The sequence below is a fragment of the Sulfuricurvum sp. genome, from assembly GCF_028712165.1.
Lineage (GTDB): Bacteria > Campylobacterota > Campylobacteria > Campylobacterales > Sulfurimonadaceae > Sulfuricurvum.
This window is the reverse complement of the sequence record NZ_JAQTQR010000003.1, coordinates 1-57,212: the sequence shown is the minus strand read 5'-3', so window position 1 is coordinate 57,212 and position 57,212 is coordinate 1. Positions and strand designations below refer to the sequence as shown.

The 57,212-nt window shown below is 45.3% G+C and carries 65 protein-coding genes (1 of these 65 running past the window's edge); 16 read left to right on the top strand and 49 right to left on the bottom strand.

Annotated elements, in window-relative coordinates; translation table 11 throughout:
* Positions 1-854: the start of an AAA family ATPase gene (locus PHP90_RS01025; protein ID WP_299923913.1), read on the bottom strand. It extends 1,726 nt beyond the left edge of the window; only the first 854 of its 2,580 coding nucleotides appear in the window; its start codon is at positions 852-854; its stop codon lies beyond the left edge, outside the window.
* A gap of 75 nt (positions 855-929) precedes the next feature.
* Entirely contained in the window at positions 930-1,628 is a 699-nt protein-coding gene (locus tag PHP90_RS01020; protein ID WP_299923910.1) for a DUF445 domain-containing protein, read from the bottom strand.
* A gap of 73 nt (positions 1,629-1,701) precedes the next feature.
* Between PHP90_RS01020 and PHP90_RS01015 the strand changes: the two genes are divergently transcribed.
* Positions 1,702-2,181: a hypothetical protein gene (locus PHP90_RS01015; RefSeq protein ID WP_299923907.1), complete on the top strand. Its 480-nt coding sequence runs from the start codon at positions 1,702-1,704 to the stop codon at positions 2,179-2,181.
* Positions 2,181-2,606, top strand: coding sequence for a hypothetical protein (locus tag PHP90_RS01010; RefSeq protein ID WP_299923905.1), 426 nt, complete (start codon positions 2,181-2,183; stop codon positions 2,604-2,606). The genes PHP90_RS01015 and PHP90_RS01010 overlap by 1 nt, the downstream gene beginning before the upstream one ends.
* A 68-nt stretch (positions 2,607-2,674) precedes the next feature.
* On the opposite strand, the gene PHP90_RS01005 is transcribed toward PHP90_RS01010, so the two are convergent.
* The 19 genes from PHP90_RS01005 to PHP90_RS00915 form a co-directional block, all read right to left on the bottom strand.
* Positions 2,675-3,223, bottom strand: a complete 549-nt coding sequence (locus PHP90_RS01005) for a hypothetical protein (RefSeq protein WP_299923903.1) — start codon at positions 3,221-3,223, stop codon at positions 2,675-2,677.
* Positions 3,220-3,549 carry a winged helix-turn-helix domain-containing protein gene (locus PHP90_RS01000; RefSeq protein ID WP_299923900.1) on the bottom strand — a complete coding sequence of 110 codons (330 nt, stop codon included), beginning with the start codon at positions 3,547-3,549 and terminating at the stop codon, positions 3,220-3,222. Before PHP90_RS01000 ends, PHP90_RS01005 begins: the two co-directional genes overlap by 4 nt.
* Before the next feature lie 48 nt (positions 3,550-3,597).
* Positions 3,598-4,905 carry an aminopeptidase P N-terminal domain-containing protein gene (locus tag PHP90_RS00995; protein WP_299923897.1) on the bottom strand — a complete coding sequence of 436 codons (1,308 nt, stop codon included), beginning with the start codon at positions 4,903-4,905 and terminating at the stop codon, positions 3,598-3,600.
* A 125-nt stretch (positions 4,906-5,030) separates the two neighbouring features.
* On the bottom strand, positions 5,031-5,525 hold the full coding sequence (locus PHP90_RS00990) for a chemotaxis protein CheW (protein ID WP_299923894.1): 495 nt from the start codon (positions 5,523-5,525) through the stop codon (positions 5,031-5,033).
* 2 nt (positions 5,526-5,527) lie between these two features.
* Positions 5,528-8,044, bottom strand: coding sequence for a chemotaxis protein CheW (locus tag PHP90_RS00985; protein ID WP_299923891.1), 2,517 nt, complete (start codon positions 8,042-8,044; stop codon positions 5,528-5,530).
* Positions 8,045-8,054: 10 nt separating this feature from the next.
* Positions 8,055-8,999, bottom strand: coding sequence for a chemotaxis protein (locus PHP90_RS00980; RefSeq protein WP_299923888.1), 945 nt, complete (start codon positions 8,997-8,999; stop codon positions 8,055-8,057).
* Positions 8,996-9,739, bottom strand: a complete 744-nt coding sequence (locus PHP90_RS00975; protein ID WP_299923885.1) for a metallophosphoesterase — start codon at positions 9,737-9,739, stop codon at positions 8,996-8,998. Before PHP90_RS00975 ends, PHP90_RS00980 begins: the two co-directional genes overlap by 4 nt.
* Positions 9,729-10,742 (bottom strand): N-acetyl-gamma-glutamyl-phosphate reductase, encoded by a 1,014-nt coding sequence (gene argC, locus PHP90_RS00970; RefSeq protein ID WP_299923882.1) that lies wholly within the window; start codon positions 10,740-10,742, stop codon positions 9,729-9,731. The genes PHP90_RS00975 and argC overlap by 11 nt, the downstream gene beginning before the upstream one ends.
* Entirely contained in the window at positions 10,729-11,226 is a 498-nt protein-coding gene (greA, locus tag PHP90_RS00965; RefSeq protein ID WP_299923879.1) for a transcription elongation factor GreA, read from the bottom strand. Before greA ends, argC begins: the two co-directional genes overlap by 14 nt.
* 49 nt (positions 11,227-11,275) lie before the next feature.
* Complete coding sequence (locus PHP90_RS00960; RefSeq protein ID WP_299923876.1) at positions 11,276-13,033, bottom strand: GGDEF domain-containing protein; 1,758 nt, start codon at positions 13,031-13,033, stop codon at positions 11,276-11,278.
* Positions 13,034-13,102: 69 nt separating this feature from the next.
* On the bottom strand, positions 13,103-14,194 hold the full coding sequence (locus PHP90_RS00955) for a methyl-accepting chemotaxis protein (RefSeq protein WP_299923873.1): 1,092 nt from the start codon (positions 14,192-14,194) through the stop codon (positions 13,103-13,105).
* A 131-nt stretch (positions 14,195-14,325) separates the two neighbouring features.
* Positions 14,326-14,682 (bottom strand): hypothetical protein, encoded by a 357-nt coding sequence (locus tag PHP90_RS00950; protein WP_299923870.1) that lies wholly within the window; start codon positions 14,680-14,682, stop codon positions 14,326-14,328.
* Positions 14,683-14,761: 79 nt separating this feature from the next.
* Positions 14,762-15,400 carry a tRNA threonylcarbamoyladenosine dehydratase gene (locus tag PHP90_RS00945; protein WP_299923867.1) on the bottom strand — a complete coding sequence of 213 codons (639 nt, stop codon included), beginning with the start codon at positions 15,398-15,400 and terminating at the stop codon, positions 14,762-14,764.
* Entirely contained in the window at positions 15,397-16,164 is a 768-nt protein-coding gene (gene surE, locus PHP90_RS00940; RefSeq protein ID WP_299923863.1) for a 5'/3'-nucleotidase SurE, read from the bottom strand. Before surE ends, PHP90_RS00945 begins: the two co-directional genes overlap by 4 nt.
* The gene (locus PHP90_RS00935; protein ID WP_299923860.1) at positions 16,161-17,459 is read right to left on the bottom strand and encodes an ArsS family sensor histidine kinase; all 1,299 of its coding nucleotides are present in this window, start codon (positions 17,457-17,459) and stop codon (positions 16,161-16,163) included. Before PHP90_RS00935 ends, surE begins: the two co-directional genes overlap by 4 nt.
* Positions 17,460-18,122: a response regulator transcription factor gene (locus PHP90_RS00930; RefSeq protein ID WP_299923857.1), complete on the bottom strand. Its 663-nt coding sequence runs from the start codon at positions 18,120-18,122 to the stop codon at positions 17,460-17,462.
* 34 nt (positions 18,123-18,156) lie between these two features.
* On the bottom strand, positions 18,157-20,268 hold the full coding sequence (feoB, locus tag PHP90_RS00925; RefSeq protein ID WP_299923854.1) for a ferrous iron transport protein B: 2,112 nt from the start codon (positions 20,266-20,268) through the stop codon (positions 18,157-18,159).
* The gene (locus tag PHP90_RS00920; RefSeq protein ID WP_299923851.1) at positions 20,258-20,497 is read right to left on the bottom strand and encodes a FeoA family protein; all 240 of its coding nucleotides are present in this window, start codon (positions 20,495-20,497) and stop codon (positions 20,258-20,260) included. Before PHP90_RS00920 ends, feoB begins: the two co-directional genes overlap by 11 nt.
* Before the next feature lie 12 nt (positions 20,498-20,509).
* Positions 20,510-21,703, bottom strand: a complete 1,194-nt coding sequence (locus PHP90_RS00915; protein WP_299923848.1) for an OprD family outer membrane porin — start codon at positions 21,701-21,703, stop codon at positions 20,510-20,512.
* A gap of 172 nt (positions 21,704-21,875) precedes the next feature.
* Between PHP90_RS00915 and PHP90_RS00910 the strand changes: the two genes are divergently transcribed.
* A complete protein-coding gene (locus tag PHP90_RS00910) occupies positions 21,876-22,424 on the top strand; it encodes a CDP-alcohol phosphatidyltransferase family protein (RefSeq protein ID WP_299923845.1) in 549 nt (182 codons plus the stop codon).
* Here PHP90_RS00910 and rmuC read toward each other — a convergent pair.
* The 3 genes from rmuC to PHP90_RS00895 are packed head-to-tail and all read right to left on the bottom strand — an operon-like array spanning position 22,419 to position 25,143.
* Complete coding sequence (gene rmuC, locus PHP90_RS00905; protein WP_299923842.1) at positions 22,419-23,726, bottom strand: DNA recombination protein RmuC; 1,308 nt, start codon at positions 23,724-23,726, stop codon at positions 22,419-22,421. The two genes, PHP90_RS00910 and rmuC, sit on opposite strands and share 6 nt — an antisense overlap.
* Positions 23,727-23,779: 53 nt before the next feature.
* Positions 23,780-24,697 (bottom strand): SPFH domain-containing protein, encoded by a 918-nt coding sequence (locus tag PHP90_RS00900; RefSeq protein ID WP_299923839.1) that lies wholly within the window; start codon positions 24,695-24,697, stop codon positions 23,780-23,782.
* An 11-nt stretch (positions 24,698-24,708) separates the two neighbouring features.
* Positions 24,709-25,143, bottom strand: coding sequence for an NfeD family protein (locus tag PHP90_RS00895; protein ID WP_299923836.1), 435 nt, complete (start codon positions 25,141-25,143; stop codon positions 24,709-24,711).
* 99 nt (positions 25,144-25,242) lie between these two features.
* On the opposite strand from PHP90_RS00895, the gene PHP90_RS00890 reads away from it, so the two are divergent.
* Positions 25,243-25,641, top strand: coding sequence for a YchJ family metal-binding protein (locus PHP90_RS00890; RefSeq protein ID WP_299923833.1), 399 nt, complete (start codon positions 25,243-25,245; stop codon positions 25,639-25,641).
* 88 nt (positions 25,642-25,729) lie between these two features.
* Here the strand turns inward: PHP90_RS00890 and PHP90_RS00885 are convergent, their stop codons facing one another.
* Complete coding sequence (locus tag PHP90_RS00885; RefSeq protein ID WP_299923830.1) at positions 25,730-26,536, bottom strand: formylglycine-generating enzyme family protein; 807 nt, start codon at positions 26,534-26,536, stop codon at positions 25,730-25,732.
* A gap of 194 nt (positions 26,537-26,730) precedes the next feature.
* Here PHP90_RS00885 and rho point away from each other — a divergent pair, with 194 nt between their 5' ends.
* Genes rho through PHP90_RS00870 form a run of 3 tightly spaced genes read left to right on the top strand, consistent with a single transcriptional unit; the run spans position 26,731 to position 30,497 of the window.
* Complete coding sequence (gene rho, locus PHP90_RS00880; protein WP_299923827.1) at positions 26,731-28,056, top strand: transcription termination factor Rho; 1,326 nt, start codon at positions 26,731-26,733, stop codon at positions 28,054-28,056.
* 1 nt (position 28,057) lies between these two features.
* Complete coding sequence (murI, locus tag PHP90_RS00875) at positions 28,058-28,804, top strand: glutamate racemase (RefSeq protein ID WP_299923824.1); 747 nt, start codon at positions 28,058-28,060, stop codon at positions 28,802-28,804.
* A 58-nt stretch (positions 28,805-28,862) separates the two neighbouring features.
* The gene (locus PHP90_RS00870) at positions 28,863-30,497 is read left to right on the top strand and encodes a DNA polymerase III subunit gamma/tau (protein WP_299923822.1); all 1,635 of its coding nucleotides are present in this window, start codon (positions 28,863-28,865) and stop codon (positions 30,495-30,497) included.
* A 3-nt stretch (positions 30,498-30,500) separates the two neighbouring features.
* Here PHP90_RS00870 and PHP90_RS00865 read toward each other — a convergent pair whose 3' ends face one another.
* Both PHP90_RS00865 and PHP90_RS00860 read right to left on the bottom strand, forming a co-directional pair.
* On the bottom strand, positions 30,501-31,262 hold the full coding sequence (locus tag PHP90_RS00865) for a putative 4-mercaptohistidine N1-methyltransferase (RefSeq protein ID WP_299923819.1): 762 nt from the start codon (positions 31,260-31,262) through the stop codon (positions 30,501-30,503).
* A 22-nt stretch (positions 31,263-31,284) separates the two neighbouring features.
* Positions 31,285-32,349, bottom strand: coding sequence for an ADP-ribosylglycohydrolase family protein (locus PHP90_RS00860; RefSeq protein ID WP_299923816.1), 1,065 nt, complete (start codon positions 32,347-32,349; stop codon positions 31,285-31,287).
* Positions 32,350-32,681: 332 nt separating this feature from the next.
* Between PHP90_RS00860 and PHP90_RS00855 the strand changes: the two genes are divergently transcribed.
* The 4 genes from PHP90_RS00855 (at position 32,682) to PHP90_RS00840 (ending at position 34,274) form a co-directional block, all read left to right on the top strand.
* Entirely contained in the window at positions 32,682-32,900 is a 219-nt protein-coding gene (locus tag PHP90_RS00855) for a cold-shock protein (RefSeq protein ID WP_299923813.1), read from the top strand.
* A gap of 95 nt (positions 32,901-32,995) precedes the next feature.
* Positions 32,996-33,181 carry a hypothetical protein gene (locus PHP90_RS00850; RefSeq protein ID WP_299923810.1) on the top strand — a complete coding sequence of 62 codons (186 nt, stop codon included), beginning with the start codon at positions 32,996-32,998 and terminating at the stop codon, positions 33,179-33,181.
* A 13-nt stretch (positions 33,182-33,194) separates the two neighbouring features.
* Complete coding sequence (locus PHP90_RS00845) at positions 33,195-33,845, top strand: methyltransferase domain-containing protein (RefSeq protein ID WP_299923807.1); 651 nt, start codon at positions 33,195-33,197, stop codon at positions 33,843-33,845.
* 69 nt (positions 33,846-33,914) lie between these two features.
* The gene (locus PHP90_RS00840) at positions 33,915-34,274 is read left to right on the top strand and encodes a cupin domain-containing protein (RefSeq protein ID WP_299923804.1); all 360 of its coding nucleotides are present in this window, start codon (positions 33,915-33,917) and stop codon (positions 34,272-34,274) included.
* A gap of 7 nt (positions 34,275-34,281) precedes the next feature.
* Here the strand turns inward: PHP90_RS00840 and PHP90_RS00835 are convergent, their stop codons facing one another.
* The 4 genes from PHP90_RS00835 to PHP90_RS00820 form a co-directional block, all read right to left on the bottom strand.
* Positions 34,282-35,034, bottom strand: coding sequence for a TIGR01458 family HAD-type hydrolase (locus PHP90_RS00835; protein ID WP_299923801.1), 753 nt, complete (start codon positions 35,032-35,034; stop codon positions 34,282-34,284).
* 43 nt (positions 35,035-35,077) lie between these two features.
* A complete protein-coding gene (locus tag PHP90_RS00830) occupies positions 35,078-35,209 on the bottom strand; it encodes a hypothetical protein (RefSeq protein WP_299923798.1) in 132 nt (43 codons plus the stop codon).
* Positions 35,210-35,279: 70 nt separating this feature from the next.
* Positions 35,280-35,879, bottom strand: coding sequence for a hypothetical protein (locus PHP90_RS00825; protein ID WP_299923796.1), 600 nt, complete (start codon positions 35,877-35,879; stop codon positions 35,280-35,282).
* Positions 35,880-35,924: 45 nt separating this feature from the next.
* Positions 35,925-36,578 carry a phosphatase PAP2 family protein gene (locus PHP90_RS00820; protein WP_299923794.1) on the bottom strand — a complete coding sequence of 218 codons (654 nt, stop codon included), beginning with the start codon at positions 36,576-36,578 and terminating at the stop codon, positions 35,925-35,927.
* An 80-nt stretch (positions 36,579-36,658) separates the two neighbouring features.
* On the opposite strand from PHP90_RS00820, the gene PHP90_RS00815 reads away from it, so the two are divergent.
* The 4 genes from PHP90_RS00815 to PHP90_RS00800 all read left to right on the top strand — a co-directional run bounded on the left by PHP90_RS00815 (position 36,659) and on the right by PHP90_RS00800 (position 39,663).
* Positions 36,659-37,291 (top strand): HAD family phosphatase, encoded by a 633-nt coding sequence (locus PHP90_RS00815; protein WP_299923792.1) that lies wholly within the window; start codon positions 36,659-36,661, stop codon positions 37,289-37,291.
* A gap of 11 nt (positions 37,292-37,302) precedes the next feature.
* Positions 37,303-37,494, top strand: a complete 192-nt coding sequence (locus tag PHP90_RS00810; RefSeq protein ID WP_299923790.1) for a YwbE family protein — start codon at positions 37,303-37,305, stop codon at positions 37,492-37,494.
* A gap of 213 nt (positions 37,495-37,707) precedes the next feature.
* Positions 37,708-39,204: an aldehyde dehydrogenase family protein gene (locus tag PHP90_RS00805; RefSeq protein ID WP_299923788.1), complete on the top strand. Its 1,497-nt coding sequence runs from the start codon at positions 37,708-37,710 to the stop codon at positions 39,202-39,204.
* Between the two features lie 72 nt (positions 39,205-39,276).
* The gene (locus PHP90_RS00800; protein WP_299923786.1) at positions 39,277-39,663 is read left to right on the top strand and encodes a DUF779 domain-containing protein; all 387 of its coding nucleotides are present in this window, start codon (positions 39,277-39,279) and stop codon (positions 39,661-39,663) included.
* Between the two features lie 24 nt (positions 39,664-39,687).
* Here the strand turns inward: PHP90_RS00800 and PHP90_RS00795 are convergent, their stop codons facing one another.
* The 6 genes from PHP90_RS00795 to PHP90_RS00770 are packed head-to-tail and all read right to left on the bottom strand — an operon-like array spanning position 39,688 to position 42,768.
* Positions 39,688-40,071, bottom strand: a complete 384-nt coding sequence (locus PHP90_RS00795) for a HEPN domain-containing protein (protein WP_299923784.1) — start codon at positions 40,069-40,071, stop codon at positions 39,688-39,690.
* Positions 40,064-40,369 carry a nucleotidyltransferase domain-containing protein gene (locus tag PHP90_RS00790; protein WP_299923782.1) on the bottom strand — a complete coding sequence of 102 codons (306 nt, stop codon included), beginning with the start codon at positions 40,367-40,369 and terminating at the stop codon, positions 40,064-40,066. The genes PHP90_RS00795 and PHP90_RS00790 overlap by 8 nt, the downstream gene beginning before the upstream one ends.
* A gap of 53 nt (positions 40,370-40,422) precedes the next feature.
* Positions 40,423-40,719 carry a hypothetical protein gene (locus tag PHP90_RS00785; protein WP_299923779.1) on the bottom strand — a complete coding sequence of 99 codons (297 nt, stop codon included), beginning with the start codon at positions 40,717-40,719 and terminating at the stop codon, positions 40,423-40,425.
* A 13-nt stretch (positions 40,720-40,732) separates the two neighbouring features.
* The gene (locus PHP90_RS00780) at positions 40,733-41,380 is read right to left on the bottom strand and encodes a 3-methyladenine DNA glycosylase (protein ID WP_299923776.1); all 648 of its coding nucleotides are present in this window, start codon (positions 41,378-41,380) and stop codon (positions 40,733-40,735) included.
* Positions 41,381-42,190, bottom strand: coding sequence for a TIGR00282 family metallophosphoesterase (locus tag PHP90_RS00775; protein ID WP_299923773.1), 810 nt, complete (start codon positions 42,188-42,190; stop codon positions 41,381-41,383). It abuts the gene before it with no gap.
* Positions 42,187-42,768 carry a hypothetical protein gene (locus PHP90_RS00770; RefSeq protein ID WP_299923770.1) on the bottom strand — a complete coding sequence of 194 codons (582 nt, stop codon included), beginning with the start codon at positions 42,766-42,768 and terminating at the stop codon, positions 42,187-42,189. Before PHP90_RS00770 ends, PHP90_RS00775 begins: the two co-directional genes overlap by 4 nt.
* Positions 42,769-42,812: 44 nt before the next feature.
* Here PHP90_RS00770 and PHP90_RS00765 point away from each other — a divergent pair, with 44 nt between their 5' ends.
* Entirely contained in the window at positions 42,813-43,319 is a 507-nt protein-coding gene (locus PHP90_RS00765) for a YgjP-like metallopeptidase domain-containing protein (RefSeq protein ID WP_299923767.1), read from the top strand.
* 20 nt (positions 43,320-43,339) lie between these two features.
* Here the strand turns inward: PHP90_RS00765 and PHP90_RS00760 are convergent, their stop codons facing one another.
* The 12 genes from PHP90_RS00760 to yajC all read right to left on the bottom strand — a co-directional run bounded on the left by PHP90_RS00760 (position 43,340) and on the right by yajC (position 57,120).
* Positions 43,340-43,567, bottom strand: a complete 228-nt coding sequence (locus PHP90_RS00760) for a hypothetical protein (RefSeq protein WP_299923764.1) — start codon at positions 43,565-43,567, stop codon at positions 43,340-43,342.
* Positions 43,551-43,943 (bottom strand): hypothetical protein, encoded by a 393-nt coding sequence (locus tag PHP90_RS00755; RefSeq protein ID WP_299923761.1) that lies wholly within the window; start codon positions 43,941-43,943, stop codon positions 43,551-43,553. The genes PHP90_RS00760 and PHP90_RS00755 overlap by 17 nt, the downstream gene beginning before the upstream one ends.
* A gap of 17 nt (positions 43,944-43,960) precedes the next feature.
* On the bottom strand, positions 43,961-45,079 hold the full coding sequence (gene rlmC, locus PHP90_RS00750; RefSeq protein WP_299923758.1) for a 23S rRNA (uracil(747)-C(5))-methyltransferase RlmC: 1,119 nt from the start codon (positions 45,077-45,079) through the stop codon (positions 43,961-43,963).
* Entirely contained in the window at positions 45,079-45,558 is a 480-nt protein-coding gene (locus PHP90_RS00745) for a CZB domain-containing protein (RefSeq protein ID WP_299923755.1), read from the bottom strand. The genes rlmC and PHP90_RS00745 overlap by 1 nt, the downstream gene beginning before the upstream one ends.
* A gap of 86 nt (positions 45,559-45,644) precedes the next feature.
* Positions 45,645-48,632, bottom strand: coding sequence for a transcription-repair coupling factor (mfd, locus tag PHP90_RS00740; RefSeq protein ID WP_299923752.1), 2,988 nt, complete (start codon positions 48,630-48,632; stop codon positions 45,645-45,647).
* Complete coding sequence (locus PHP90_RS00735) at positions 48,610-49,773, bottom strand: Mur ligase family protein (RefSeq protein WP_299923749.1); 1,164 nt, start codon at positions 49,771-49,773, stop codon at positions 48,610-48,612. The genes mfd and PHP90_RS00735 overlap by 23 nt, the downstream gene beginning before the upstream one ends.
* Positions 49,770-51,311: a GGDEF domain-containing protein gene (locus tag PHP90_RS00730; protein ID WP_299923747.1), complete on the bottom strand. Its 1,542-nt coding sequence runs from the start codon at positions 51,309-51,311 to the stop codon at positions 49,770-49,772. Before PHP90_RS00730 ends, PHP90_RS00735 begins: the two co-directional genes overlap by 4 nt.
* Before the next feature lie 12 nt (positions 51,312-51,323).
* Positions 51,324-51,824 carry a hypothetical protein gene (locus PHP90_RS00725; RefSeq protein WP_299923744.1) on the bottom strand — a complete coding sequence of 167 codons (501 nt, stop codon included), beginning with the start codon at positions 51,822-51,824 and terminating at the stop codon, positions 51,324-51,326.
* A gap of 2 nt (positions 51,825-51,826) precedes the next feature.
* Positions 51,827-54,274, bottom strand: a complete 2,448-nt coding sequence (gene leuS / locus PHP90_RS00720; protein WP_299923741.1) for a leucine--tRNA ligase — start codon at positions 54,272-54,274, stop codon at positions 51,827-51,829.
* Positions 54,275-54,306: 32 nt separating this feature from the next.
* Complete coding sequence (gene secF, locus PHP90_RS00715) at positions 54,307-55,284, bottom strand: protein translocase subunit SecF (protein WP_299923738.1); 978 nt, start codon at positions 55,282-55,284, stop codon at positions 54,307-54,309.
* Positions 55,285-55,286: 2 nt separating this feature from the next.
* Complete coding sequence (gene secD, locus PHP90_RS00710) at positions 55,287-56,864, bottom strand: protein translocase subunit SecD (RefSeq protein WP_299923735.1); 1,578 nt, start codon at positions 56,862-56,864, stop codon at positions 55,287-55,289.
* Positions 56,854-57,120 (bottom strand): preprotein translocase subunit YajC, encoded by a 267-nt coding sequence (gene yajC, locus PHP90_RS00705; RefSeq protein WP_299923732.1) that lies wholly within the window; start codon positions 57,118-57,120, stop codon positions 56,854-56,856. Before yajC ends, secD begins: the two co-directional genes overlap by 11 nt.
* Positions 57,121-57,212 lie beyond the last annotated feature (92 nt).

The following is a 57,212-nucleotide window of genomic DNA, read 5'->3' as shown; positions in this document are numbered from 1 at the left end:
ACAATGGTATGAATCTCATCGATAAAGAGGATAATATTCGCCGATTTTTTTACCTCATCGATTACCGCTTTGAGACGATCCTCGAATTCTCCACGGTATTTTGCCCCGGCGATCAATGCGCTCATATCCAGGGTAATTACCCGCTTGTTTTGGAGGCTGAGAGGTACCTCTTTATTATAGATACGCTGTGCCAATCCTTCTACAAGTGCCGTTTTACCGACTCCGGGTTCTCCGAGGAGAATCGGATTGTTTTTCGTTTTACGGATCAAAATCTGCATCATACGACCGATCTCTTCATCCCGTCCGATAACAGGGGAAAGTTTCCCTTCTGCCGCTTCTTTTGTCAAATCAATCCCGTATTTAGCAAGAGATTCGAGATTTTCATCTGCTGTTTGACTTTCGATCTTTTGTCCTGCGCGAGACGCTTCGAACGTTTTAGCCAATTCGCGTAAATCGACATATTTACCTAAAATTGCTTTAAACGGATCATTTTGAAGATTCGCAATAATATAGGTGTCAATCGCCAAAAAGCTGTCACCGTTTTTTGCCATCTCTCCGCTGCTCACTTCGAGCGAATGGGCAAAGTTACGTGATAAACGAATGCTCTCTTTGGTAACGTGAGAAGCACTCGGGAGTTTGGATGCCGTACTTTTAACATCGAGCTCGATTGCCGTTTTATCGATGCTCATTTTGTTGAGCATTTGATTGAGCGGCGAATTGCTGTTAGCCAACAATGCCCATAAAAAATGGATCGGTTCTACTTCGCTGTTTTTATTGTGTAAAGCCAGAGAGATCGAGGATTCGATCATCTCGGTCATTTGATGAGTAAGATTTTCAAAAATATTGTTTGCCATAAAATTCTCCTAATTGAGTTACAAGAATTATAGTACTTTGAGTCACTTGTTGTCAAGTCTTTTTAGTAAAATCTTTTAGAGTAGTAAAGATGACGCTATGCCAATCACTCCTCCAAAGACTCCTCCCCATACGACAAGCCACCCTAAATGCTCTTTCATCAGGGCATGGAGCATCTCTTTAACCATCCCAGGGGTTAATTCAGCCAATCGTAACTCAACGATCTCACCGATCGTATCCGTCAAATGACCGCTGCCCTGATGCAAATGCTCATTTAGTGCATTTATAAACGACTCGCTTTGCGAAATCTCGATCGTAGAGGTCTTGATCTTTTCTAAAAACGGCTCTTTGAGTTTTGCGATCATCGCTTCACCTCCGAACATCCCTATCATACCACCTAAAGATGAATCCATGACACTCCGTACCAATGCATTGTACGCCGGAGTAAAATCGGTTTGTTCGATAATCGGAGTCAAATCGATGGTACGTTCCTGTGATTTTACAAACGATTCAATTTTCTCTGGGGTAAAGAACTGCTCCATGATGAGTGTTTTTAGGGCTATACGGATCGATTCGAAACGATCCAAAATAATTCCCGAGCCATAGAGAAACGGAACTTTCTCAAATAACATATGTATCGCGAGTTGATTCGTCACTGCTCCGGAGAGGGCAAACAGTCCGGCACTGCGCAATGCTGTTGCAGCAGAGCCTTCAGCCATATACGATGCCCCGATCACTGTAACAGCAACGGCATTCGTTATCCATCCTTTATCCATATAGACATCTCCTTTTGTTAATACGGGTATTATACAAAAAAGGTTAAAGTTACACCCAAAAAAGGAGAGGTAAATGATTCTACACACTCTAGATACCCTGCTTAAATCGGGTGAATCCGCTGCTATCCTTGGTGCCGTCTCCTCAGCACTCGCTCGTAGCGATGAAGCCCCTTTTTGGCGACAAAAGAGTCTGCCGTTTTGTGAGGCTGTTTTAAGTGTGCTAATTCCTCTTCGAGAGCAGAATCTGTTGTTTGATCCTGAGGGAAATCCGCATACGGAGCTGACTCCCGTACTCTTTATCCGCTGGTGCGATCTGTTAAGTCTTAAAACCCTCGCTTTTACTCTCGCAAAAAGCAACGATGCAGGTAAACTTCTTCGGACTAAAATCGATTCTGATTCCTATCAGCCCGTCGATTTGGAGATTTTGGGAAAATACCTCAGCGGTTACAGTGTCAATCTCTCCGATGAATGGGTCGATTTCCCGATCACAAACTACAATCTCCATATCGGGATGACATCCCTGCTCACTAAAATATTAGAAGGAAAATGTTAATGCAAGAGATGAAAGCCCTCAAAATCAACAGCTATCTCTCATCAGGAGAGATCACTAAACTGCTCGAAAATGTCGAGTACATATTGATGGCATCCCCATCGATGATGGTGGATGAGCTCCCGATCCATTTCACCATTATCCTCAACACTGCCGATGTGATCCCAGAAGAGGTAAAACCTCTCATCTTGGAAAAATTCTGTCGCGAGCTTGGAATTACCGCAACCAGCCATGTTCTAAGCAACCGAGAGCGTATCGCATTTGCCATGACAACCCAAGAAACCCCAATGCCCAAACATATCATCGATGACGCCGAAGCCAACACGATTCCGTGGACTCTGTTGCATATAATCGATTTTCTAGGAGATTCAGAAGGATTTAAAGAGGCGAAAGATGGGCTTAGCGGATGGAGTTATAGCTACAATTAATGTGTAAGTGGGAATTTTACAAATCTATTATAGAAAAGGGAAATAAATTTTATAGTTTCCCTTCGTATTCAACTATTGTCTTTAGACTCATTTAGCATTTGTACAAAATTTTTAAATTTATCTTCTGCTCTCTCTTTTTTCGACCATGTTTCAATATTTTTAAGATCAAAAGGATTCTGTTGAGCAACCCAGACTGCTTGATGGAGACTCTGCTCATCTTTCCAGTGATAGTACGCCGCCAAGCGGTCTTTGATACAGTCAGTCGGCGTTAACAGCCGAAGCACTCCTGCTTCGGTATCGATTTCCGCGATCTCAGTCACCGGAGCATCTCCGACACCCAACGGACCGGATGGAAATTCGACAAACAAGTGTGTATCTTCGTGGATAAAATAGCGATCTTTCTCTCTAAATCCCAACTCATCCATCACTTTTTTAATCTTTTTGAATTGAGTATTGTATTGATTGATGAGATCTATATCGTACGAGGTATATTCCCCTCGACTGTATATTTCAACACACGAACCACCTGAAAGGACGACAGGGATATCGTTAGCTTTGAGCCTGTCGCATAAAAACCCGCCGAGTTCCATCATGCTCATCTCTTTGATAGGTTTCATAACGGTTTCTCAGGTCTGCGCGGGCGTTTGCGTTGTAGAGTTAACAGCTCTTTGGTTTTTGGATCGTAATACTCTCTCGCTTTTTCCAATAAAGCTGTAAGTTCGTTTAAAAAAGCATATCGGGGATTGATAAAATAGCGTCGTGTTCTACCCGACATTTTACTAAGCAGTACGCCCCCTTGTTCGAGCTTTTCGAGCTGATTTTGGATAGAGGGGAGAGTAACGTCAAAAAAACGGGCGATTTCTCTCGCATATCCCTCTTCGAATACGAGAATGTATTGCAAGACTAATTCACGATTTTTAGTTCCGAAAAGTACTTCGAGCATCTAGCATCCCCTTTTATGATATAGATATTATATCATTTGATACAAATATTATATCATAATACAACGCTTTTCAATCTCCTCGACTGTTTTTGCAATCATCGAGGAAAGGTTCTCATATCCGCTTTCCGTGACGAGAATATTGTCCTCGATACGAATACCGATTCCTCGATATTTTTCATCAACCGATTCATCGTCACTTCGGATATAGATCCCCGGCTCAATCGTCATCACCATCCCCGGAACGAATACCAAACTTTCCCCTTCTTCGTCCACATAAGGACACGGATCGTGGACATCCAGTCCCATCCAGTGTCCTATCCCGTGCGGAGCGTATTTTTTGTGTTCTTTCGCTTCTATCAGGGCATCACGTTCACCGCTTAAAATGCCCAGTTCTATTAATGCATCACAGAGAAGTTCTTCGCTGTATTTTTGAAGCCAGTCGCGTTTTACACCCGGTTTGATCGCTTCGATCACGCGGAGCTGAACATCGAGGACCTTTTCGTATACTTCACGCTGCGCATCGCTGAATCTGCCGTTAACCGGAAATGTGCGGGTGATATCGCTGGCATAGAGTTCCCACTCGCACGCCGCATCGATCAGTACCAAATCACCGTCTCGCAATGTATCGCGGTTATCGACGTAATGGAGTGTATTGGCATTATTACCACCGGCTACAATCGCCCCGTAGGCTTCATTCATCGCACCGCTGTTTAAAAAGACATAACTCATGTCGGCCTGTAGCTGATACTCCATCATTCCCGCACGGCATTCGCGCATTGCGGTATGATGTGCTTCCGCAGTGATCAAGACAGCATGCCGAATCATCTCTAACTCATCATCGGATTTAATAAGGCGTAACGTGCGGATCAAAAAGGTAACATCACGGATGGCGCGGATATGACGTTTAATGCCCCGTGTCGAATGAAGTGATTGTGCGGCTTTTTTCGCTTCATCAAGTCTGGCAGAATCGCTGTAGAGATCAATATAGAGATTGATATGCTCACGCAAAAGCTCTTTGATCAATTCCGCATATTCAGCAACATCATGTACTTCGTCCACTTTGAAACACTCGCGTGCACCATCCACACCCAAACGTGCGCCGTTCCATAGTGCATGTTCGGCATTGTATGCTTCCACAAAGAGGATCGTTTTCGTCGATTCGGGAGTTTTGATCATTACAAGAACAGAGTTATCTTCATTAAACCCGCAGAGATAATAAAAATCACTGCTTTGGCGGTATGAGTATTCGGTATCGTTGGAACGGATTTGGGTAGGGGCAGAGGTGATGATCGCCACCCCTTCTTCCATCATATCCAGAAGTTTTTGGCGGCGGTTTAAAAAGTGTGTTTCATTCATGGCGATATTGTGCCATAATTTTAAGTTGATATATAAAAATCACAAGTGATTTTGAGCACTCTGCTGAAGAGAGCCCAGTGTTAACGTAGCTAATCGGGACGAGTTCCGATTAGCGTTTTAAGAAACTAAAAATTCCGTTCTAAAAGTTTTCCAACTTTAAGGATCGTAATAATCCGGTCGGCTTGTTTGCCGACACCGTCAATCATACTCTCTTCTTCGGAAATCGTATCCGGTGCAGGACCGACGTCACGTTTCGGTAATCGTATCGCTTCAGTGAGACGATCAATGACAAACCCGGCGACATCATCACCGTTTTTCATAACGATAAAGCGGGTCTCTTCCGTATGCTTCATCGTCTCCAAACCAAAACGGGAACGTAAATCAATCAACGGAATAACGGAACCGCGAAGATTGAAAACTCCTAAAATATAGGCGGGTGTTTGCGGAACACGTGTCCAGGAAATCGGCTTGATGATCTCCTGAATACTCAAAATGGGTACCGAAAATTCTTCATCACCGACGATGAAACCGACCAGCTGAATGACTTCATCGATTTTCGTATCGTCTCCGGAGAGGGCTTTATGCTGTTTATTGATGATTTGTTGAAGTTTTTCACTCATAATTATAGTCCCTCGTTAAACTTGATATTGCGTTTGACGACATTCATCAGATATTCCGGTGAATACGGTTTCGTGATATACTCGATCATTCCCGATTCTACCCCACGCATCCGATCGGCTTTTCCGGTTCGGGAAGTGACGGCAATGAGCGGAAGATTTTTGTACTTGTTGTATTTTTTGATCTCAGCGGCCAGGGTATAGCCATCCATACGCGGCATCTCAATGTCAATCAGCATGGCGTCAAAGATGTGATCGCCTTGTTTCAGTACATTCAGAGCCTCAACCCCGTCCGTGGCTTCAACAAGAGTAATCCCCATAGGTTCTAACGATTTACGCATAATCGTACGGTCGGTTTTGGAATCATCCACGATCATAACGCAATAATCGCTGGCTGAATTTTTAACTCCGCCCCGTCCTTTTGCTTCCGAACTCTCTTGGCCGACAGTAGATTTGACCGATTTTGCCATTTGCATCAATGCTGCAACATCAACGATCAAGGTTACGCCGCCGTCACCGCGAATGGTCGCTCCGGCAATTCCTTCGATCCCTTTGAGGTATTCACCGAGGGATTTGATAACGATCTCTTCCTGTCCGACCAATGAATCGACGATGAGACCGATTTTACTCTCGGCAAGTCCGAGAACAACGACATAGGCGTGTTCACTGTTGTCAAAGACCCGTTCAACTTCAAAGATATCTCCGATATGAACCAACGAAAGAACCTCATCACGCAAACGCATAACGGAACGGCTCTCAACGGTGTAAATCTCATCTTTGCTGATACGTACCGTTTCAAGAACCGACGCAAGAGGGATCGCATAATACTCTTCCTGAACTCCGACCAATAGTGCTTGGATGATTGCAAGGGTGAGAGGAATTTTGAGTTTCATCGACGTCCCCTGACCCACTTCGGAGTCAATGTCGATCATACCATTGAGCTTTTCGATATTGGTTTTTACAACGTCCATTCCGACACCGCGTCCGGAGACACTCGTAACCTGTGAAGCCGTGGAGAATCCCGGACGGAAAATAAGACCGAATGCCTCTTTTTCAGACATACCGTCGGCCTCTTTCTCGGTAATAACCCCTTTTTCGATTGATTTGGATTTGAGCATATCCGCATCGAGCCCCTTACCGTCATCGACAATCTGAATAACGATATGGTTCCCCTCATGATACGCTTTGAGATGGATCGTTCCTGTCTCTTCCTTACCTGCAGCAAGACGAACTTCCGGCGTTTCAATCCCGTGGTCGCACGAGTTGCGGATAATATGAACGAGCGGATCCCCGATCTCTTCCACAATCGATTTATCAAGCTCTGTCTCTTCACCCGTGATTTCAAGCTCAATTTTTTTATTCAGTTCACGTGAAAGGTCACGAATCATACGAGGGAATTTGTTAAAGACTTTTCCGATCGGCAACATCCGTGTTTTCATAACCGCAATCTGCAAATCGGTCGTAACCAAAGAGACGATCGATACGACTTGGTTCAGCTCTTCGAGGAAGGCTTCACCTTCATAGCGCTCTTCAACATCATCGTTGATTTTAATAAGGCGGTTTTTACCTAAAACCAATTCTCCGATCAAATTCATCAAATGATCCAGCCGTTTGACATCGACGCGAATCGTCTGTTCTACCGTCGAACCGCCGCGGGCTTCTCCATCCTCTTTCGCTTCAGCTCGTCGTGCAACCGGTGCCGGTTTTACTTCTGCTTTCGCCTGAGGCGCCGCAGCTGCCGGGGTAACCGGTACCGGAGCAGGCGCCGCTTCAGCCTTGGGAGCTGGCTGTTCCTCTTTTTTCTGTGCCCGTTTTGCCGCATCTTCTGCTTGACGAACGGCAATAAGACGTTCAATTTCCGCTTCGACTTCGGCTTCACTCATCCCTGAATAATCCGGTTCTTCTTCCTCAACAACAGGTGCGGCAGCTGCTGGGGCTGCATGAGCAGCTCTTTTGGCTGCATCTTCAGCTTGGCGTTTTGCCAGGAGGCGTTCTATCTCCGCTTCTACTTCCGCATCGCTCATTCCGGAATAATCGGGTTCTTCTTCGGCTGCAGCGGCAGCCACAGCCGGTGCAGGTTCAGATACAGGGGCCGCATGAGCAGCTGCAGGAGGAGGAACCGTCTCACCTAATGCCGTTCCGTTTGCCACGGCATCAAGTCGCATAACACATCCGGAAATCTCTAATCCCGAATCTTCCCCTTTATCACGGATACGGACAAGAAGCGCTTTCATCAAATCAATCGACTCGAGGATGACGTCCATGACATCCGCATCGATCACCAAGTCTCCGTGACGTGCCATATTGAGCAAATTTTCCATATGGTGGGTCAAATGGGTCAACACATCGAAATTTAAAAAAGAACTAGCCCCTTTAATCGTATGGGCTACCCGGAAGATACGGTTAAGCAAATCCAAATCATCAGGCCGAGATTCCAACTCGACAAGATCCTGATCCAGTTGTTCAATCAGTTCAAACGACTCAACCAAAAAATCTTGTAATATCTCTTGAAATTCATCCATTGGTCAACCCCTAAAGAATATGAGCACGTACAACACGTGCTACTTCATCGTAAAATAAATTCGAATCAAATTTGACCAAATAGGCCTCTCCGCCTGCTTCTTTTCCGCGTATCTCACTGAAGTGATCACTGATAGAAGAGTTAAACACAATAGGGATCATTTTAAATCGCTCATCCGATTTTACATTGGCGGCAAAATGGAATCCGTCCATCAACGGCATCTCAATATCCGAAGCAATGAGACGAAGTTTAGAAGAGAGATCGTTGCCGTAAGCCCGATACAAATCCTCCAGAATTTTAAGTCCCTGCTGTCCATCCGTCGCTTCAATAACGTCAAAGCCCATCTGCTCCAACGCCTCTTTGATAATCCGTCTCGCCGTAGAACTGTCATCAAGCAATAAAACATGACCGCTAAAGCGATGTTTTCCATCTTCGAGTTTGCCGCTGGAAGGTTGATAGAGTCCGAGCTCTTGAACAACACCTTCCAAATCTAAAATCAGTAAAACACCATCATCTTCGATACGGGTAACTCCCGTAATTTTAGAACCGTCCAAGCCCCCTGAAGAGGACATAAAAGAGGCCGGTTCAATATCTTTCCAGTTAATGCGGCGTATCCGTTTTGCTTCGTGAACAACAAAACCGATGAGGATGTTATTGAATTCGGTAATAATTACCCGCGATTCTCGAACCATCTCTTCAGGTGCATCCACCCCCATCCATTTTGCCAAATTGACCACAGGGATGACCACACCGCGCAAATCGAAAATCCCTTCGATAAAATCGGGGGTTCCCGGAAGCTCCGTCAATTTCGGGAATCGAATGATTTCGCGTACCTTTGCGACATTCACCCCATATATCCCTTCATATATCTCATCGCCTTCGCGTTTGAATATACGAAAATCGACCAACTCCATCTCGTTTGTGCCGACTTTTAAAACATCACCTTGTCCCTTCATAGGGGCTCCTTACGAAAAACTGCTTCGTGTAATAACGGCTGATTTTGGGTTGATTGTACACTAAAGTATCTTTCATTGCAAGCAAAAGCAGCGAGATTAATGTAATGCAGACCATTGATTTCGAACGTCTGATTTTGATGGAAATGCCCCTCAATCAAGACATCGATCGATTCAAGATTCAATGTCCCTAAGCGTCTTTCAATCAGATTTTTAAAATTCTCAATACTTCGGCAATGGCTTTTTCGCTTCATCTGCTCTTCCAACCATGCCACGATAAAGCCGTTTTTCATATTATCTATCGTTCGAAGGAGTCCTAAAACCAAAGGGCTTCGGATCAGTGCGGTATAAAGCTCATACCCCCATCCCATGTTGCTGTCTCCGTGTGAAAGGGCAATATTTTTACCTTCATACGTCATAACCAAAGGTTGATGTTCGCGAGAAATAACGTTTACATGAGGCAACAAATCCGCAAGCAAAAAATCGTGATTCCCTTCCAAATAGAAAATTTCGATTCGTTTACTCAAACGGTTCAGCAGATCAAGCCCTTCCGTGTTATAGCTATACGTTCGCGGTATGGGACCGTAAAGCATATCAAATACATCGCCCATCAAAATCAATTGCGGTGTTGTGATCTCACCCAAATCAAGCGCATGAAGAAAATCAATAAAAGGAGTGCGCCAAGGAGCGCAATGGGCATCGGCGATTAAAATCGCCCCGCAGAGGAGTGGTTTAGGGGACATACGCAATTTTAGGAATCCCGAGCGTTTCATCCAGTCCCATCATAAGATTAGCATTGACAAGAGCCTGTGAACTGGCTCCGCGCATCAGATTGTCAATCGCACACATTGCAACAAGCGCATTGCCGTGACGCGCCGCATACACATCGGCGAAATTGGTTCCCGAAGTCATTTTAGTGTGCGGCGGAGTATTACGAACACGGACAAACGGTTTGTCGGCATAAAACATCTCCATCATCACAAGTGGATCGCACTCGGTTTTCAAGGTCGCATACACACATGCCAGCATCCCGCGTGTCATTGGAACGAGCGAAGGGACAAAGGTAACATGGACTCCATTACCGCATAAATCACCCGCATGTTGTTCAATCTCAACCGCATGACGGTGCTTGATAATGTTGTAGCAGTTAATATTATCATTGACACTCACGTAATGCGTCCCTGATGAAGGGGATTTACCGGCACCCGACACCCCGGTTTTTGAGTCAATAAAAATAGGAGAATTGAGATCAATCTGATCTAAAAACGGTGCCAGTGCCATCAACGCCGCCGTCACATGACAACCCGGGTTCGCGATAAGCTGTGCCCCTGCTGCACGATCTCCGTGGAGTTCGGGAATCGAGTAGACCGCATGTGAAAGGTTCTCCGTGTCTTCGTGTTCACAATAAAATGCTTCGTAATTTTCCTGTGAGAGACGGTAATCTGCGGAAAGATCGACGACTTTAACACCGCGTTCCAACAGCCCTTTGGCCGTCTGCATCGCTGTTTTATGTGGAAGGGCTAAAAAAATCAGCTCGCACGATGCTGCCGCTGACTCCAAATCGACCTTATCCACCGACAAATCGCACACACCTGCCAAAGAGGGGTGCAAGACACCGATAGTGGTTTCACCCTCCGTATTGGCACAATATGTCAATGTAAAAATCGGATGGTTAAGAAGCATTTTTACGAGTTCTAATCCCGTATAGCCGCTGACTCCGATGATTCCGACATTAATGGCTTTCAAACACGATCTCCTGATATTTTACCTCTACTACTTCGAATGATTTTTCACCGCCCGGAAGACGGGCTTTAAAATCATCCCCCTCTTCTCGACCCAAAAGCTGTTTTGCAAGCGGTGAGTTAAACGATATCAAACCGCGTTCCGGATTGCTCTCACATCCGCCGACAATCGTATAGGTCACCTCTTCGTCTTTGTCCAAATCGTTCAATACAACGGTAGAACCGAAACTTACGCGTGCATGTTCGAGCTCACTTGGATCAACAATCTGTGCACGGGAGATGACTTCTCCCAGTTCTGCGATACGGGTACCGATAAATGCCTGTTTTTCACGTGCGGCATGGTATTCCGAATTCTCTTTTAAATCTCCGTACTCTTTGGCACGGTCGATTTCAACATTGACTGCCGGTAAATCGACATTTTTAAGGGTATTCAGCTCATCACTTAATCGCTGAAACCCGTATTTGGTCATGGGTTCTTTTTGTTCCACTGTATGCTCCGCAGAAATAATAATGAAGCATTATACCAAAGCTATTGACTCAATACCCGATGATACTCATATGATTGGGTGATTTTTTCGCTGTTTTCTTTTCCATTGCAAACGTCCGTTGAAGATGTTCGGAAGAAGTAATGTCTGATCTGCTCCCCATCCTCACTACGACAGAGCTCACCCCGAGCAGTTTAAACTCACGCATTTTCCCCTCACGGTCTTCGGCGACAATACATCCGCGTTCCCGGTCTTTGGACTCGTAAAATTCCCTCACTTCGTCACTGAAGGTCAAGATGAGTTTCTCAATTTCACTGCATACACGTTCAAAGGTCTGTTCATTCTTTAATGTCGCACCGACAAAAAAATCATCACCGCCGATGTGCCCTTTGAAATACTCCTGCGAAAGGACTTTATGCATTAAATCGGTAAACAGCAAAATGACCCGATCTCCGTTGCGAAATCCATAATAATCGTTATACGGTTTAAAATGGTCAAAATCGAAATAGGCCAATACCGCTTCAGCTCCGCTTTCGATGATGGAAGCGGTGTATTCATTGATTCTAAAGTTCCCCGGTAATCGTGTCAAAGGATTTTCATCGCGTGCGCGAATAAGATTGCGTTCATGTACCACTTCGATCATCTCCCGCGCACTGAGATAGCCTATGTAACGTGCAGACTCCATCACCAAAACTCCCGGAGCGTTATGGGATAGTGAAAAAAGCTCAATCATCGTCTCCAAAGGCATCGTCAAATCTACGACGGGGATCGGCTCGATATAGGTCTCCAGTGCCGAAAGGTTTGATGAACGGTTTTGGGTCAGCGATCGTCCGTATGGGGAACAGGCGATTGATTTTAACTGATGTTCATGAATAATACCTATCGGATGCATTGACGAATCGACAACCGGAACCAAAAACATCTCTTTATTTTCGTTGAGCAAATTCAGCAAGGTCTCCATACTGTCTTCGATCATAATCGGTTGTAGTAATTCGAGCCGTTTTAAGATTATATTTTCGTCGCTTTTTGAGCGTTTGTTCTGAACAAAACTACTGGATACTTGGGAATATTTTTGGATTATTTGGGTGCAATCGAGTGTTGGGCGCTGGATAAAATACCCCTGTACCATCTGACATCCGATCTCTTTGCATACCAACAGTTCCCGTTCAGTCTCCACCCCTTCGGCGATTACTCGGCATCCCATCAACGTTGCGAGCTGAACCATATTGCGTGCCAACAGCTTTTTTTTCGGCTCTTTATCGATTGAAGTCAAGAAAAAACGGTCGATTTTAATAATATCCGGCGCGCAGTGATAGAGCAGCTTGTAACCTGAGTGCCCTATTCCGAAATCGTCAATCGCGATGCAAAACCCTTCATCACGATAATGAAGCATAAGTTTGGTGAAATGTTCCGTGTCGATAATCTCATTGTGTTCGGAAACTTCAAATACCATAGCTTTGGTATCGATACCGTAACGTCTAAGGATATGGACCGTATTTCCTTTGGAAAAATTGGTCATTTCCAAAACACGGTTATCGATATTGTAAAAAAGCTTGATATTCTCGTATCCTTCGATCAATGAGAATTTTTCAATTACCTTCTCACGAAGACGCAAATCGAACGTATAAAGAATATTTTCTTCGTACAATCGATCAAAAAATGACGCAATAGAGTCATAACCGAGGACATCCGTCCCGCGCAACAAAGCCTCAACTCCGAAAAGTGTTCCGGAATGAATGTCTACAATCGGCTGAAAAGCCACATCTAAAATTTCGAGAAAGTGATGATAAATAGGGTGTAATGGTTCCATAACAAAGAGTATAAAACTCCTGTGTCACAGAGAGATTACAAGCGTAATCGATTCACCTTACCTGAATCTCTATTTACGATAGCGTTTAAAGACTTCATAAAGCTCTTCAAACGCGCTTTCACTCGATTTTTCGACGTCTTTCATCCGTTCCAAAGCAGCTTTGTAGTCGTGTTTATTAACCCAGAGATCAATTGATTCTTTCACACCTTGATGTACATTGGCATGATGTTTATTCAACGAAGAGAGAAATGCCGTCTCTTTTTTGATAATTTCCTGATTTACACCGAACCATTTCCCAAAACGACACTCATTTTCATTCTGTAATGTCGGAATTCCTCCGTTAATGAAGGAATTGTATCCGGTCAACTTGAAAAGGATATGATCGGCTTTTCCGTTTCCGATACCGATTTCTCGGGTAATGTTTTCGGTAATATTGGAGATTGCATCCGAATTTCGGATCACATTGTCAAGTTCGTCAAAAAAGAGGTTTAAAGTAGTGGAGATAGTGTTCCCGTTTTCTCGAAACTTTTGCGTCATATCCAAAATTTCGACTGCATTTTGTTTCAGTTGCGAAATATTGATCTCAACTTCCTGCGTCGCTTTTTGAGTTCGCTCGGCAAGTTTGCGTACTTCGTCGGCGACTACCGCAAAGCCTCTGCCGTGTTCCCCGGCACGCGCCGCTTCGATAGCGGCATTGAGCGCGAGAAGGTTGGTTTGATCACTGATATCTTTGATCAGACTGATAATGGCACCGATTGAACCTACACTGTTGTTTAACGAATTGGCTCCATTCTCAAGGCTTGTCGCTTCTTCCGAGATAGAGTCCACACTGCTGACAACATTATCCCGTTTCGATTTGACGGCATCGATACTTGCAGCCGAACTCACATTCATTGTACTTGCATGTTCCAATGCTTCGACATTGGACTGCATAATCCCCTGAACAAATCCGACACCGCTTTTATACGAGTGTAGCACCGTATCAAGTACATCATTTTTGATTTTCGACACTACAGCGTTTTCTTTGTGTGCGTCAATCTCCTGACGTGCTTTGTTCAACTCAGCGTGTAAAATCTCAATTTGCGATTTCAGCTCTCTGTTTTCATTCTCTATTTGTGAGACTTTGGCTTCCAATGTTTTATCATTTCCGAATAAACCCATATAGCGCTTCCTTCATAAATTGCATGCGGCCATTGTAACGAAGAAAATGGCAAAAAAAAACTACAAATTTTCAAATCTTTTTAACGAACCGTTGAACCAGATACCATAATCAAACACTCGAAAGTAAAATCTTATATATTTGGTGTATGAGTCATCCAAAGAGCAACGGTAAGTAACACAATTGCGATGCTTAAAATAGAGAAATAGCGGTAAAAGTGTGTCATTCCTAAAAGAGGCTTGCCATTGACAAATATTCCCAATTGAATCGCCGTTATCATGAGAGATGCAATAATTGCGAAGAGAAAAAGAAGCGGTAGAAACCAATAAAGGTTTTCATACATAAAACCATATGCCAATAAACTCACAACTGCAAAACCGACAACAAAATGCTGGGCCACAACCGAAGAGGAAACACGCTGCTCTTTTTTATGCACGCGGGCAATTTTAAAATACAACAAGGCGAAAAAAAGCGCAAGATAAAACAACATGAAAAGTCCCCGGAAAAATTTCGGGGATTGTATCGTAGAAAAAATTAATTATATGTAAGAATTATATTAATTATAACCATTAAAGCCCTATTTTGCGTAAAGCCAATGAACACATTGTAAGGCCGAATGTCCCCGTTACCCCGACGAAACTCCCCTTTTCTTTGATGCGCGGAAGTTCAGAGCTGCAAATACAGCTAAAATCGCCTTTGAATTTGCGTTTACGCAGTTCATTACGGAGCTTCGAGGCAAAAGGATCCCCTTCGGTTTTCCAGAGGGAACGTACTTCAACTTTGGTCGGGTCGAGCCGTTTGGCCGATCCGACGGCAGAGATGAGTTTGGGATAGCATTTTTGAATGAGGGCAATTTTTGCCCTCATATCGTCGATGGCATCTAGAATCAGGTCATACGGTTCAAAATCAAACGATTCAACCCATTCCGGGGTGATCTTATCTGAAAGAGCGATAACTTCAGGATAGTGGGTTTTCAGCGCTTCGACTTTGAGTTCCCCGTCATGCGTTTCGGAGTGCATTTGGCGGTTTTGGTTACTGAGATCGTATCGGTCAAAATCGACGATAGTGATATCGTGTACACCGCTGCGATAGAGGCAGTCCAAACAAAAACTCCCTACTCCGCCCACACCAAGCAGAAGGATTTTCGCATTTTGGAGTTTTTCGAATGCATCTTCGCCGAAAACCAGTTTCGTACGGACATGCCTCACAGCCACTCCTGCAATTTTTTCATCGATTCGTACGCACTCATATCGAGCTGAACGGGAGTAACAGAGACCATTCCCTGCGAAATCGCTTCAAAATCGCATATGCCCATCCCGTGATCACGTGCTTTAAACTCCAGAGGGTGGAGCCCGAGCCAGTAATATTCCATCCCTCTGGGATTGCGGTGAAGATGAGCATCATTGGCATAATAACGGTATCCGGCATACGTTACGGCAAAATTAAGTTCATCAATGTCATGGGGGATATTGACATTTAAAAACTCCCGCTCGTTCAACGGAAATTCGCCCGCAAAAATCTTCTCGACCAGATGACGGATCGCTTTCTTAGCCAGTGCAAAATCGCCCATCGGCTGGGTGAAATCCATTACTTGAGAGATTGCAATCGAAGGAACTCCCTGCAATACCCCCTCCATCGCCGCTGCAGCCGTACCGGAGTAGGTAATATCTTCGCCCATATTGGAACCTTTGTTGATTCCGCTGATGACCAGATCGGGTTTACTGTCTTCAAAAAGTGAGTGAAGTGCGAGATAAACACAGTCGCTCGGCGTACCGTCATCGAGTTTATAGAAATCATCCCCGACACTGATAAAACTAAGCGGCCGTGTGAGAGTCAGCGAATGCCCGCATGCCGATTTTTCCGTTGATGGGGCAACAACCGTAATCTGTCCTAATCCCTCCAGTGCTTCGATCAAGGCTAAAAGCCCGGGAGATTCGTATCCGTCATCATTACTGATCAGGATTTTTTTCATTTATGATTCCTTTTTGAGGGTTTTTCAGGGACAAAGATAAAGCAGTTCAAATCACCTCGACGCTCGTATGCTAACACATATCCATGCTCTTTTAAAATCGCATCAACGATATAAAGCCCCAATCCGAAGCTGTCTTTGGTCGGGTGATCTTTTGTAAAGGGTTCGATGTAATAACTAAGCGGTTTTTTAAGCGGATTACCGGCGTTTAGAAAGAGAATCTCCCCACCCGCTACCGATATTTCCATGTGTTTATCCGGTGAATATTTAATCGCATTATCGATCAAATTTTTCACTGCCGTTACAAAAAGACGGTAATCAACTTCCAGTTTGATAGCAGAATCTATATCGCACGTCACCGATTCATAATCAACCATTGCCAAATCGACGGCACCGTCGATAATATCCACCAAACGGTACTCTTTTTTTTCTAAATGCTGATTTCCGGAACTGATCTCTTCAATCAGGGCAAATTCACCGATAAGCGATTCTAAACGCTCAAAAATTCCCTCAAATCGACTTTGCTGTTTTTCATCGGTGAGCATTGTCGCAACGATTCTCCCTTTGGCAATCGGTGTTTTAAGTTCATGCATAATATTGCGCAAAAAGAGGTTCCGCGATTCAATCAACGATCGGATTTTCTTTTGGGTCGTATCAAGTTCATTCGCGATCAAAGCGATTTCATCACTTCCGTTAATTCGGAATCGCACCCCCATGTCCCCTTCACCAAATCTGGCAATTTGACGGCGAAGACGGCGCAGCGGACTGAGACGGTGGATAATAAGGGCAAAGGAGGTCAAAAGTATCGTTAGCAATGTCCCATACGCCGACAGTAGATTGATCGGATTATACGCTTGAATACTATGGTCTTCGAGCAATACCGTATGGTGGGAAGATTCTGCCCAAAAATAAATCTTACCCCGATATTCGATCATTGAAATAAGAATGGGCTGTATCGTCGGATGGACGTATGAAAACTCGAGAGAACTCATCTCCTGATCCGTTGTTCCGTCACTTTTAAGAATCTTCCCTTGACGAATAATCGCATCGTACTCTTTTTTCGCCGTAATATCATCCAAATCATACAATGCCAGATTGGCTTCAAGCATCGGTTCCGATATCTGTTTGAGAAGATAGGTATGGTAGATTTGACTGATCAGAGAGTGTTTTGTAAATATATTATCTATGTGCTTGGCGCGGTTGGTCTGATAGAGCTGATAGAACGTATAGCTGACACTTGCCACCGTCACCACGAGGGCAAACACGACGGTAGCGATAACGGCATTATTTTTGATCATTTACTTTAATAACTTATAGCCGATGCCACGAATCGATTCAATGAGCGCTTTGTCTCCAAGTTTGTTACGGATACGTCCCATCATTACGTCAATGCTTTTATTCGACGAATCTTCATTTATGGCACTGACGTTATGAATCAAATCTTCTCGAGAGACGACCATCCCCTGCTTTTTAATCATATGTGCGAGGATACCGTACTCGGCATTTGTCAATTCAATCGGACGCCCTTTGTAGCTGATCTGCATTGCAGACTCATTGAGCTTGAAATCGCATGCAATCTCGGAAGCCGCAGTCGAAGCCGCATCGTATCGACGTAATACGGAATGGATACGTGCTTCAAGTTCTCTCGGATCATACGGTTTCGGGAGATAATCATCGGCTCCCAATTCTAATGCATTGATCTTATCGGACACATCCGAACGTGCCGAAGAGATGATAATCGGAATATTTTGGCGTGCACGAATCGCTTCACACACCTCCAACCCATCCATTCCCGGCAACGTCAAGTCCAAAATAACCGCATCAAACTGTTCAAGTTTAAGGATACTGAGCGCCTTAAACGGATCGTCTTCAGTGGTCACCGCAAAATCATACTGCTCTAAAAATTCAGTCAGAATCTCGGCGAGCTCGAGATCGTCTTCTATCATTAATATTTTACTCATAGACGAATTGTAACTCAGGGACGGTTAATAAGCGCTAACTCAACCACAATGTCAAATGATAGGCGATAAATGCCAGAGAATAGGCCACAATAGTTGTAAAAAAGAACAAATAGCCGAAGTATTTGATCCCCCCTGCCTCACGAGTAAAGACAACCGAGGCTGCCAGACACGGTAGATAGGTCATGATGACAACGATAAACGCTACCGCCGATGCAAAAGGAATATGATCATGGATCGCCCCGACAAGCGAGTTATCCGCTTCCGTCGCATCGCTTCCTAACGAGTACAGTACTCCCAATGTCGACACCACTACCTCTTTTGCCGCTAATCCTGTCTGCAAAGCAACTGCCATTTTCCAGTCAAATCCGAGCGGAATAAACATCGGCTCGATTGTATGACCGATACGTCCTAAGAAACTTTGTTCCAGTTGGGCTTCGGCAAGCTGGTTTTTGAGACTTTTCACTTCGTCTTTTGAAACTGCTGCTTCGATTTTTTGGGTATATTGGGTATCCAAAAGGGTATTTTTCGGATACGCACTGAGAAACCATACAAGCATTGACGCTGCGGCAATAAACGTCCCCGCTTTTTTCAGGTACATCATCGTTTTTGTCACAACCGTATGCCAGATTAGTTTCACTGAGGGGAGACGGTATTTTGGCATTTCCATTACGAAGGGTTCATCTATCCCTTTGAATGCCGTTATCTTCAACACTTTTGCCGCAACCAATCCGATCATGGCTCCGAGAATATAAATGCCGAACAAGGCGTTCCCTGCCATTTGTGGAGAAAAAAATGCCCCCGTAAACAATACATATACCGGCAATCGTGCACCGCAGCTCATAAAACCGATGACAAACAAGGTCAATAAACGGTCTCGGTCATTTTTAAGAATCCGTGCCGACATGTAGGCAGGAATAGAACACCCAAATCCTGATACTAGGGGGATAAAAGACTGACCGTGAAGCCCGAATTTATGGAAAAAACCGTCCAATAAAAACGCAACACGGGACATATATCCTGTCGCTTCGAGCAAAGCAATTCCTACAAACAATATAACGATATTGGGAACAAACAATACGACCGCACCCACACCGGAAATAACTCCGTCCACAATGAGAGAGCGTACTTCATCATTACCGATAGTGGAGCCTACAACTACCCCGAACCATGTAAAAAATGCGCTGATCCAATCCATCGGTATGCTTCCGATCTCAAACGTGAGCTGAAACAATCCCCACATAAAAAACAGAAAAATCGGTATCCCGAAGATTGGATGGATGAGAACAGAATCGATCTTTTCCGTTGTTGTTTTTTTCTCTTCCGATTTCAGTTTTACTTTGACCGATTCTTTGATCACCCCACGATTAAACGCCAGATACTCTTCGGCAAAAATCTCTTTGATATCATCGCTGTCGTGATGCAGCGCAATATGATGATCCGCTTCGATCAGCATCGGTTGAAGTTCTGTCCAGATAGGATTAGCATGGAGAACACGGTAGGTTTTTTTCTCTTGTTGGAGTAAATTGATCGCAATATTGCGATTGCTGATGGTTGCTTTGAATTTATGTCGGTTAAGATATTCGGTGATTAATCCTATTTCCTCTTCAACGGCTTCGCTAAAGACAAGTTTTTGTTCTTGATACGAAACTTCATGAACGCCGATTACGGCTCTCATCAGCTCATCAAGACCGATTTTTGCGGCGGCGGAAACACGCACACACGGAATCCCCAACAGTTGGGTCAAATAGGGAGCGTTTATCTCGATCCCCTCACGATCTGCCTCGTCACTCATATTGAGCGCTAGTACCATTTTTTTGCTCATTGTCATCAACTCGGCTGTAAGCTGCAGGTTTTTCTCCAGATTCGTCGAGTCCACAACATTGATGATCAAATCGTACTGCTCATTTATCAGAAATTCATGTGTCACACGCTCTTCGATCGAATAATCGGTAAACGCATACGTACCGGGTAAATCGACAACACGGAAGTCATATCCCTCGTATTCGAATACCACTTCCGTTTTCTCTACCGTCACCCCGGTAAAATTTCCCACATGCAAGCGTGCATTGCTGATCGAATTGATAAGCATACTTTTGCCCACATTCGGTTGACCGACGAGGGCAACTTTGATTTTTTTATCGGACATTGGTGACCTCGATCAACTCGGCTTCTTCTTTGCGTAATGCCAAACTCATATTTCCGACTTTAATTTCATACGTACTATTGGTTAAGGCGCATTCGAGCATTTTAACCTCGGCACCCTTCATCAGTCCGAATGAAATCAAACGCTGTTTGAGAGGACCCGTAGCATTAATCTTTGCAACGGTTGCAATCCCCCCTTTGGCACATGCGCTAAGTAACGTCATGGTATTCATACTCATCCTTTTTTAAAAGCTATAGTTCATACGAAGCAAAAAGCGGTTATATCCGCCGTTCGTTCCGAGTTCGCTGAAATTTTTATTTTTATCTTTAATCATCGCATAACTCATATCCGCACTTATGGCATCATTAAAGGTATACGCAACAACAGCATCATATTCTGAAACTCTAGCATCTAATCCTTGGGATTTCCCTTTGAAATTACCGTACAATACAGCCAATTTCAGTCCATCTATCCCTATTTCGCTCATATCAAGCTCCGTATTAAGCTGATACGCTCTGGCATCTTCCAACCCATCGATAGTTGTCTCTTCCATCGAAGTGTAATACGGTCCTCCGCCGAATCCGTTAGTGATTGCTTTCCCAGGATCGTTAAATGTTTTGTTATAGGTTGCACTCATGGCAACCATTCCGACATTCAGTGTTGCTCCGATACCATAAACATTCCCCTCTATACCGCTGTTATTTTCTTCCGAAAAATGACCGAACTGTCCTGCAAGCTCAATTCCCGCCGATTCATTGAGAGGAATACTATATCCCGCATCGGTATAAAATACATTCGTAAAACGATCAACTTTGTAATACCAACCCTGCAGTGCCAGGTTTTCAATACTTTCATTCATGGCACCTACCATAGCTGCGCCCTTACTGTCTGCACCGTCAAGTTTTTTGAATTTTGATATATTGTTGCCCGAATCATATCCGGCAAAACGGTTGATATACCCCCCGACAAGTGTTGTATCTTCGAACACCTTGTACGATGCTATCGCCGCTTCGAATGTATTTGGCTGCATACGGATATCATCCGTATCGGCAAACGGAGTATTGATTTGCTGACGTCCGATACGTAAAGTAAATTCATCTGAACTATAGTCAAGATACGCTTCGCCCAAATAGAGATATGATTTTGTACCCTCGGCGAATAAGTCGCCGTTTGCTTTTTCGTTATTGCCCGTTGCAAATGGAAGCTTTTGACTCAAATATGCTGAAAGGCCGGCTTTAACTCCATTCCAAGATACCGTTTCGTATTTCAACATCCCGCCGAGTGATGTCCCGTACGTATCTGCACCCAGCGCATTATCTTGATCCGCATACGCTGCACGAAATTGTCCGGTGAGTGTTCCCTCATTTAATACATCTTCAATAGTTGAAGCATTTAGAGCTGCAGCAGTAGCCAAACTCATTATGATTGTTTTTTTCATACACAGTCCCTAATATCTTAGTCTCACTATATATATGTCAAACCAAGCAATTAAAGAATGATAATAGTTATCAACTTATATACTCCTTAATAATGATAACCTTTTTCAATTAGCTCTATTGAGCCCTGCTTCGCTATAATTGTAAGGAAAATAATACACTAATAGGACTTTTATGCAATTTCTATGGCGATCAACGAGTCATTTTAACCTTGCCAACCTCATTACGATGGCCAACATCACCTGCGGACTACTGGCTACCTACTTTATTACACAGAATCAATTTATAGTTGCTGTTGTTCTAGCATGGATGGGAGGAGCATTTGATATTTTCGACGGTAAAGTCGCACGAAAATACGGCTTATCCAATGAGTTCGGCGTTCAACTAGACTCATTCGCCGATTTTCTGAGCTTCGTCCTCGTCCCTACCTTCTTTATCTTTCAGGGAGTCTATTCTCATCTCACCGGACTGCCTCTCATCATCACCTCTATCGCCTCGATCTATTACGTCATCAGCGGTCTGCGCCGTTTGATCCAGTTTAATATTAACACCGATGCAGGAGAAGTGGCAAAACATTTTACGGGAGTCCCGACGCCGCTTGGAGCGATTTTACTGTGGATTGTTTGGCTTGGATCGGGATTTATCGGATGGGTCGGAGTACTTGCCCTGATGATCATCATCGGAGCATTGCTCAATTCAAAGGTGAAAATTCCGCATTTATAAGAGCGTTTCTTCCTCATCTGTATCCGTAAGAGAGGACGGAAGCAATTTCTTCGGTTTTAGCCCCAGCTTACGCATTGCTTCAACGCGGCGAATAAGACTTCCTTTGCCTGATAGTTTAGTCATTGCACTCTCATAGCTTTTTTGGGTTCGTCCGATCTGTTCACCGATTTTTTCCATGTCATCTACAAATCCTACCAATTTATCGTACAACGCTTCTGCCGATTCGGCAATCGCTTTGGCGTTACGTTCCTGATATTCGCTTCGCCAAATATGCTCGATAGTGCGTAGCGTCACGAGAAGGGTTGAAGGGGAGACGACAACGATGTTTTGTTCATACGCCGTTTTAAAGAAGGTATTATCCTGTTCCAGTGCGAGGAGAAATGCCCCCTCAATCGGCATAAACAGCAGAACAAAATCCAATGTCCGTACACCACTGAGCTGTTCGTACCGTTTGCCGCTAAGCCCTTTGATATGGCTGTGGATAGAGAGAAGATGCTGTTTGAGTGCATGGGAACGGTCTTCATCATTTTCAGCACGGATAAACGCATCATAGGCAACCAGAGAGACTTTCGAATCGATAATGATGTCTTTGTTTTGCGGAAGATGGACGATAACATCGGGACGGAACTTTTTCCCTTCTTCATCGCTGAGGGTGCTTTGGATGTCGTACTCATGCCCCTCACGAAGCCCCGATTCTTCCAAAATCCGCTCCAGCACAATTTCACCCCAGTTACCCTGGGTTTTATTCTCTCCCTTAAGAGCTTGGGTGAGATTGATCGCATCTTGGCTGAGCCGTTCGTTGAGGGTTTTGAGACGGAGAATTTCGTCTTTGATGCTTTGGCGCTCTTTCGCATCATGGATAAACTGCTCTTTACTCTGCGTTGCAAACTGTGCAATCTGTTCTCGGAAAGGTTTAAGGAGGAGATCCAGCCCTTTGGTATGGGCTTCATCAAACGTTTTGGCTTTTTGTTCGAAAATCTGTGCTGCCAGCTGCTCAAACTGAACTTTCATCTGGACTTTTGCTTCATCAAGAAGTCGGATTTTTTCCTCAAAAGAGCGGGATGATTCTTCATGACGGGTATGAAGAACCGCGTAATCGCGCTCGAGTGCATGATACTCTTTTTGGGCTGTGTCGAGTTCAGTTTGGATTTTTGATCTAAGTGCCTGTTCTTGAGCATACACCTCTTGGAGTTGCAGGGCACGTGCTTCAAGCAATGCATACTCTTGGCGGGATTGATTCCACAGCCAAGCTAATGTTCCGGCGGCTACAAAGCCGATAAGTGTCGTAATTTCATATATCATAAGAACGATTATAGCCCATAGGAGCTAAGAGAAAAAAAAGTTGGCAAAATGCCCTATTTTTTCTCTCCCAATGCCGTTCCCAAATAACCCAGTGAACCGACGGCACCGGCAAGGCTTTGCTGCCAATCCGCGGGCATGAATACTACTTTTGAGTTTGCAGATTCACTCAGATTTTTGACGCTGTCGATATAACGCTGAGCAAGGAGATAGTGGGGAGATGCTTCTCCCCCTGCAAATCCCTGTGCGACGACGACCATCGATTTACGATCCCCTTCGGCGAGTTCTACTTTAGCCTGAGCTTCGAGTTTTGCCGCTTCGAGTCTCCCCTCTGCCTGCAGAATAACCGACTGTTTTTGCCCCTCGGCCTGAGCTATTGCGGCTCGTCTTTGACCGTCCGCGATAAGAATTGCCGCTTCACGCTCGCGATCTGCTGCCGCTTGACGCTCCATCGCTTCCTGAAGATTTTGGCTAGGGCGAATATCCTGTACTTCCAGATTACCCAGTGTCAGTCCCCAACCGGTGAGCGAATCACGGATCTTGCCGGCGACTTCCGCTTTGATCACATCACGCTGTGAAAGCGATTCGTTAAGTGTCATCCCCCCGATCACCGCACGCAGCGTCGTCATGGTCATATTCGCAACGGCACTCTCAAAATTACTGATAGAGTACGACGCTTTTCCCGGATCGGTTACGCGATAAAAAACAACCGCACTGATAATTACCACTGCGTTGTCTTTGGTAATAACCTCCTGCTCACGAGTTTGCTGTATCAGCTCTTTAGTTATGATCCGATACGCAACGATATCGACAATAGGGATCAGCAGATGGAGTCCCGGCAAAAGTGTCGTATGATATTTACCCAACCGTTCTATAACCCATTCTTCCCCTTGCGGAACAATCCGTACCATTTGAGAGAGGGTATACACCACCGCAGCAACTAAGACTAATGAAAAAACGATACTTGAATCCATCTACATTCCTTTTAAACTTTTTCTACAATCAGCGTATTGCCGCGAAGTTGAACAATACGGATCTCTGCGTTGGCATCAATGTCCTCATTCGTAGAGAGTGCCGGCCACTCTCTCGCACTTACCACCGGTTCGTACAATTCGACTTGCCCCTCATAATGTGAGGACAAAGAGGTTAAGGCAATCCCTCTGATCCCGACAAACTCATTATGGGTACCTACCGCATCGCGTTCATCATCACCGATATGCCGTTTCTTAAAAACAACGGCACCGATAATCATAAACACAGATGCAATAACTAACTGACCAAAAAGGGAGATGGGGAGAAAAAAGGCGACGGCAGCAGCGGCCAAAAAACCGATCCCCGCAAACAGAGCGAAAAATGTCGGCAACATCATCTCGACAACAAAAGCGAGGACACCCAGTATTAGCCATATATAATAAGACATAATCGCAACCTTGAATTTCTTTGAAACTATAGAGTACTTCGTTCACACTTATTACAACCTGATTAAGAAAAATAAGTTATATTCCATTATCATTCAAGGATGAAAATATCACCGAACGCACCCTGTCCCTGCCATAGCGGCGAAAAGTACAAAAAATGCTGCCAACCCTATCACAAAGGGATACTCCCTTCCAATGCCCAAAAGCTGATGCGCTCGCGCTACAGTGCCTTTGCCCTCGAACTGAGCAACTATATCATGGCGACTACCCATCCAAACAACCCCGATTACACGGAGAATAAAGAGATTTGGAACAAACATATTTTGGAGTTTTCTCAAACTACCCGATTTTTAGGATTGAAAATAAGTGAATTTATCGACGGAGAAAATGAAGCGTTTGTAACCTTTGAAGCGAAACTCGACAGCGGTATTCTCAAAGAGAAAAGCCGCTTTTTAAAAGTTGAGGGAAAATGGCTCTACGTAGATGGTGAGTTTTTATAGCGCAGTTATCTGCGCAAGGGCTTCCTGCCGAAGGAAACACAGCGTTAGCGTAGTTTTGGGGATTTTATTCCCGAAACGTTTTACATAATTATTTAAGCGGATCACCGTTAATGACAAGACGGAAACCGATGTCATTTGAGGCAAAATCGGGACGTGAATAACCCCGAAACGAACTGCGCAGGCACAAATACCCTGTTTTATAACTTCCACCGCGGCGAACTTTAAACGATTCACCCTCAGCTCCTCCAATGCGGGGGCTGCCGTCGCTCGGAGCGCCGGAATAGTTGGCAAAGAAATCATCCTCGCACCATTCCCACACATTCCCCAAAAGCCCGTGAACCCCTAAACGGTTTGGGGTCTTACTGTCCACAACCGCTGTTTTTCCATTGGAACTGTATTCATAAATCGCATAATCATCGAGCAATGCTTCCGAATCACCGAACGTAAATCGGGTATTGCCGCCCGCTTTGGCGACATATTCCCACTGCGCTTCAGTCGGTAACGCATAAAATCGCGTTTTCCCCTCATATCGGTTGAGCAATTCTACAAATGCTTTGGCGTCAAACCAGCTCACCTGCTCAACAGGATGGCGGCGCGAGCTCTCTTCTTCGACTTTATCATTTTTGAAATACGACGGATTGACGCGTGTAAGCTTAAAATACTGCTCCTGTGTTACAGGATATTTAGAAATCCAAAACCCTTTGAGTTTGACAGGATGGGCAGGCGATTCCACATCGCCCCCTTCATTGTATTGCGGATTGCGTCCCATCGTAAACTCCCCACCGTCAATATAAAGAAACTCCATCCCAATCGTGTTGGTAAAATCTCTGGGGGTCTCGATCACCGTTTCAACTGCAGGAGTCTCTTCGGTTTGCTTTTTAAAAAAATCGAACAAAATGAACCTTTTAAAATATGTTTATTATACTGTTAAAATGCACAGAGCAAAAACCGTTCACAATTTTAAAATTTCCCTTGCTTGACATCCTGCTTCGCTATAGTTTATAATGTCAGCACAAATATTATGACCTGTCAATGACATCTCACCTAGTTCTCGCCGATTAAATCCACACACTTTAAGGCATTCCACGCATGAGCGATACCGCAAAAACTCCTCGAAACAACTCGAAAAACCGTACACATATCCCTGTTGATGGGTTCACGATCGAAGCATTACGTACTAAAAAGCTTGAAGATCTTCTTGAAATTGCTACTTCATTAAGCATTGAAGACCCGAATGAGCTCAAACGTCAAGATTTGATTTTTGAAATCCTCAAAACCCAAGTACAGCAAGGGGGATTTATCCTCTTTACCGGTATTTTGGAAATTATGCAGGACGGTTACGGCTTTTTACGTGCTGTGGATCAGGGGTTCAGCGATTCATTGCATGATGCGTATGTTTCCAGTACCCAAATCCGCCGTTTTGCTCTGCGTAACGGGGATATCGTTACCGGTCAGGTACGTGCACCGAAAGACCAAGAGCGCTATTACGCTCTTCTTAAAGTCGAAGCGATCAACTATCTCCCTCCGGAAGAGTCTAAAAAGCGCCCTCTTTTCGAAAATCTCACCCCTCTTTATGCCCTTGAGCAACTCAAACTCGAATACCAGCCGACCAAATTAACCGGACGGATGATGGATCTTTTCTCTCCGATCGGTAAAGGACAGCGCGGTCTTATCGTCGCCCCTCCACGTTCGGGGAAAACGGAGCTGATGAAAGAGATCGCCCACGGTGTAACCAACAATCATCCCGAAGTAGAACTGATGGTTCTCCTGGTCGACGAACGCCCCGAAGAGGTCACCGACATGGAACGCTCCGTCAAAGGGGAAGTGTACAGTTCAACCTTCGACGAACCGGCAAAAAATCACGTTAAAGTGGCCGAAATGGTCATCGAACGTGCTAAACGACGCGTTGAGCTCGGTAAAGACGTCGTTATCCTCCTCGACTCGATCACGCGTCTGGCACGTGCGTACAATACTGTTACACCGAGCTCAGGAAAAGTCCTCTCGGGTGGGGTGGATGCCAACGCATTGCATAAACCTAAACGTTTCTTCGGTGCGGCGCGTAACATCGAAAACGGCGGAAGTTTGACCATCATTGCAACGGCTCTTGTCGACACAGGAAGCCGTATGGATGAAGTTATTTTTGAAGAGTTCAAAGGAACCGGTAACTCCGAAATCGTACTCAGCCGTAAAATCTCCGATCGCCGTATTTTCCCGGCGATCGATATCCTCAAATCAGGAACCCGCAAAGAGGAACTCCTTCTCGGGCCGGATGTCTTGCAAAAAGTATTCGTTCTTCGTTCTATGCTGCATAAACAAGAAGACGAAGTCGAAGCGTTACGCTTCCTCTACAACACAATGCTCAAAAGCAAGTCCAATATCGAATTTCTTGACAGCATGAACGAGTCGACCAAATAAGATGAGAGTCGGGGTCTTTGACAGCGGTGTTGGAGGGCTGAGCGTCGTAAAGTCGCTGTTAGAGCATAAACTCTTCGAAGAGATCATCTACTTCGGCGATACTGCCCGAGTCCCGTATGGGGTCAAAGATCAAAATACAATCATCCGCTACTCCCTCGAAGCCCTTGAGTTTTTCAAAAACTTTGAAATCGATTTGCTTATCACCGCCTGTAATACCGTCAGTGCCTATGCTCTCGATGAAATGAGAGAGCAAAGTGATTGTGATGTGATCGGTGTGGTCGACCCCGGAGTTTTAGCACTTAAAAATGCTATTCCCAGTACCGATGCAAATATCCTTATTCTCGGTACAAAAGCAACCGTCAAATCTGGGGCCTATGAAAAAAAATTGAGCGATTTGGGATACCAAAACCTCAGTGCCATAGCCACTTCATTATTGGTTCCTATTGTCGAAGAGGGACTTTATGAGGGAGAAGTACTCCAAAGTGCTTTGCACCATTATTTCGGTTCATTGGAAAAAACTCCCGATGCGATCATTCTGGGATGTACCCATTTTCCCTTGGTAGCAGAGGCAATTAATGGATATTTTGACGGGAAAAGCACCCTGATCCACTCCGGTGAAGCGATTGTCGAATATTTGGAGAGCCATTACGATTTTACGAAGCGATTTGAGGAGACGACCCTAAAGTTTTTCGCTTCCGAAAATCCCGAAGGTCTTAGACGCGTTGCCAAAGAGTGGTTGTCACTGTAATCTAAAATTTATCGTATCCGCGGTAAACTCACCTTACTCAAAATCAAAGAGGTCTCAATTGGGCACATCCGAAGTCTTAGCGTTAAAATATCGTCCTCGACGTTTCGAAGAGCTTATCGGACAGGAAAGTATTTCCCAAACTCTATCTCTTGCCCTTGATTCAGGAAGACTCTCTCATGCGTACCTTTTCTCAGGACTTCGCGGCTCAGGTAAAACCTCTACCGCACGGATTTTTGCCAAATCGCTCATCTGTGAAAACGGACCGACTTCCGCTCCGTGCGATGTGTGCAGCCATTGTGTTATGGCGAACGAAGGGCGTCATATCGACATTATCGAAATGGACGCCGCATCCAGCCGTAAGATCGACGATATCCGCGACCTGATCGAACATACCAAATATCGCCCCGCCAGCGCTAAAGTAAAGATTTTTATCATCGACGAAGTCCACATGCTCACCAAAGAGGCGCACAATGCCCTCCTAAAAACCCTCGAAGAGCCGCCTGAATACGTCAAATTCATTCTTGCGACTACTGATCCGCTCAAACTTCCGCCGACGATCTTGAGCCGAACCCAGCATTTTCGTTTTAAACGGATCAGCCATCCGAATATCGTCCACCACCTGAGCCATATCCTCCATCTGGAAAATATCGATTACCAGCCTGAAGCCCTCGATATTTTGGCCCGCAGCGGATCGGGAAGTCTTCGTGACACGCTCACATTGATGGATCAGGCAATCATCTATTCCAAAGGTTTCGTAGACGTTAAAACCGTTGCCGATATGCTGGGGCTTCTCGATCCTGATTATATCAGCCGCCTTTTTAATGCTATTTTTGCCAAAGATCGCGGAACTCTTATCTCGATGCTCCAAGAACTCGAAGCGTATGAATCCGAAATGGTAGTCGATGAACTGATTGCCTACCTCAAAGAGCGCCTCTATGAAGGGGATCACCGTTTCAGCCCCCTCGTGATCGAGCGTTTTTTCCGTATCCTCAGCGATGCCAAAACCCTTTTTGCGATCAATGCCGACGGCGGCTTCGTCGTGAGCCTCGTGCTGTTTAAAATGATCGAAGCGCTCAAGATCAAAGAGATCGATGAGATGATCGAGTCCCTCGAATCACGTGTCTCTCACGCTCCGATCCATGCTGCACCTGTAACACCAAATGAAACGCCTACGGTACACGTCACACCGACTCCCCCTGCTGCAAAATCGCAGTTTGAACAACTGTGTGAACGAATCAGTGACCGCAGTGATGAATTGGGAGAGTGTTTCAAAAATAACGTCACGTTTCTCTCGTATGAAAACAATACCCTTACATGGGAGAGCTGTGCGGAAGACGGAGACAAAGAACTTCTCAAAAACAGCTTCGGCATTATTCGCCAGTTTGTTCGGGAAATTTACGGGATTGATACCCAAATTAAATCCCAGGGGTGTACCAAAACGGTAGAAGAGCCTACTCCCACGCTAGAGCAGACGGTAGAAACAGTGATGGATGAACCTCTGAGTGAAGAGATTCCCGATGAACCCACTTCTATGATTGAAGAGAGCGAGATCGGAGTCGGAAGCTGTGTCAGCCAATGCGATGAGAGCAGTGTCAAAGAGTTTGACGGGAGTGATGTCCTGAAAGAGCCGATGATCAAAAAAGCGGCCGAACTCTTCGAAGCGACCAAAATCACGGTGCAATCGAAAGTCTGAGTTTTATCTCTCCTTCCGTTTCCAGACGGACATCTGTGACAGGGTATATTGATACTTTCGCGGAGTCTCCCGAATAACAAATGGAACATCTTCCACATTCACTAAATCAAAATTCTCATTTAAAGTTTCTTTGAGTCCTTCCAACGTGCTCACTTCGTTTCCTTCGGGATCGTAATAACCCCCGATCCAAAACTCTTTTTTCGTATACTCTTCCAACCAGGTATAGGGCGATGTCAGAACCAGAAATCCATTATCATTGATACGGGTATGGATCGTTTTCAAAAACAGCTGCGGTTCATACAAACGATCGATAAGATTTGTAGCCATGACCAGATCGTATTCAGCTAAGAGCGGCATCAGATCACACGCGTCTCCTTGAAAAAACTCCACTTTTTCTCTTACATCATCGAGGCCAAGAGACTTTAGACAAACCTCTTTGCATTGCTTTATGGCACCTTCACTGTACAGAGCATAAGAAATACATCCGTCACTTTGAATATCTTTGGCAATGTTTATAAACGCTTGCGAGTAATCAACGCCGTTGACATATTCAAATACTTTTGCCAGTTCAAACGAAGCACGTCCCGTAGCACATCCTAAATCGAGAGCGCGTCTTTGAGGGATCGCAGCGGAGTAAGAAATCGCTTTTTGGGCACACACTTTTGCGAAATTGTCGATATCTAAATATTCGTCTCCATATTGAAACTCACAATATTGAGACACCAATGCATCCGTTTCATAGATATTTTCTTTTTTGTTTTCCATATATGCTCCTTGTTTGTTTTCTTTAGCTTTTAAGCAACGGGAGTTTGTTCAACAGGTTTTCGCAATATTCCCATTGTTCGAGTATCTCTTTCCACTCATATGGAATCGCATCCACCCCTTTATACGCACCGAGCACCATTCCGATCGCAATGCTCCGCGAAGCGTTATCGCCGCCGACCATTGCATTTGCCTGTAGCGCTTTTTTCAGTCCATCCTCCTGATCGGCATATTTTAAAATAAAATAGACTGCGCCCGGAAGTGTCCCCTCCGTTGGGCTGGCTTTACCCACTTTGATCGGTTCGGAACGTCCGATATCCCACAACCGCGCCATGCTCGTCAATGCCAGATCATCGGCGAACTGCTCTTTCGAAAGTGCTGCTTCCGGATTCGTCGCTTCACGGAATTTTGCAATGGCCTGTGCGACTTTGGTCTCAAAAAATCCCCCCATCTGTACCGCAACCGCTTCGATAGCATCGGTAGGCTTTTCCCCTTGGATCACCCGATGGGTAACACGGGCAAAAAATTCCCCACCTCCGAGAGCATGGAGGTCTTTATGGGTAAACATCGTTTTGCGTGCAACGTCGGCGAGTTCCTCTTCGCTCTCATAATAGCCATGAGCCGCAATATGACGAATCGCCATCGCATTGGAAATACCGCCGAGCGCTCCGACGCTTATCCCCCGTTTTACTTGTCCATACGTCTCTTTGGTCATGGTGCATATCCATGAACCCCATCCGTTTTCGAGCCGATTCATCCAATGGGGAATCATCGCCGCTACGTCAAACGCTCTTGGGGGTTCGGATATCGCCGCCAGATGTTCCAGTACCAAAATATTATAATCACCGTAATCGGTGGTTCCTCCGGCGCTTTTTCCCGGATGGTAGTTACGCTCACCCCAACCGATACCGTGTGTCTGTCCCCCCATCATCTCACCGGGCGACATGTACTTTTCGATCGGCTTTCTCCCGTAGGCTTCATATATTTTGTGTGCATCATACTCATAATGACTTCCGAGACACAATGCGTCTCCGACAATGGCACCGAAAAATGCCCCTTTTATTGCTTCTTTTTTGGATCGGGTATTCATGATTGCAGCCTAATTTTTGATTGATTGTAGCCACCAAAATTTTAATTTTGCCTAGATATTTTGTGTCTATTTTTCTTCTTTGACTTCTTTAAGGCTAAAATGATGGGAATGCGCCCCCTATTTGACGTACTATGGGTGCAAACATGATGGTTTCCTTGCTATTAAGTTTTTTTTCAGGTATAATTTCTCCATTGAAAGATGATTTAGAGTTTCATCTTTGGCTTGATTTTTATTGATGACTTCCGTTAGCAGTACGACCCGCCCTTAGAATACTCCACTTTATACTTCGACCACTTCAGCAATGGAGTGTATTACAACCCAAAGGAATTGCTATGGCAAATCAAGTTAACGGAACAGTCAAATGGTTCAACAGTGAAAAAGGTTTTGGATTTATCCAACAAGACAACGGCGGTAAAGATGTATTCGTACATTTCCGTCAAATTAACAGCACTGGCTATGGCCGTGTAAGTCTTGAAGAAGGACAAAAAGTAACTTTCACTATCGGTGAAGGCGAAAAAGGTCCTCAAGCAGAAAACGTTAGCGTTATCTAATTTCACTGACGGGCGATTTTTTTGCCCGTCACCTCTCCTATCGTTCTACAAAGGCACCATCAGGTGTTTTTCCGAACCGATCTAAAGGAACCCCTATGGAAAGCAGAGAAGCCGTTTTAGAAGCATTAAAAGAAGGCAAAAAGCTAACCAGCAATGTCACCGGGTTACAATATACCCTTATCGGTGGACAATTGCATGCCCGTAACAGTGAAAAAACTGACTGGCACGAAAGTGAACTTAGTTTCGACAATCCTCCCTCATGGCTAAACCTTCGCGCTTAAGCGAAGGTTTGCTATGTCCCCCATACGATTCCGCTACCAAACCATCGAATTTCCAAACTCCGAAATACATGTTCGAACGCTACGAGACACCCAACAATATTTTGATACCGACAATATGGCTGAAAAACTAGGGATATCCTCCGCATCATGGCCGATGTTTGGCGTAATCTGGGATTCGAGTAAAATTCTCGCCCATCTCATGAGCGATTTTGATATCGCAGGCAAACGGATATTAGAAGTCGGATGCGGTATAGGGCTTGCAAGTCTCGTCCTCAATCACCGATCTGCCAATATCTCAGCAACCGATTATCATCCTGAAGCAGAACGTTTTATGGATGAAAACGTCCGAATCAACAAAGACAGACTTATTCCCTTTACCCGCGCAGGATGGGAAGATCTCGAAAGTACTTTGGGCGAATTCGATCTCATAATCGGAAGCGATCTGCTGTATGAGAGAGATCATGTTGATCTTTTGGCTGGATTTATTAATCGTCACTCCAAACATACGTGTGAAGTTATCATTGTCGATCCCGGTCGTGGAAATCATTCTAATTTCAGTAAAAAAATGGTGAGTCTCGACTTTGCACACACACAAAGCAAACCAATCCATACCGACTATCTCACCCTCCCCTTTAAAGGGCAGCTCTTGCGTTACACCCGCTAAAAATATTTTTTTAACACCCATAAAACGATTCTATGTTACCCTTGTGTACTTTTTATTTACGAGGTCATTATGTTCTTGCACAAACAAATCGATACCATCGAATCAACTGCCCAAAAAGCGGGTAAAGGGGTAGCGATGAAAATGCTTCTCTCACCCGAGGAGTCACCCAACTTTGCAATGCGCAATTTTACGATCGAAGCCGGCGGTCATATGCCGCTGCATACCAATACGGTCGAACATGAGCAATATGTCCTCAGCGGACGTGCAAAAGTCATTATTGGAGATCAAACGATTGAAGCGGGTGCGGGAGATGTGTTGCTGATCCCTGCTGGAGTACCCCATAGCTATGAGACTTTGGGAGATGAAACCTATAGCTTTTTATGTCTCGTACCCAAGGGAACGGATGTTATTGAAGTATTGGCGTGTTAAAAAAGAATTAAAGATCGATCGCAGCAATCGATTCAAACACCCCATCCGGGGTAATTCCCCGATGCATATCTTCGGGGCTGAATTTTCCCGTTTGAACCAAAATTGCCCTCAACCCCGCTTCCTGAGCCCCTAAAACATCGCTTTCAATATCATCCCCGATCATCAGTGTTTCATGAGGTTCCACCCCCATTGCCGAACATGCGAGACGATAAAAATCACGGCTCGGCTTTCCGACGATACGGGCCTCTTTGCCGCTGGCATATTCAAGTGCCGCCACAAATCCCCCCGCATCCATACTGAGTTCACCGTCACTGTCTTTGAAATAGCGATTTTTAGCCGCAGCAAGCAGTTCCCCTCCGTTTTTCAATACTCTGAACGCACGGTTGAGATGCTCATAGGTAAAGTTCTCCTGCGCATCCCCTACCACGACATAACGGCAAGGTTCCGTCGGTAAGTCCTCAAAAAAACGAGTCGCATTGTCGGTGAGGAGATAACATGCACCGCACTCTTCTTGTTCGAGGAGCAGGCGTGTCACATCCAGAGCCGTCATCACCTCATCGGAGGAGATGTCAAATCCCATATTCCGGAGTGTTTCCACCACCTGTGCACCTGTTTTTTGGGTTGCATTGGTCAGAAAGCGGATGGGATAGCGCTGTTTGATTCGGGATATTGCTTCAATCGCTCCGGCTATCGGTGTCTCCCCTTCATAGAGGACACCGCCGATATCGCATAATACGGCTTTGATAGGAAAAGGTACCATTTGCACTCCTTTTTCAAGGTCTGATACTGTGTAACAATGCTATTTAGTTGTTTGTACCGCGAATAACACGTTTTACATCATTAACACCGTCATCCACACCGCTGTTAAATTCTTTAGCGGTACATCCGCCCAACATTAAAATAGCCAATACCGATAATACTACTATACGCGTCATAAACTCTCCTACAATTTATATTTAATTATGAAATTATATCGCGTTTAGCATTCACACTCTGTTTAAAACCTCAGCTTTTGCGGAATCCGAACAGTTCCAGCGAACTTTTGGTCGCACGGGCGATAATACTCTGCTCCGGTCGAAACATTGCATCCGAAATCACTTTTACCGCTGTGGTGATGCCTTCGAAATCATGATTCGGGTAACTGCTTTGGAGGACGATCCGATCCATACTCAAACTGCTTAAGGCATCACTATCAAACGCTCTTATATTCTCAGCGCCGAGTGCAAGATAAAAATTTGCCAATGCGTTATGCTCGCGTGTAGCGTTGAGAATAATCCCTTTGCCCTCACCCAATGCATAGACAATCGCATCATTGAGACGGGATTCATCGATCACGACCGGTTTGCCCGAAGACGGAAGCAGTGCACTGTCTTCATCGCACAGGATCGAAAATGCGACGCAGTTTTCGTCGGCTTCGTGCTGCAAGTGTAACGGTACAGAGTAAAAGATACTCCCGTATTCGCCGGCAATCTCTTTTGCAGATGTAATTTCAGCCGTGTTAGAGGGATGAAGAATAAACATCTGCACCATTGTATCTTCCATAATCTCATCCAGATTATCAAAAAAATCCTCGTCGGCGTGATGCAGATTGACGTCGATCGTCATGGTTCCCCTTTGGAATAATGTTGCCAAAGGTATGCAAATCCGATTCTATGCGAAACTTTTGCTCAGAGACCGTTTATACGAAACCAGCGAGAATCTTCTAACGCTCTTTGCGTGGAGATAATAGCGATGATAGATCCAATACGAACAAAACGCTCCGATGGCACTGCCGATCGCGACATCACTGAGATAATGCTGCAAAAGGATGATTCGGCTCAGAACGATCAGTAATGCCAAAGCGATAAAGAGCGGCTTGTATTTCGGGTTTAAAAGGGCGAGAGCGATAAAAAAAGAGAATGCCGTAGCGCTGTGCCCTGATGGAAACGAGTAAAATGCACTTTCAAACTTAAACCCGCTAAAACCGTACTGCTGATTTTCAAAAAACAGTTCCGGACGCATCCGCCCCGCAATCACTTTGACGATATCGACGATCAAACCGCTGATGGCAACCGTACTGAAAATATAGAGATTCTTTCGGGCAAAGTGTTTATCGCTTTTGCGATAGATAAGATAAAACAAAAACGTTCCGAGAAGGGGATATTTGGAATCTCCAAACTGGGTGACGGCATGGAAAAAAGTGTTGGAGACATTGATACCCAAAGTATGGATATAAAGGGCAAGTGCCTGATCCACATACCAATAGGATAAAAATGCCGATGCGAAAAGCAAAAACATATAATTTGAGATCAGTGCTCTGTTCATGCTGACGCATCCTAGGTTAAAAAATTGCAAAAGTGTACAGAGTGATGATAACGATAAGGTAACGTTGGTACAATTCACCCATGAAAACACAGATCCTTTTTGACAACGACGGCGTCCTCGTCGATACCGAACACTGGTACTACACCGCCAGTGCCGAAGTCCTTAATACGATGGGATTCACCCTCACTCCCGAACGCTACCGCGACATTATGATCGCAGGAGAGAGCGCCTTTTTGATCGCGGAAGAAGCAGGTGTACCGATCAGTGAAACCGATAAATGGCGTGAACGCCGTAACGAGCTCTATCAGCACTACCTTCGCACCGAAGAGATCGCCATCCCCGGGGTGCGTGAAGTGCTCGCCGAGCTCTCTGTAAAATACCGTATGGGGATCGTCACCTCGGCGCTGCGATGCGATTTCGAACTTATCCATGCCGCGCGCGGAATAACCGACTACATGGATTTCGTCCTTTGCAGCGGCGAATATCCCCGTGCCAAGCCCTACCCCGATCCGTATCTCTTGGGATTGGAACGCTTAGGAGGGGAGAAAAGTGAGACGATTATCGTCGAGGATTCGGAACGGGGGCTGCGCTCCGCCGTGGATGCGGGGATCGAATGCGTCATCGTCCACAACCGCTTCACCGAAAACCACGATTTTAGCAAAGCGACCCATCGGATACAAACACTCGATGAGCTCATAACACTACTCAAATAAAAGGAAAACAGATGGACGGCAAAGAACGCAAAAATATCATGTCAGGCAAACGGGTGAGCATCGTCCTCAAAGAGGATCAAGGCACGGGAAGACTTACAGAGGGAATCGTCCGTGATATCCTCACCAAATCACCGAGCCATCCGCACGGGATTAAAGTACGACTCATGAGCGGGGAAGTGGGACGGGTCAAAGAGGTGTTTTAACCCTCTTTGAACGCTGTTTTTTTCTTTTTTCTTCCGATTTTCTTCCAAATATTCTCCAATCCTTTCACAAAACCGCAGCGATATCGCAGAAAATAGGACGTTTTTATGACCGCTATTTTCAAGCTATAGAAGTAGTATAAAGTATTGACCGAGAAAAAATTGTTGGACAAATTCCGTCAAGTTTCTTCACGATATTGAATCAAAGGAAAAAAAGTGGCATACACAAAACCGACTTACAAAGCTCAATATGAGAATTTCATTGGTGGAGAGTGGGTAGCTCCTATAAGCGGCGAGTATTTTGAGAATATTTCTCCTGTCGATGGTGAAGTTTTAACCAAAATTCCAAGATCAAATGAAGCCGATGTCGAACTGGCAATCCAAGCAGCAAACAAAGCATTCCAATCGTACAAACATACTTCCGTCGTTGAACGCAGTATTATGCTTAACAAAGTCGCAGACGCGATTGAAGCAAATCTGGAAGCCCTCGCGATTGCAGAGACTCTGGATAACGGTAAAACGATCCGTGAAACCCTCTATGCGGATGTTCCGTTAGTCGTAGACCATTTCCGATATTTCGCATCTGTCATCCGAGCCGAGTCCGGTACCGTTGCGGACATCGATGAAAATACAATCTCCCAAGAGATTTTTGAGCCGTACGGTGTTGTTGCCCAAATCATTCCGTGGAATTTCCCGTTATTAATGGCGGCATGGAAACTGGCTCCGGCATTGGCAGCGGGTAACTGTATCGTCATGAAACCGGCGTCTGCCACCCCTATGTCGATTTTGCTCTTGATGGAAGCGATCCAGGATGTTCTTCCAAAAGGGGTTATCAATATTATCAACGGTGCCGGCGGAAAAATCGGTAAATACATCTCAACCCATCCGGACGTTAAAAAAGTCGGCTTTACCGGTGAAACAACAACGGGTCAGTTGATCATGCAATACGCGACGGAAAATATCATCCCGACTACATTGGAATTGGGCGGCAAATCTCCGAATATCTTTTTTGAATCGATTATGGATGCCGATGATGAGTTCTTTGACAAAGCGATCGAAGGATTGATCCTCTTTGCCTTTAACTCCGGTGAAGTATGCACGTGTCCGTCCCGTGCCCTCATCCAAGAATCGATCTATGAGCCGTTTATGAAACGCGTTTTGGAACGGATGAAAGCGATCAAACTCGGCAATCCGCTCGATGTCGAGAACATGATGGGTGCACAATGTTCACTCAACCAAAAAGAGAAAATTCTCGAATACATCAACATCGGTAAAGAAGAAGGGGCGGAGTGTCTCATCGGCGGAGAAGTCTATGAATCAACAACCTACCCGAACGGATTTTATATCCAACCGACCGTCTTTAAAGGCCACAACAAAATGCGCATCTTCCAAGAAGAGATTTTCGGACCGGTTCTTGCCGTTACCACTTTCAAAGACGAAGAAGAAGCATTAGCAATCGCCAACGACACTATCTACGGATTGGGTTCAGGGGTATGGTCACGCGATGCCCACCAATTGCACAAAATCAGCCGAGGAATCGAAGCGGGCCGCGTATGGGTGAACTGCTACCATATGTACCCGTCACACGCATCGTTCGGAGGATACAAGAAATCAGGTCTCGGCCGTGAGACGCACATGATGATGCTAAACTCATACCGTCACACCAAAAATATCTTAACGTCGTACAACAAAAGTGCTATGGGATTTTTTTAATCGGTAGTTGAAAAGTTCGGGCGGGATCAAACCTGTTTTGATCCCGCACACAGAGTATTTTAGGAATTTCAAATGAACATAGAACGATTATCCCTCACCCCAAAAGCTGCAGAAATCATCGAAATACTCAAAAAACAAAACGGCGAATTAGTCTTTAACCAAAGCGGCGGATGCTGTGACGGAACGGCTCCCATGTGTTATGAAAAAAGCGATTTTTATGTCCCCAGCAGAAATGTAAAACTCGGGGAGATATGCGGATGCGAATTCTACATCGACAAAGACCAGTTCGAATATTTTCGCCATTCTCAGATCATTATCGATGTCAAAGAGGAAAAAAGTGCGTTTGGAAACTCGTTTTCGTTGGAGATCGATCTAGGGTATCAGTTTATCACGAGGTCGAGAATCTTTAGCGATGAAGAGTATGCGTATATCAAAGAACGGGATAGTGATCCTCGTTAATAGAACGAGTTAAAGAAGTATTTTTTACGAGCAAATATTTTTAATCGTCTCGTAAAGTTCCTGCGTTTTGACAATATACACTTTGGTTTGTTCTTTTGAAGGTGAAAAGAGAATCGGCATCGGATAACGTGATGCGATATAAAATCCGTTGAGTCGTGTCATCGTTTCGACATAATCATCAAACTTCAACACACTATCGACCTCAGCCAACAGCTCTACTAAATCATGTACCTTGGTAATCTTTTTATTCTCATAAGCCAATAATGCTTTGAGACATTTTTCAGACGCTTGCTGTAATGAAAATCCGATCTTATCGGTATAAAAATCGTTTCTGTCTAAAAGGATCGCTTCTTCTAAATCTTTGTGAGCGAAAGAGAGCCACTCTTTCGCCGCCGTTGCATTACCCATACATCACCTTGGCGTTATAGTAGAGGTCATTGAAGGCGGGATCATTGGTCGAGAGTTTCGCCGATAACGCTTCGGGGGTGACGTAGATAATATCAAGGGGAATACGAACATTTTGGCGATACAGTTCACGGCGAACCTGCACATCTTCATCACTGCAATGCTCCGTTACGACGAGAAAATCGAGATCGCTCTCGCTATTCATCCTCCCCGTCGCACCGCTGCCGAACAAAAGGAGTTTTTGGGGTTGCGCGATGCGAATGATCGTATCGCTGATTTTCATAATATCGTTTTCACTCATATGTCCTCCCTCTTTTGTTCATTTTGGTAAATTATAGCACAACCATTATTTTCTCAATTATCATCATACTTTAATCTATATTTTTCCGCAAATTTATCTGCTTCTTCTTTCGCAATGGGTGTTATTAAAATACAAGGTATATTTTCCTGAACACATCTTTTTTTCTTTTTATCATAATATTTACAAGAAACTTCAGTAAATTTTCCATCTACAAAAATCTTTTTTGGCCATGTGGGCATATTAAAATGAGAGATTTCACACATTATTTCTTCTTGTGTAATAGTTTGTCCTTCTTTAGGACATAACAAAGAAAACATCCAACCAAAAATACTTTTCAATAAGTCTATCATTATATATTCCTTTTTAAATTTCTGTTAACTTCAAAATACTAATTATTTTCCCCTTACTATTCCTCTTCACATACTCCACTATCATCCCATGAAACCGCGCAAACGCGGCAGGGAGCTGAACGGCATCGAAATATCCCCTTACCCCCGCTTCGCACCACTCCTGCAGCTCATCATAACTCTCGAACTCATACCCGAATGCATTTAACAGCCGTGCCGTGTAGGCATCGACAACCATCGCAGGTCGGGCGCAGGCATAACAGAGGATAGAGTCTGCCGTCTCGGGGCCGATCCCTTTTTGACCTAAGAGCCAGTCGCGATCCACGGAGAGGGAAAAGGTCTCGAAATCGCCGTATTCCTCGATCATATTGCGTGAAAGACGGATTAGATTCGTCGCTTTGGCTTTGAACAGACCGCTCGGACGGATAAGCTCCATGAGGATTTCATGATGGCATTTTGAAAGGACTTCGGGGTCTATCAGCTCACGCACGCGGAGATTTTCGAGGGAAATTTGGACGCGTTCCCACTGGGTATTTTGGGTGAGGATGGCGCCGATGACGACTTCAAAGGTTCCATATGCAGGCCACCAAAGCGGCGGAGAATTTTCGAGAAGTTTGAGGCGCTCTAAAGCGCTGAAAAGCTCCCAAGAATCGCTTAATTCCATTTATTCCTCTATCCACGCATCCGTGCGGATCACTCTGCCGTCATCGAAGATTTTGAGTTTGAATGCTTCGGTGCAGTTCCCCTCTTCGAGGTTCATGATAGCGATTTGGAGAATTTTTCGGCATTTCTCTGGCACTTCGAACCGTCCTGAAACACCGGTCAAAAACCGCTCCAGCGGGACATTGGCATCCATACCGATCACATTGTCACGGCAGCCGCTAAGGCCGATATCGGTGAGATACGCCGTCCCCTGAGCAATCTGAAGATCGTCGCTGCCGACATGGGTGTGGGTTCCGATGATGCCGCTCACCTGCCCCTGCAACAACATCATCATCGCCCGTTTCTCACTGGAGGCTTCGGCATGGAAATCGAGGAAGATATGTTCTATCCCCTCATTTTTCAGCTGAGCGACGCTGTCGCGGGCACAACGGAAAGCATTATCGACATACGGCATCCCGTAATGCCCCATGATGTTCAAAACAGCGAGCTTTTCCCCCGCCACTTCAAAGATACGGCATCCGCTCCCCGGTACGCCCGCAGGATAGTTGTGGGGGCGCAAAAGGGGGAACGTCTCCATCAACAGGATAATGTCTTTTTTGTCCCATGTATGATTGCCTCCGGTCATGACGTCGATACCGCATTCAAACAGCTCATGGGCGTTTTTGACCGTAAGACCGAAGCCGTGGGAGGCGTTTTCATAGTTGGCGATGACAAAATCAATTCCGTGTTCCCGTCGAAGTCTCATCAGATGCTCTTTAATCATAACCCGTCCCGGACGGCCGACGACATCTCCGATAAATGCTATTTTCACTCTTTCTCCTCTCTGAGATCCTCTCTCAGCTCTGCGATTCTCTGACGAAAGTTTTCACTGTCTCCATAATCAAAGAATTTTTTATAATTGCTGTGCATCGATTTAACTCTCGAGGCATGGCGTATCGGGCACCAATATTGTTCCGTTCGTCCGGCAATCTCGGTGATGTATCCCATCAATCCGTTAAAATAACTGCAATAGAGACAGTTAAGCTTCTCGATACTGTTGAGATACCCAAGTCTGTGACGGTCAACGATGATGTAGTCGCTCCGTTTGACTTTGGTGATCTTGTATATCGGAAAACAGATCCACTGATAAACACTGACGAACCCGTCCAATATCAGTGCAGGGATCAATACCGACCAAATCACGGGAGCACTCAAAAGATTCAAAATAGGAGCCGTAATCAGATACCGCAGGGTTCCCAAACGCTCTTTACGATAAGAGGCAAGGATCTCTTCTCGTTTTTTCGTTATTTCACAGGTAAACTTCTCATATTCCTGATGCAGTTCTGCTTCCAGTTCCGATTCGAGTGCTTTGATTTTGGCGACGAGTTCGTCGATCTTTTGGTGTTCCATCCCGAACCTTTGCTTTCTATTGTGAAACTATACTACAATTGCGTATGCACACCCTTAAATATCTGGCCCATTACCCTCATGAGATACAAACGCAGGTACGTCATCTGATCGATACCGATACCCTCGGAGAGCGGCTTTTACTCAAATATCCCGATATCCATCCCTATGCGACCGATAAAAGTCTCTATGACTACGTGATGGATCTCAAAAACACCCATTTTCGAGGCTCTTCTTCCATCTCCAAAGTGCTCTTCGATACAAAAATCCGTGATCTGCACTCTGCGCTGGGAACCCATACCTTCGTTTCACGGGTTCAGGGGGGAAAACTCAAAGCCAAAAACGAGATTCGGATTTCCCATCTTTTTAAAAAAGTACCCGAGCCGTTTCTTCGGATGATCGTCACCCACGAGTTGGCACATCTGAAAGAGAAAGAGCACAACAAAGCGTTTTACAAGCTCTGCACCCACATCGAACCGCAGTACCATCAGCTCGAATTTGAAGTGAGGCTGTATTTAACGTATTTGGATGCATCTGTAAAAAAATTATACTAACGGAAATTCCTAGCTAATTTTTACTCTTCATCTAATACTTCGAGTAAAATATCCAGTATTTTGTCCGTATCGATCTTAGTCGCTCCAATCAGTGCCGTATACTCCTCTTCATCAACAGCTTGAGGAATATTATTAAGGGCATTAGACAATAAAATTAGTTCTTCTCTGCTGCATTCAAGCACGAAACTATCCCTATTTTTTTTTGAAACTTTCATGTTTTTGTCTCCATTTTTATCTTTGACGATCAAAATATTGTTTTCCTGCTGTTGGACGAAATGCAGTTCCACAATCATTGCTGTATGGGTCATAAAAGACTATTGTTCCGGTTGCATAATCCCAAAATGCTCTACGACCGTTTGAAAGACTCTTATTCGTAGATGAAGAGATGATTGATAAGATATGAGACTCAAATTCTTTCACATTTGTCACTTGCACACTGGATGGCATTGCCAATCCGGCCATTACAATACCGGCAGTAAATTCATTCCTGTGTTTTTCCCATGAATGGCCATAAGCAATTTTCTCTGCTACTTCCGGATAAGTAGTTGCAGTACATTGCGCATATAGTGATGACATGGCGATAAGTAACAAAGTAACAAAAAATATTTTCAAAATTCTTGGCATAAAACACCTTTAAAAAATTACACTCTGCTTAATTCTACCAAAACTTCATAATGGGCGGTGTGGGGGAACATATCAAAAAGCTGAACCCGATTCACGCTGTAGCTGCTCAAGTTTTCAAGGTCTTTGGCTAAACTCATCGCATTGCAGCTCGAGTAGAGTATCCGCTGCGCTCCCACACGCGTCAGCCATTTGCACAGCTGTTCTCCCAGCCCGCGACGCGGCGGATTGACGATCACCACATCCGGTTTTTCCCCTGAACTCGCTCCGAAACTCGCCGCATCGAGCGATTCGAACCGGATGTTTTGTATCTCCAGCTGTGCTGCCGAATCACGGGCACACTCGATCGCTTCGGGTTCGATCTCGATCCCTACGATGTTTCGATCCGGTGCGGCACAATGGAGTGCAAATCCCCCTACTCCGCAAAACAGATCCCACAGAATTTTAGGCTTACTCTCATCCGCCCATTCGCTCGCGGTACGGTAGAGTTTTTCGGCTACTTCGGGATTGGTTTGGAAAAAGCTTTTAGGACGGACATAAAGAGGGATACCATTTAAACGCTCTTCGAGACGGCGTTGTTCGGTAAAGAAAATCTCCTCATCCCCTTCCAAAATCGCCATGTGTACGGGCTGTATATTGGCCGTAATCACTTTAAGCTCGGGAGCACGTTTGAGCAAATCGTCCAGCCCTTTTTCCAGCCGTCCGATAATCCCGTGTGAGCGGAGGACGAAACGGAGCATCATTGTTCCGTTGGATTTGCTGCGGCTTAGGAGGACGTATTTCAACTCCCCTTTTTTCTTTTTGACATCATACCCTTTGACACCCAACTCCCGCAGCCATGTTTCTACCGTGTGCAACACCTTTTGCATACTCATATCGTACAACGGACACTCGATCAGACTCACCTCTTCGGAGAGGCCAAGAACTACCCCCTCCGGTGTCGGAGTCGCTACCATTTTGGCCTTGTTTCGAAATCCTTTAATCTGAGACGTGGCAGGCTTGAGCCATTCGTTCGGATTATAAGGATTCAAAAGTGCGTGTAAATGCTCACTCTTGAGCTTGAGCTGTTCGGCATAATGGTAATCGATCCAACTGCATGAGCGGCATTGATAGGTATCATAGTAACTGCAAAAACTCATTAACCCTCTGTTTCCGATCCGTTTGTAGTTTTATTGAAAGTGGTTTCGGGAATTGCAGACAAACGGCGTTCCAGTTTGCCTATAAGGTTAAGGAGTTGTTCGGAAGCAGCTTGCATCTTTTTAAAATACTCTTTCGCCATCTCTTTTCCCTGATCACTGATCTTTTGTTTGGAGTTCAACAGTTTGGAGAAAAAGGAACGATCGTCATCGGCAAAATATATCTTGAATATTTTCATGTATTGATCGTGTAAATCAAAGTGTACTTTCTCAATATCTTCTAAATGGGGGATATTTCCAAGAGTCGTAAGCTTTTTCCCCTCTTGATAGAGCCATTGTCCAAATACACAATCACTACAGCTTAACGGTATCGCATCTTTATCGATCGGCAGCCCGTCAATCAACAGCTGTGCACGTTGTACCCAATTAATGTGTGCCTTCTTTGCATCACTTAGCAACTGCAATGTGATTGCTTTATCCAAGGTAGTCTCCTTATTAAAATAAAGCTTCTATTATAACGACCCAATGGTGCAAAAGAGAATAAATTTACACAAATGTTCACTTTATTCTATAACACTTTCGGTTTTGCGGTACGGAGATAGTGTAAAACAGCGCCGATCAGATCATCATCGTCTTTGCTTTTACTCTGTAGTGTCTCTTTGACGCCGTTCGTGTATTCGATGGTGATGTTTTGGTTGTAATTGCTCACCATTTTGATCTTTTTCTCGATAGACATCAATTTTATCACCATAATCTCAAAGAACTGTTTGGTCGGAGTATCAGGCTTGCCGAAACGATCCCCGACTTCCTCTTCGATCTCATAAATCTCATTCGGGCTCTCACACTGGCTGAGACGGCGGTAGAGTTCGAGACGGAGGCGGTCTTCGCTGACAAGATCATCACTGATAAAGGCGCTGACAGTGAGTTTGATATCCACTTTCGCCCTTACTGCAGTTGTTTGGTTCGTGAGGATTTTAATCGCGTCCTCCAACATTCGTAAGTACAATGCATACCCGATATTTTTGATATGGCCGCTTTGGGCATCACCTACGAGGTTCCCCCCGCCGCGGATTTCGAGATCGTGATAGGCCAGCATCGATCCGCTGCCTAGGAATGAATTCGATTCGAGAGCCACGAGGCGCTTTTTCGCCTCTTCGGTGAGGTGATCTTTGTCATCCACGATGAAATAGGCATACCCTTCAGTATGGCCCCGTCCGACCCGTCCGCGCAGCTGATGCAGATCGGCCATCCCGAAACGGTCCGCCCCGTCGATAATCATCGTATTGACCGTCGGCATATGGATACCCGATTCGATGATCGAAGTTGCAAGGAGTACATCGTACTGCCGATCGGCAAATTTAGCCAGTTCATCTTCCGTTTGGGTCGCATTGATCTGGGAATGGAGAATCAGAATCCGAAGCTCAGGAAGGATTGCTTTGAGTTCTCCCGATTTAATCACCATCGAGTCAATCGAGTTGTGGACATAAAACACCTGTCCGCCGCGGCGTAGCTCGCGCAATATCACCTCTTTGATCAGTTTTTCATCGTAATTTTTCACAAATGTCCGTACCCCTAAGCGTTCGCTCGGAGGGGTGAGAAGCTCGGACATCGTTTTGATTGAGCTGAGGGCTTGGTTGAGGCTTCTCGGGATCGGAGTCGCACTCATGCTGAGCAGATGGACATTTTCATAGAGCGATTTGAGTTTCTCTTTTTGTTTCACCCCGAATTTGTGTTCTTCGTCGATGATGACGATCCCGAGCTTTTTGCAGCTCACCCCAAACAAAGCATGGGTTCCGACAACGCAATCGAGTTCTCCCGCTTCCAGTGCACGAAGGGTTGCATTTTTCTCTTTGGTGCTGACAAAACGATCCAGCTTCGCAACCCGAAGACCAAACGGTGCCAACCTCGCTTTAAGCGACTGAAAGTGCTGCGAACTGAGCAAAGTCGTCGGAACAACGAGGAGCGATTGATAACCCCCTTTTGCAGCGGCAAAGATAGCATTCATCGCCACTTCGGTTTTACCGAACCCGACGTCTCCGCTGAGGAGCCGATCCATAATCTGCCCCGAAGAGAGATCTCGAACGATGGAGCTGATCGCACTCGCTTGGTCAGGGGTATAGTCAAATCCTGACTCTGCTTGGAAACGGCGAAGTTCTCCTGCATCGACATTGATCACCGACGCTTTGATGAGGGCACGGCTCGCCGCGATCCCGACAATTTCCGAAGCGATCTCAAACAGCCGCGCTTTGACCGATTCTTTGAGCTTGCCGAAACTTCCCTTGCCCAGACGGTCAAGGACGGGGAGGCTCCCTGAGGCGATATAGCGGTCAATCGTATCGAGGTTTTCGACGGGGAGGAGAAGCTTGTCATCCCCCATGTATTTGATCACAACGAGATCTTTCACCCCGCCGAGGATCTCCGCCTGCTCGATCCCGACAAATATCCCGACCCCATACTCTTCGTGAACGACATAGTCCCCCACTTTCAGATCATCGAGGAGGATCGAGGTACGGCGGCGACGACGCTTTTTCTCATGGCGGTTAAGAGAAAATATAACCTCATCCGGTCCGATCAGATTGAGAACGATCCCCGAGGTTTTAACATGTATCCCTTTAAGTTCGAAAATCCCTGCCGCTTTGAGCTGTGTATCGCTGGCGGCGATGAGGGTGAACTTTTTATTCTTGTGGACACTTCGGAGAGTCTCGAAATTCCCCCCTCCCAGCGGGGTGTAACGTTCGGATTCGGGGAGGATGTCTGCTTCGAGTCTCGCTCGCGACAAGACGGGTTGATTGAGTCCGTACGCTTCATCGAGTATGCTTTTCATCTCACGGATACGCGAGACTTTTTTCCCCTCGCACAGATCGACTCCATGTTCACCCAAGACCCAGAATCCGAGAGAGGCAATATCTTTGACGAAGCTGTCGCTATGCGCCTGAGCAATCGCTTTTTCAAATGCTTTATGCTGCTGCTCATCAAGAGAGAAAAAAGCACTTGTCACTTCGATAGAGGCCAATTCCTCTTTGTCCGTACGCTGTGTTTCGACATCAAATGCTTTGATCTCTTCGACCTCATCGTCAAAAAGGCTGATACGGTACGGATTGCTCGTATTCGGAACATAAATATCGAGAATATCCCCTCGATGGGAGACTTCCCCTTCCATTTCGACCATATCGACAAACGTGTATCCCCAATGCAGAAGCTTCTCTTTGAAACGGTTCAAATCAATCCGCGAAGCAAACTCGATCGTTTCGCTTTGGAGTAAGGATGGGTTGGGCAGAGGAAAAAGGAGTGTTTTAAGCGGTGAAATAATCAGCGGTTTTTTCGAAGCGGTGTAATAGATACGCAATGCGGCAAAAAGGGCAAAAAGCTCTTCGCTGAAAGGACGAAGATCGTCCATATAGGCGGCACGAAAATCGGGTAATACGATATGAGGGATTTCCAAAAATGTCGATACGTCGCTCAGTTCAGACGCCTCTTTTGCATCCTCGCATAGGAGAATATCCGGACGATTTTTCGGGTTATTTTTTAGGTACTCATACCATCGTGCTTGTGACATTCATCCTCTTTAAAAACGTCTCGGCTACGCTAAAGGAGCCGAAAACCAAATATTCTTGATTAGTATTAATCTCTTCAAATGATCGATAGGGGATATCCAATTCTTGTAAAACAGATTCGAGGAGACTTCGTTCAACGATCCGAGCTTCATCGACGTCGATAATCTCAACCGAATCAACGATCGGTTTTAACAGAGTCAATATTTCACGATACTCTTTATCGCCGTAGGTGTTGTAGACCAATGTCACCTTTTTCCCAAAATACGCTTGTGCTATCGAATTAGCCGCCAATGCGTTGTGCCCGACATCCAACGTAATATTGGGTGCAATGCGGCTCAACCGCCCGAATAATGCATTTTGATCGAAAAGATTTTCAGTAGCTTCATACCCCAGAAGGGTATACGCCACCATTGCCAAAGTGAGATTATCGCGTAAATAATTGCTGAGACCATTTTTAGTGGCAAGATGCAATGCTTGTTCTTCGATATTCGGAGTGAGAATGTCCGATACCCTCAAAAGCTTACACCCTTTTTCTTCTGCAATGCTTCGTGCAATCGTTTCGACCTCAGGATGTTTTTGTTTTCCCAAAAGAGCAACGCTTTGCATACTGCGTAATTTAGTAGTAGCAATAGACTCTATCGACCCTCCCAAAAAAGCCGCATGATCAAAATCAATCGGAGTAAAAATACTCAGTACTTTGTCAAAAGCTGCCGTCGCGTCAAACTCCCCTCCGAGTCCCGCTTCACATACGACGTATTCGCACTCCTCATACACGACCATAGCGAGGAGCGTTGTATATTCAAAATAACTGAGTGCCTCGGCCATTTGCAAGGGTATCCATCCCAGAAGTTTTTGATGTGCCGCTTCCAGAGCTTCATCGCTTATATCCGACCCATCCATCCATATCCGCTCATTAAAGCGAAGAATATGCGGCGATGTATAATGCCCTACCTTTTTACCGGAGCGATGTAATGCTGTGGCTAAAAAACGTCCGGTTGAGCCTTTGCCGTTGGTACCGACGAGATGGATAATCTTGAGTTCCGGCAGCAGATGTACGATCTCCCGATACGCTTTTGGGAAACGCTCATAATCGATCGCATCATAAAAGAGAGGTTTTTGGGCTAAAAAATCGTCTAACGTCATGCAGGCTCTACGCGGTTTCGCCCTTTGCGTTTGGCACTGTAGAGTCGCTCATCCGCACCCCCGATGAGTGCTTTCAAGGAAGGGAAGTTTTTACGCTCGGCAACACCGATACTGACGCTGACACTGATTCGCTCTCCCTGATACATGAAATGAGCCTGTTCGACATGTGCACGCACTTTTTCACAAAACACTTTTGCTCCTGCGATATCCGTATCTCCCAAAATGGCCAGAAACTCTTCTCCGCCGTATCGTCCGACGATATCGCTTGTTCTCACCTCTTCTTTGAGGATTTTGGCAAAAGCAAGGAGCACCGCATCTCCGGCTTCGTGTCCATAGGTATCATTGACCTTTTTAAAATGATCCAAATCGAGCATAGCCACACTAAAAGTTCGGCCGTGTCGCTCATACTCCGCTTCTTTGATGGTTAGATACTCTTCAATAGCCCGCTTGTTGTACAATTTGGTCAGGAAATCCTCACGAGAAGCCTGTGTCGCCTGAGAGAGTTCCACTTCCAATGTCGCAATCTTTTTGCCCATTTCGGTTACTTTGTCATTGTGAACTTTGAGATCTTTGCTCAAAATTTCTACTTTCTCTTCGAGGGTACTTGCAATCGCATAAAGACGCTTATGTGCGGTTTTAAAATCGCTGGGTTTGTTGCTCTCAAGCGATTCAAGATCCCGTTTGACCTCGCGGATTTCAGACGTCGAATTTTCACTCCGTTCGATCAGTTCGATCAGCTGTGCAGAGAGTTTTTCCAACAGTGTATCGAGTGTACTGACCATCTCTTCAACACTTTGTTTGTCCAATGCAATCCGCATCGAGATAGCTGTTTTAAGCTCTTTCTCACACTCATCTGTTGCAATATAAGCAGGATTGTCACGTAACTTTTGGGAAAGCTGAATCGTCGCGGTATCCATTGACGGTGCAATAGAAGGGACCAGCGAAGAGACCAGTAAACGCACTGTTTTAGCATGATCGATCTTGCTTGTTGGACTTCCCCCCTCTTGAAGATTTAACCCTTCGATGGTTTTACGCAGATTCGCGGTATCGACGGGACCAAAGGGTGCCAATTTCATCAAAAAAGTATCATCATAAATAGTGAGAAAATTGCTCCATGCCTGTTTAAGCAGATCAATCTGTGTAGCACCGCCTTGGGTTTCCAAAATAGCAATGGTTTTTTTAGCGAGTGCGGATGCGTCAGGGTTGTGCAGTGCATCGATACTCTGCGCCATTTTTTTCGCTAGTGAACTTAGTAATTCTACAAGGACTGAGGCTTCGCTGGGATTGAGGCGGCTGAGTTTTGAGATTAAAAAACGGATGAGTTCTGCCGTAGTTCGGACACGATACTGCTTTATCTCTTCGGCAGTTTTTTTATCAAACAATGATACATAGCGATCGATCCCGCTGCAATCTTCTACCGCAAATCCCGCTTTTTTGGCCTCAGCGCAAAACGTCTCGGTATACACATCGGGGGTCCATACTTTACCTTCGGCTTTGAGCCGATCTACGGTGTTGCGAACAATTTGATTGATGGTCATATAACCTACCCCTTATTTCGAGCTTGCACCTTGTGCCGCTACCTGTGCGATAAATGAATCGATCCCTTTTTGTGCCCCCTGGCGTATCGCCTCAAAGCGTGCCTGATCCGAAATAATCGCATTCGGTTCAATCGAGAAATCATAGTTTCCATGTGTCGTATAAGGAGAGGTTGTTTCTCCTACAATACGATCGATGTGCATCACGACCGTTGTACGATACGTAACAACATACCCATTCGTATCATAACGCAACGGTGTGAATAATACCGAAGCAATCGATATTTTCAGGTGTGTTTTGGAGAGTTTTTTCGAAACGAGTGCCGTTCGGAACTTTGTGATGACGGCCAGATCCACTGCATCTTTAATGATAACCGTGTTTTGCGGGTCTTCCATGGAGATAACCACTTCAGTACTAACGCTGTCACCGAGAACATTTTTGGCATAGTAGGATGCCGGAGCATACCCGCATCCGCTGAATAACACGACCCATACCAAAAATATTACTAAACGCATTACTACCCTTTTATAACCAGATTCACCAGTTTACCCGGAATAACAATCGATTTGACGATCTCTTTGCCTTCTATCCACTTTTCAACGGAAGCTTTGGCAATCTCAATGATCGCTTCTTGGCTCTCGTTAACTCCAACCTCGATTGTAGCACGATTTTTACCGTTGATAGAGACACCGAGACTCAATGCTTCAACTTCGAAAACCTCTTCACGCACGGTTTGGACTCCGAAATTTTTTCCGTTAAACAGATTCGTAGAGAGTTCCCAGCATAAATGAGGAATGATCGGTTCCATAATCGAAGTAAGTATCCAATATCCTTCCGTCCATACATCGGTATTATTTTGCTCATTCAAAGCGTTCATTGCTTCCATCACGCCGGCAATCATTGTGTTAAACGTATGACGCTCACCGTAGACTTCTTGCGCCCGTTTGAGTGCTTCATACACTTTTTTACGTGCAGCTTTTTCTTCTTTGGAGAGGCTGCTATGATCGATATTCGGTAAGCTATCGGTAACATTGACGTACTGGCTGCGATCGGCAAACCGTTTCAAAAATCTAAAAGCCCCCTCTACCGCACTGTCATTCCACTCCAGTTCCTGGGTTGGAGGAGCAGCAAACAGGATAAAGAGACGCGCGGTGTCGGCACCGTATTTTTCGACCAATGCGCCCGGGTCAACCGTGTTGCCTTTGGATTTTGACATCTTCGCACCGTCTTTGAGAACCATTCCCTGTGTCAGCAAATGTTCAAACGGCTCATCGCTGTTGACGTATCCCAAATCGCGGAGCATTTTGGTAAAGAAACGGGCGTACAGCAGATGCAAAATCGCATGCTCGATCCCGCCGATGTAGTGGTCAACATTCATCCAATAATTCAGTGCTTCTTTGTCAAACGCCTCTTTAAAATCATTTTTGACCGTATAGCGGAGGAAATACCATGATGACTGGATAAACGTATCCATCGTATCGGTCTCACGCGTTGCGGGTTTACCGCATTTCGGACACATGCAGTGTTTCCATGTCGGATGATGCTCGAGAGGATTCCCCTCACCGTTGATCACAACGTCTTCAGGCAACGCGACCGGAAGTTTGGCTTTATCCTCAGGGACAATGCCGCAGCTGTCACAATGGATCAACGGGATCGGAGCACCCCAATAGCGCTGACGGCTGATACCCCAGTCTTTGAGACGGAAGTTGATCGCTTTCTTCCCAAGTTTATTTGCTTCGAAATAATCCATAATCGAAGCTTTTGCAGTGACGTTATCCAATCCGCTGAACTCTCCGCTCTCACGAAGAGTCCCAATTTCAGTATACGCACACCCGCTCGGCAATTCACCCTCAGTTGGGAAGATGACCGCTTTGATCGGAAGATTATATTTGGTCGCAAACTCATAGTCGCGATCATCGTGCGCCGGAACGGCCATAACCGCACCGGAGCCGTAATCGGTAAGGACGAAGTTCGCCACCCATACCGGGACTTTTGCACCGGTTAACGGATGGAGAACATTAATACCGAGTGAGACCCCCTCTTTCGGACTGGTCGCACGATCACGCGCACTGACACGCTGCATTGCTTTGATCGCATCCGCCGTTGCATCATCGAGGAGACCGAACGAGAGCATATGACGGACAATCTCATGTTCGGGAGCCAATGCCGCATAGCTGACACCGTAAATCGTATCGGGACGGGTAGTAAAGACATCGAAACTTTGATACACAGCACCGAGTTTCGATTCACTCTCTGAATCTAGTTTAAACGGAAATTCCAAACCGTACGATTTCCCGATCCAGTTTTCCTGCATCGTCAAAACCTGTTTCGGCCATTTCCCCTCAAGGGTTTTGAGCGATTCGAGAAGCTCTTCGGAGTAATCACTGATTTTGAGATAGTACTGATACATCTCTTTTTGGACGATCGGAGTACCGCATCTCCAACATCCGCCATCAACGACCTGTTCGTTTGCTAAAACGGTCAAATCGTGCGGACACCAGTTGAGGAACCCTTGTTTACGATACAAGAGCCCTTTATTAAACATATCGATGATAAAGCCCTGCTCGAACGCAGTATATTCCGGATTCGACGTTGCAAACTCACGCTCTTCGGAGAAAGAGAGTCCCAGACCGGCAAGCTCGCCGCGCATCGTAGCGATGTTCTCATACGTCCATTTTTTAGGGTGAACACCGTGTTTGATCGCCGCATTTTCCGCCGGCATACCAAAACTGTCCCAGCCGATCGGGTGAAGGACATTAAAACCTTGTTGACGGTAGTAACGGGCGAAAGTGTCACCGATGGTGTAGTTGCGAACGTGCCCCATGTGGATGCGTCCTGAAGGGTAAGGGAACATACTGAGGACGTATTTTTTGGGTTTGCTAAAATCATCCGAAGGCTCATACGCCTTCGTAGCACTCCACGTTTTTTGCCATTTGGCCTCAATCGATGCTGGGGTGTAATTCAAACAATACTCCTAAATACTTTTATATCAAAAAATTAAACAATACCTTGTTCAAACTGCGCTCTTAGACGCTCTTTTTCTGCACGGTTACGTGCTTTCTCAGCATATCCTGCTTTTGCTTTAGCAACATCGTACCCAAGCCAGATCAAGAATGGAGATGCTACGAAAATAGAGCTGTACGCTCCGAAGATAACCCCGATTAACATCGCAAAGCTGAATCCGTGGATAATCTCTCCGCCGAATAAAAAGAGGGTCAAGATAACGAAAAAGACGGTTGCAACGGTCAAGATTGTTCGTGAAAGGGTATTGGTAACACTCTCATTGATAATATCAGCCATACTGTAACGCGCCGCATCTTTCGATTCGCGAATGGTTTCACGGATACGGTCAAAAATAACGATCGTATCGTTGATCGAGAATCCTAAAATTGTCAGCAATGCGGCCAATACCGTCAAATCGAATTCAACATTGAACAAACTGACCATCCCTGCCGTAATCACAACGTCATGCACCAAAGCAATGATCGCCGCAATCCCGTAACGCCACTCAAATCGAAACGCAACATAAATCAAAATTCCAAGTACTGAGAGCGAAAGGGCGAGAATCCCTTGGGTTTGGAGTTCTTTACCGACTTTCGGTCCGACCATATCGACCCGTCGAATCTCAAAGTTCCCCGTCCCTTGAAGGGCTGCTGTAACTTGTTGTGCCGTATCTTTAGTGACATCCGCCGTCGTATTTTGAAGGCGTAAGATAATCTCCTCAGGTGAACCAAACTCCTGGATACCGGCTGAAGCAAACTGCGTGTTTTTCAATTTTTCGCGTAAAACGTCAATTTGTACCGGTTTGTCGTATTTTACCTGGACAACCGTTCCTCCGGCAAAATCGATCCCGTAAATAAACCCTTTATGAAAAACGAGGTAAAACGAGATAATCGTGACAAGCAGTGAAAAAGTAAAGATGGGTTTGACCCATCCCATCAAATTGAACGCTTTTTTAGCTCTAAAAAATTCCATGACTACTCCTTGCGCTCAAGACGGATACCGAACCATCGATTCATATTGCCGCTTTTTTCGATGTGTTCTATGAGCGCACTGAAAATTCCGTGTGTTCCCAAAATAGCCGTAAACATCGATACCAAAATACCAACTGCAAGTGTGACCGCAAATCCTTTAATCGGACCGGTTCCGTACATATACAGTGCAACGGCCGCAATTAAAGTCGTCAAGTTGGCATCGACAAGGGTACTGAACGCATTGTCATATCCCCCTTCAATCGCTTTACGTACCTTGGCACCTTCACGAAGAAGCTCGCGTATCCGTTCGTTGATAATGACGTTTCCATCTACCGCCATACCGACGGTAAGAACGATCCCCGCCATACCTGGCAGCGTCAAAGTCGCTCCGAACATCGCCATAACAGCGATGATTAAAAGGATATTGATCACCATAGCGGTTGTTGCAATAACACCAGCATATCCATAGTATACGACCATGAACAAGACAACTAATGCCGCACCCGTCGCGAATGCAATAAGGCTGGCTTTAATACTGTCTGCTCCGAGGCTTGGTCCGACGGAACGTTTTTCCATCATGTAGATAGGGGCTAATAATGCCCCGGAACGCAATGCGATAGCGAGATCATTCGCTTCCGCAACGGTATAATTGCCGCTGATTTGTCCGCTTCCCCCGCCGATACGTTCATTAATCACCGGAGCCGAATAGACTTTACCGTCCAAAACGATCGCAAGACGCTTGCCAACACTTTTACCGGTGAAATCACCGAAAATCTGTGCACCGGCAGAGTTGAGTGAAAAATTGATTACCGGACGGTTGTTTTGATCGTATCCGACATGCGCATCCGTCAACATCGTTCCGTCTAAAATAGGAATTTCATTGACCAGATGTTTAAGCTGCGGCTGAAGCGCATCCTCGAGGATTTTGTCCCCGTAACTTGCCGCTTCGGCTTCATCCATCTCATTCACCCGCATCGAGCGGTCTTCATCAACCGCCATCAGCTCAAGCTTTGCTGCACGGGAAATCAATTCACGAGCACGTTGTTCTTCCTGAGGAGTCTTGATCCCCGGAAGCTCTACAAGGATTTTATCAACCCCTTGTCGTGCGACCGTCGGCTCTGCAAGACCAAATTGGTCCAAACGGTTGCGGATCGTTTCAATTGCCTGATCGACTGCTCGCACTTTGAGTTTTTCGATCGCTTCCGGAGTCATCGCAATTGTGTATTTCCCCGCACTTGAATGAACAATTGTCCCCTCAAGTGTTTTCAGGTACGTATCAATCGCAGTCGCATCATCCGCATCTATCAGATCAAATGTTACTTGATTTTCTTGAGCACTGATTGCATCAAGTAAAATATCATTATGCTCACCGTAATGTTTGAGCGCTGATGCAATCGATTTCATCTGAGAGTTTACAGCTTCATCGGTTTTGACACCCAACAGCATATGAAGCCCGCCTTGAAGATCAAGCCCCAATGTGATTTTTTTCCCTTCACTGCTTTGCGTGAACGAAGGAATCGAGAAAACGAGACCGATGATCGTCGCAATGATCAGTAAAACGACGCGATAATTAAGCTTCATCCCCATACTTTCTGGCTACTGCATCTTTGACGAGCTGCCCTTCGGTGTCATTGTTAAATTTCACAGCAAAAAATTGCTCTTCGACTTTTTTGATCTCGACGATTAAGCCGCCACTGGTGACTACTTTATCCCCTTTTGTCAGTGCTTCCACCATCTCTTTGTGTTTTTTAGCCTGTTGGTTCTGAGGACGAATGATCACGAAGTACATAATAGCGATCAAAAAGACGAAAGGGAGTATTTGAGTGAGAATTTCCATAGATATCCTTAACATGAAGAAAATTGTCGCATTATACTCAAAAGACATTAACATCGGTATAATTGCGCCATGAAAATCAGTTCTATCCATCT

Coding starts and splice junctions, on each gene's coding strand:
- PHP90_RS01020 (WP_299923910.1), bottom strand. CDS start 1,628: ATGGATAAAGGATGGATAACGAATGCCGTTGCTGTTACAGTGATCGGG.
- PHP90_RS01015 (WP_299923907.1), top strand. CDS start 1,702: ATGATTCTACACACTCTAGATACCCTGCTTAAATCGGGTGAATCCGCT.
- PHP90_RS01010 (WP_299923905.1), top strand. CDS start 2,181: ATGCAAGAGATGAAAGCCCTCAAAATCAACAGCTATCTCTCATCAGGA.
- PHP90_RS01005 (WP_299923903.1), bottom strand. CDS start 3,223: ATGAAACCTATCAAAGAGATGAGCATGATGGAACTCGGCGGGTTTTTA.
- PHP90_RS01000 (WP_299923900.1), bottom strand. CDS start 3,549: ATGCTCGAAGTACTTTTCGGAACTAAAAATCGTGAATTAGTCTTGCAA.
- PHP90_RS00995 (WP_299923897.1), bottom strand. CDS start 4,905: ATGAATGAAACACACTTTTTAAACCGCCGCCAAAAACTTCTGGATATG.
- PHP90_RS00990 (WP_299923894.1), bottom strand. CDS start 5,525: ATGAGTGAAAAACTTCAACAAATCATCAATAAACAGCATAAAGCCCTC.
- PHP90_RS00985 (WP_299923891.1), bottom strand. CDS start 8,044: ATGGATGAATTTCAAGAGATATTACAAGATTTTTTGGTTGAGTCGTTT.
- PHP90_RS00980 (WP_299923888.1), bottom strand. CDS start 8,999: ATGAAGGGACAAGGTGATGTTTTAAAAGTCGGCACAAACGAGATGGAG.
- PHP90_RS00975 (WP_299923885.1), bottom strand. CDS start 9,739: ATGTCCCCTAAACCACTCCTCTGCGGGGCGATTTTAATCGCCGATGCC.
- PHP90_RS00960 (WP_299923876.1), bottom strand. CDS start 13,033: ATGGAACCATTACACCCTATTTATCATCACTTTCTCGAAATTTTAGAT.
- PHP90_RS00955 (WP_299923873.1), bottom strand. CDS start 14,194: ATGGGTTTATTCGGAAATGATAAAACATTGGAAGCCAAAGTCTCACAA.
- PHP90_RS00950 (WP_299923870.1), bottom strand. CDS start 14,682: ATGTTGTTTTATCTTGCGCTTTTTTTCGCCTTGTTGTATTTTAAAATT.
- surE (WP_299923863.1), bottom strand. CDS start 16,164: ATGAAAAAAATCCTGATCAGTAATGATGACGGATACGAATCTCCCGGG.
- PHP90_RS00935 (WP_299923860.1), bottom strand. CDS start 17,459: ATGATCAAAAATAATGCCGTTATCGCTACCGTCGTGTTTGCCCTCGTG.
- PHP90_RS00930 (WP_299923857.1), bottom strand. CDS start 18,122: ATGAGTAAAATATTAATGATAGAAGACGATCTCGAGCTCGCCGAGATT.
- feoB (WP_299923854.1), bottom strand. CDS start 20,268: ATGTCCGATAAAAAAATCAAAGTTGCCCTCGTCGGTCAACCGAATGTG.
- PHP90_RS00920 (WP_299923851.1), bottom strand. CDS start 20,497: ATGAATACCATGACGTTACTTAGCGCATGTGCCAAAGGGGGGATTGCA.
- PHP90_RS00915 (WP_299923848.1), bottom strand. CDS start 21,703: ATGAAAAAAACAATCATAATGAGTTTGGCTACTGCTGCAGCTCTAAAT.
- PHP90_RS00910 (WP_299923845.1), top strand. CDS start 21,876: ATGCAATTTCTATGGCGATCAACGAGTCATTTTAACCTTGCCAACCTC.
- rmuC (WP_299923842.1), bottom strand. CDS start 23,726: ATGATATATGAAATTACGACACTTATCGGCTTTGTAGCCGCCGGAACA.
- PHP90_RS00900 (WP_299923839.1), bottom strand. CDS start 24,697: ATGGATTCAAGTATCGTTTTTTCATTAGTCTTAGTTGCTGCGGTGGTG.
- PHP90_RS00895 (WP_299923836.1), bottom strand. CDS start 25,143: ATGTCTTATTATATATGGCTAATACTGGGTGTCCTCGCTTTTGTTGTC.
- PHP90_RS00890 (WP_299923833.1), top strand. CDS start 25,243: ATGAAAATATCACCGAACGCACCCTGTCCCTGCCATAGCGGCGAAAAG.
- rho (WP_299923827.1), top strand. CDS start 26,731: ATGAGCGATACCGCAAAAACTCCTCGAAACAACTCGAAAAACCGTACA.
- murI (WP_299923824.1), top strand. CDS start 28,058: ATGAGAGTCGGGGTCTTTGACAGCGGTGTTGGAGGGCTGAGCGTCGTA.
- PHP90_RS00865 (WP_299923819.1), bottom strand. CDS start 31,262: ATGGAAAACAAAAAAGAAAATATCTATGAAACGGATGCATTGGTGTCT.
- PHP90_RS00860 (WP_299923816.1), bottom strand. CDS start 32,349: ATGAATACCCGATCCAAAAAAGAAGCAATAAAAGGGGCATTTTTCGGT.
- PHP90_RS00855 (WP_299923813.1), top strand. CDS start 32,682: ATGGCAAATCAAGTTAACGGAACAGTCAAATGGTTCAACAGTGAAAAA.
- PHP90_RS00850 (WP_299923810.1), top strand. CDS start 32,996: ATGGAAAGCAGAGAAGCCGTTTTAGAAGCATTAAAAGAAGGCAAAAAG.
- PHP90_RS00845 (WP_299923807.1), top strand. CDS start 33,195: ATGTCCCCCATACGATTCCGCTACCAAACCATCGAATTTCCAAACTCC.
- PHP90_RS00840 (WP_299923804.1), top strand. CDS start 33,915: ATGTTCTTGCACAAACAAATCGATACCATCGAATCAACTGCCCAAAAA.
- PHP90_RS00835 (WP_299923801.1), bottom strand. CDS start 35,034: ATGGTACCTTTTCCTATCAAAGCCGTATTATGCGATATCGGCGGTGTC.
- PHP90_RS00830 (WP_299923798.1), bottom strand. CDS start 35,209: ATGACGCGTATAGTAGTATTATCGGTATTGGCTATTTTAATGTTGGGC.
- PHP90_RS00825 (WP_299923796.1), bottom strand. CDS start 35,879: ATGACGATCGACGTCAATCTGCATCACGCCGACGAGGATTTTTTTGAT.
- PHP90_RS00820 (WP_299923794.1), bottom strand. CDS start 36,578: ATGAACAGAGCACTGATCTCAAATTATATGTTTTTGCTTTTCGCATCG.
- PHP90_RS00815 (WP_299923792.1), top strand. CDS start 36,659: ATGAAAACACAGATCCTTTTTGACAACGACGGCGTCCTCGTCGATACC.
- PHP90_RS00810 (WP_299923790.1), top strand. CDS start 37,303: ATGGACGGCAAAGAACGCAAAAATATCATGTCAGGCAAACGGGTGAGC.
- PHP90_RS00800 (WP_299923786.1), top strand. CDS start 39,277: ATGAACATAGAACGATTATCCCTCACCCCAAAAGCTGCAGAAATCATC.
- PHP90_RS00795 (WP_299923784.1), bottom strand. CDS start 40,071: ATGGGTAATGCAACGGCGGCGAAAGAGTGGCTCTCTTTCGCTCACAAA.
- PHP90_RS00790 (WP_299923782.1), bottom strand. CDS start 40,369: ATGAGTGAAAACGATATTATGAAAATCAGCGATACGATCATTCGCATC.
- PHP90_RS00785 (WP_299923779.1), bottom strand. CDS start 40,719: ATGATAGACTTATTGAAAAGTATTTTTGGTTGGATGTTTTCTTTGTTA.
- PHP90_RS00780 (WP_299923776.1), bottom strand. CDS start 41,380: ATGGAATTAAGCGATTCTTGGGAGCTTTTCAGCGCTTTAGAGCGCCTC.
- PHP90_RS00770 (WP_299923770.1), bottom strand. CDS start 42,768: ATGGAACACCAAAAGATCGACGAACTCGTCGCCAAAATCAAAGCACTC.
- PHP90_RS00765 (WP_299923767.1), top strand. CDS start 42,813: ATGCACACCCTTAAATATCTGGCCCATTACCCTCATGAGATACAAACG.
- PHP90_RS00755 (WP_299923761.1), bottom strand. CDS start 43,943: ATGCCAAGAATTTTGAAAATATTTTTTGTTACTTTGTTACTTATCGCC.
- rlmC (WP_299923758.1), bottom strand. CDS start 45,079: ATGAGTTTTTGCAGTTACTATGATACCTATCAATGCCGCTCATGCAGT.
- mfd (WP_299923752.1), bottom strand. CDS start 48,632: ATGTCACAAGCACGATGGTATGAGTACCTAAAAAATAACCCGAAAAAT.
- PHP90_RS00735 (WP_299923749.1), bottom strand. CDS start 49,773: ATGACGTTAGACGATTTTTTAGCCCAAAAACCTCTCTTTTATGATGCG.
- PHP90_RS00730 (WP_299923747.1), bottom strand. CDS start 51,311: ATGACCATCAATCAAATTGTTCGCAACACCGTAGATCGGCTCAAAGCC.
- PHP90_RS00725 (WP_299923744.1), bottom strand. CDS start 51,824: ATGCGTTTAGTAATATTTTTGGTATGGGTCGTGTTATTCAGCGGATGC.
- secF (WP_299923738.1), bottom strand. CDS start 55,284: ATGGAATTTTTTAGAGCTAAAAAAGCGTTCAATTTGATGGGATGGGTC.
- secD (WP_299923735.1), bottom strand. CDS start 56,864: ATGAAGCTTAATTATCGCGTCGTTTTACTGATCATTGCGACGATCATC.
- yajC (WP_299923732.1), bottom strand. CDS start 57,120: ATGGAAATTCTCACTCAAATACTCCCTTTCGTCTTTTTGATCGCTATT.